Annotated in this window: 40 protein-coding genes and 2 tRNA genes; 18 read left to right on the forward strand and 24 right to left on the reverse strand. The window is 70.0% G+C overall.

The window, feature by feature from the left end:
* Nucleotides 1-396 precede the first annotated feature (396 nt).
* Together AB0I51_RS43955 and AB0I51_RS43960 are read left to right on the forward strand one after the other, a co-directional pair.
* Nucleotides 397-2,481 (forward strand): putative Ig domain-containing protein, encoded by a 2,085-nt coding sequence (locus tag AB0I51_RS43955; RefSeq protein ID WP_362984412.1) that lies wholly within the window; start codon nucleotides 397-399, stop codon nucleotides 2,479-2,481.
* 156 nt (nucleotides 2,482-2,637) lie between these two features.
* On the forward strand, nucleotides 2,638-3,099 hold the full coding sequence (locus AB0I51_RS43960) for a hypothetical protein (protein ID WP_362984414.1): 462 nt from the start codon (nucleotides 2,638-2,640) through the stop codon (nucleotides 3,097-3,099).
* Here AB0I51_RS43960 and AB0I51_RS43965 read toward each other — a convergent pair.
* Complete coding sequence (locus AB0I51_RS43965; protein WP_362984416.1) at nucleotides 3,074-3,247, reverse strand: hypothetical protein; 174 nt, start codon at nucleotides 3,245-3,247, stop codon at nucleotides 3,074-3,076. The genes AB0I51_RS43960 and AB0I51_RS43965 overlap by 26 nt on opposite strands.
* Nucleotides 3,248-3,325: 78 nt before the next feature.
* Between AB0I51_RS43965 and AB0I51_RS43970 the strand changes: the two genes are divergently transcribed.
* Entirely contained in the window at nucleotides 3,326-4,288 is a 963-nt protein-coding gene (locus AB0I51_RS43970) for a helix-turn-helix domain-containing protein (RefSeq protein WP_362984418.1), read from the forward strand.
* Nucleotides 4,289-4,304: 16 nt separating this feature from the next.
* On the opposite strand, the gene AB0I51_RS43975 is transcribed toward AB0I51_RS43970, so the two are convergent.
* The 10 genes from AB0I51_RS43975 to AB0I51_RS44020 form a co-directional block, all read right to left on the reverse strand.
* Nucleotides 4,305-5,675: a cytochrome P450 gene (locus tag AB0I51_RS43975; protein ID WP_362984420.1), complete on the reverse strand. Its 1,371-nt coding sequence runs from the start codon at nucleotides 5,673-5,675 to the stop codon at nucleotides 4,305-4,307.
* Nucleotides 5,672-6,757 (reverse strand): epi-isozizaene synthase, encoded by a 1,086-nt coding sequence (cyc1, locus tag AB0I51_RS43980; protein WP_362984473.1) that lies wholly within the window; start codon nucleotides 6,755-6,757, stop codon nucleotides 5,672-5,674. The genes AB0I51_RS43975 and cyc1 overlap by 4 nt, the downstream gene beginning before the upstream one ends.
* A gap of 289 nt (nucleotides 6,758-7,046) precedes the next feature.
* Entirely contained in the window at nucleotides 7,047-7,697 is a 651-nt protein-coding gene (def, locus tag AB0I51_RS43985) for a peptide deformylase (RefSeq protein WP_362984422.1), read from the reverse strand.
* Nucleotides 7,698-7,844: 147 nt separating this feature from the next.
* Nucleotides 7,845-8,825 (reverse strand): hypothetical protein, encoded by a 981-nt coding sequence (locus tag AB0I51_RS43990; RefSeq protein WP_019072153.1) that lies wholly within the window; start codon nucleotides 8,823-8,825, stop codon nucleotides 7,845-7,847.
* A 104-nt stretch (nucleotides 8,826-8,929) separates the two neighbouring features.
* Nucleotides 8,930-10,186: an HD domain-containing protein gene (locus tag AB0I51_RS43995; protein ID WP_362984425.1), complete on the reverse strand. Its 1,257-nt coding sequence runs from the start codon at nucleotides 10,184-10,186 to the stop codon at nucleotides 8,930-8,932.
* Complete coding sequence (locus tag AB0I51_RS44000; RefSeq protein ID WP_362984427.1) at nucleotides 10,183-11,490, reverse strand: HD-GYP domain-containing protein; 1,308 nt, start codon at nucleotides 11,488-11,490, stop codon at nucleotides 10,183-10,185. The genes AB0I51_RS43995 and AB0I51_RS44000 overlap by 4 nt, the downstream gene beginning before the upstream one ends.
* A 115-nt stretch (nucleotides 11,491-11,605) precedes the next feature.
* Nucleotides 11,606-11,908: a mycothiol system anti-sigma-R factor gene (gene rsrA, locus AB0I51_RS44005; protein ID WP_362984429.1), complete on the reverse strand. Its 303-nt coding sequence runs from the start codon at nucleotides 11,906-11,908 to the stop codon at nucleotides 11,606-11,608.
* The gene (gene sigR, locus AB0I51_RS44010) at nucleotides 11,905-12,588 is read right to left on the reverse strand and encodes an RNA polymerase sigma factor SigR (protein ID WP_019072149.1); all 684 of its coding nucleotides are present in this window, start codon (nucleotides 12,586-12,588) and stop codon (nucleotides 11,905-11,907) included. Before sigR ends, rsrA begins: the two co-directional genes overlap by 4 nt.
* A 289-nt stretch (nucleotides 12,589-12,877) precedes the next feature.
* A complete protein-coding gene (locus tag AB0I51_RS44015) occupies nucleotides 12,878-13,504 on the reverse strand; it encodes an alpha/beta family hydrolase (RefSeq protein WP_362984431.1) in 627 nt (208 codons plus the stop codon).
* A 1-nt stretch (nucleotide 13,505) separates the two neighbouring features.
* Nucleotides 13,506-14,321, reverse strand: a complete 816-nt coding sequence (locus AB0I51_RS44020; protein ID WP_362984433.1) for an SOS response-associated peptidase — start codon at nucleotides 14,319-14,321, stop codon at nucleotides 13,506-13,508.
* Between the two features lie 105 nt (nucleotides 14,322-14,426).
* Here AB0I51_RS44020 and AB0I51_RS44025 point away from each other — a divergent pair, with 105 nt between their 5' ends.
* From AB0I51_RS44025 to AB0I51_RS44040, 4 genes are all read left to right on the forward strand, one after another.
* Nucleotides 14,427-15,149 carry a M50 family metallopeptidase gene (locus tag AB0I51_RS44025; RefSeq protein WP_362984435.1) on the forward strand — a complete coding sequence of 241 codons (723 nt, stop codon included), beginning with the start codon at nucleotides 14,427-14,429 and terminating at the stop codon, nucleotides 15,147-15,149.
* A gap of 123 nt (nucleotides 15,150-15,272) precedes the next feature.
* Nucleotides 15,273-16,601: a 3-phosphoshikimate 1-carboxyvinyltransferase gene (gene aroA, locus AB0I51_RS44030; protein WP_362984437.1), complete on the forward strand. Its 1,329-nt coding sequence runs from the start codon at nucleotides 15,273-15,275 to the stop codon at nucleotides 16,599-16,601.
* Nucleotides 16,602-16,613: 12 nt separating this feature from the next.
* On the forward strand, nucleotides 16,614-17,624 hold the full coding sequence (gene rsgA, locus AB0I51_RS44035; RefSeq protein WP_362984439.1) for a ribosome small subunit-dependent GTPase A: 1,011 nt from the start codon (nucleotides 16,614-16,616) through the stop codon (nucleotides 17,622-17,624).
* An 86-nt stretch (nucleotides 17,625-17,710) separates the two neighbouring features.
* Nucleotides 17,711-18,034, forward strand: coding sequence for a multidrug efflux SMR transporter (locus AB0I51_RS44040; RefSeq protein ID WP_093629046.1), 324 nt, complete (start codon nucleotides 17,711-17,713; stop codon nucleotides 18,032-18,034).
* A gap of 4 nt (nucleotides 18,035-18,038) precedes the next feature.
* On the opposite strand, the gene AB0I51_RS44045 is transcribed toward AB0I51_RS44040, so the two are convergent.
* Nucleotides 18,039-18,659: a TetR/AcrR family transcriptional regulator gene (locus AB0I51_RS44045; RefSeq protein WP_362984441.1), complete on the reverse strand. Its 621-nt coding sequence runs from the start codon at nucleotides 18,657-18,659 to the stop codon at nucleotides 18,039-18,041.
* Nucleotides 18,660-18,884: 225 nt separating this feature from the next.
* Between AB0I51_RS44045 and hisN the strand changes: the two genes are divergently transcribed.
* From hisN to AB0I51_RS44075, 6 genes are all read left to right on the forward strand, one after another.
* Nucleotides 18,885-19,685, forward strand: a complete 801-nt coding sequence (hisN, locus tag AB0I51_RS44050; protein WP_317884661.1) for a histidinol-phosphatase — start codon at nucleotides 18,885-18,887, stop codon at nucleotides 19,683-19,685.
* 193 nt (nucleotides 19,686-19,878) lie between these two features.
* Nucleotides 19,879-20,271, forward strand: coding sequence for a CBS domain-containing protein (locus AB0I51_RS44055; RefSeq protein WP_362984443.1), 393 nt, complete (start codon nucleotides 19,879-19,881; stop codon nucleotides 20,269-20,271).
* 98 nt (nucleotides 20,272-20,369) lie between these two features.
* Nucleotides 20,370-20,786 carry a Fur family transcriptional regulator gene (locus tag AB0I51_RS44060; protein ID WP_200689012.1) on the forward strand — a complete coding sequence of 139 codons (417 nt, stop codon included), beginning with the start codon at nucleotides 20,370-20,372 and terminating at the stop codon, nucleotides 20,784-20,786.
* A 154-nt stretch (nucleotides 20,787-20,940) separates the two neighbouring features.
* Nucleotides 20,941-21,708 carry an ABC transporter ATP-binding protein gene (locus AB0I51_RS44065; RefSeq protein ID WP_362984445.1) on the forward strand — a complete coding sequence of 256 codons (768 nt, stop codon included), beginning with the start codon at nucleotides 20,941-20,943 and terminating at the stop codon, nucleotides 21,706-21,708.
* The gene (locus tag AB0I51_RS44070) at nucleotides 21,705-22,568 is read left to right on the forward strand and encodes an ABC transporter permease (protein ID WP_362984447.1); all 864 of its coding nucleotides are present in this window, start codon (nucleotides 21,705-21,707) and stop codon (nucleotides 22,566-22,568) included. Before AB0I51_RS44065 ends, AB0I51_RS44070 begins: the two co-directional genes overlap by 4 nt.
* Entirely contained in the window at nucleotides 22,565-23,710 is a 1,146-nt protein-coding gene (locus AB0I51_RS44075; protein ID WP_362984449.1) for an ABC transporter substrate-binding protein, read from the forward strand. The genes AB0I51_RS44070 and AB0I51_RS44075 overlap by 4 nt, the downstream gene beginning before the upstream one ends.
* Nucleotides 23,711-23,758: 48 nt before the next feature.
* Here the strand turns inward: AB0I51_RS44075 and AB0I51_RS44080 are convergent.
* The 4 genes from AB0I51_RS44080 to AB0I51_RS44095 all read right to left on the reverse strand — a co-directional run bounded on the left by AB0I51_RS44080 (nucleotide 23,759) and on the right by AB0I51_RS44095 (nucleotide 29,320).
* A tRNA-Met gene (locus tag AB0I51_RS44080) sits at nucleotides 23,759-23,832 on the reverse strand.
* 228 nt (nucleotides 23,833-24,060) lie between these two features.
* Nucleotides 24,061-26,004 (reverse strand): sel1 repeat family protein, encoded by a 1,944-nt coding sequence (locus tag AB0I51_RS44085; protein WP_362984451.1) that lies wholly within the window; start codon nucleotides 26,002-26,004, stop codon nucleotides 24,061-24,063.
* Between the two features lie 206 nt (nucleotides 26,005-26,210).
* Nucleotides 26,211-26,284 (reverse strand) — tRNA-Met (locus AB0I51_RS44090).
* Nucleotides 26,285-26,356: 72 nt separating this feature from the next.
* On the reverse strand, nucleotides 26,357-29,320 hold the full coding sequence (locus AB0I51_RS44095; protein ID WP_362984474.1) for a UPF0182 family protein: 2,964 nt from the start codon (nucleotides 29,318-29,320) through the stop codon (nucleotides 26,357-26,359).
* Nucleotides 29,321-29,494: 174 nt separating this feature from the next.
* On the opposite strand from AB0I51_RS44095, the gene AB0I51_RS44100 reads away from it, so the two are divergent.
* Nucleotides 29,495-30,037, forward strand: a complete 543-nt coding sequence (locus AB0I51_RS44100; protein WP_362984453.1) for a PPA1309 family protein — start codon at nucleotides 29,495-29,497, stop codon at nucleotides 30,035-30,037.
* A 97-nt stretch (nucleotides 30,038-30,134) separates the two neighbouring features.
* Here the strand turns inward: AB0I51_RS44100 and AB0I51_RS44105 are convergent, their stop codons facing one another.
* The 4 genes from AB0I51_RS44105 to AB0I51_RS44120 all read right to left on the reverse strand — a co-directional run bounded on the left by AB0I51_RS44105 (nucleotide 30,135) and on the right by AB0I51_RS44120 (nucleotide 33,271).
* Nucleotides 30,135-31,232 carry a PDZ domain-containing protein gene (locus tag AB0I51_RS44105; RefSeq protein WP_362984455.1) on the reverse strand — a complete coding sequence of 366 codons (1,098 nt, stop codon included), beginning with the start codon at nucleotides 31,230-31,232 and terminating at the stop codon, nucleotides 30,135-30,137.
* Nucleotides 31,233-31,297: 65 nt separating this feature from the next.
* On the reverse strand, nucleotides 31,298-31,462 hold the full coding sequence (locus tag AB0I51_RS44110) for a hypothetical protein (protein WP_019072131.1): 165 nt from the start codon (nucleotides 31,460-31,462) through the stop codon (nucleotides 31,298-31,300).
* A 129-nt stretch (nucleotides 31,463-31,591) separates the two neighbouring features.
* Nucleotides 31,592-32,053 carry a molybdenum cofactor biosynthesis protein MoaE gene (locus AB0I51_RS44115; RefSeq protein ID WP_093629039.1) on the reverse strand — a complete coding sequence of 154 codons (462 nt, stop codon included), beginning with the start codon at nucleotides 32,051-32,053 and terminating at the stop codon, nucleotides 31,592-31,594.
* 105 nt (nucleotides 32,054-32,158) lie between these two features.
* Nucleotides 32,159-33,271 carry an SDR family oxidoreductase gene (locus tag AB0I51_RS44120; RefSeq protein WP_362984458.1) on the reverse strand — a complete coding sequence of 371 codons (1,113 nt, stop codon included), beginning with the start codon at nucleotides 33,269-33,271 and terminating at the stop codon, nucleotides 32,159-32,161.
* Nucleotides 33,272-33,463: 192 nt separating this feature from the next.
* Between AB0I51_RS44120 and AB0I51_RS44125 the strand changes: the two genes are divergently transcribed.
* On the forward strand, nucleotides 33,464-34,891 hold the full coding sequence (locus AB0I51_RS44125) for a zinc-dependent metalloprotease (protein WP_362984460.1): 1,428 nt from the start codon (nucleotides 33,464-33,466) through the stop codon (nucleotides 34,889-34,891).
* A complete protein-coding gene (locus tag AB0I51_RS44130) occupies nucleotides 34,888-35,409 on the forward strand; it encodes an NUDIX hydrolase (RefSeq protein WP_362984462.1) in 522 nt (173 codons plus the stop codon). Before AB0I51_RS44125 ends, AB0I51_RS44130 begins: the two co-directional genes overlap by 4 nt.
* Before the next feature lie 64 nt (nucleotides 35,410-35,473).
* Here AB0I51_RS44130 and AB0I51_RS44135 read toward each other — a convergent pair whose 3' ends face one another.
* From AB0I51_RS44135 to AB0I51_RS44150, 4 genes are all read right to left on the reverse strand, one after another.
* On the reverse strand, nucleotides 35,474-36,229 hold the full coding sequence (locus AB0I51_RS44135) for an AIM24 family protein (RefSeq protein ID WP_362984464.1): 756 nt from the start codon (nucleotides 36,227-36,229) through the stop codon (nucleotides 35,474-35,476).
* A 17-nt stretch (nucleotides 36,230-36,246) separates the two neighbouring features.
* The gene (locus AB0I51_RS44140) at nucleotides 36,247-36,927 is read right to left on the reverse strand and encodes an AIM24 family protein (RefSeq protein WP_093629034.1); all 681 of its coding nucleotides are present in this window, start codon (nucleotides 36,925-36,927) and stop codon (nucleotides 36,247-36,249) included.
* An 11-nt stretch (nucleotides 36,928-36,938) separates the two neighbouring features.
* On the reverse strand, nucleotides 36,939-38,600 hold the full coding sequence (locus AB0I51_RS44145; RefSeq protein WP_362984467.1) for a TerD family protein: 1,662 nt from the start codon (nucleotides 38,598-38,600) through the stop codon (nucleotides 36,939-36,941).
* Between the two features lie 114 nt (nucleotides 38,601-38,714).
* Nucleotides 38,715-39,311: a M48 family metallopeptidase gene (locus AB0I51_RS44150; RefSeq protein WP_201052424.1), complete on the reverse strand. Its 597-nt coding sequence runs from the start codon at nucleotides 39,309-39,311 to the stop codon at nucleotides 38,715-38,717.
* A 219-nt stretch (nucleotides 39,312-39,530) separates the two neighbouring features.
* On the opposite strand from AB0I51_RS44150, the gene AB0I51_RS44155 reads away from it, so the two are divergent.
* Together AB0I51_RS44155 and AB0I51_RS44160 are read left to right on the forward strand one after the other, a co-directional pair.
* Nucleotides 39,531-40,757: a TOMM precursor leader peptide-binding protein gene (locus AB0I51_RS44155; RefSeq protein WP_362984469.1), complete on the forward strand. Its 1,227-nt coding sequence runs from the start codon at nucleotides 39,531-39,533 to the stop codon at nucleotides 40,755-40,757.
* Nucleotides 40,750-42,138, forward strand: coding sequence for an AarF/ABC1/UbiB kinase family protein (locus AB0I51_RS44160; protein WP_362984471.1), 1,389 nt, complete (start codon nucleotides 40,750-40,752; stop codon nucleotides 42,136-42,138). The genes AB0I51_RS44155 and AB0I51_RS44160 overlap by 8 nt, the downstream gene beginning before the upstream one ends.
* Nucleotides 42,139-42,245: the final 107 nt, after the last annotated feature.

Here is a 42,245-nt window from a genome sequence, read left to right on the forward strand (position 1 = left end):
AGGATGTCTTGGAGGACAGACCTCTTCTACAGCAGCTCCGCTGCCTCGTTCACCAGCATTGACGAACAACATCCACGCCTAACTGAACGGCGTTGCTTCTAGCCCCCGACCCCGACGCCCTTTATCTGCCTCTTACTTCGCGGACGGCCCATGGAGCTTCCATGGGCCGTCCATGGAGTTTCTATGGAGCGGCAAAGTTCATGGGGTGCGTCTGTTCGCGGTCTCGTCGGTCCGGCTACGTTCTGCCCGTCCTGTCCATGTCATGCACAACGGCATCACAGGACGCCCCAAGTGTCATGCCCATGACGACGTTCAACGCCGCCGCTACGCGCGTCACAGGCCTGCCACCACGCCGAGGAACCCCACTCCAATCGACTCGACGGAGGCAGTACCCCCATGCGTGAGAAGCCCAGACGAAGCCTGCGAAGACTACTGACCGCCGCCATACCCGCCCTCACCCTCAGCGTCTTCGGGCTCGCGGCGGCCTCCCCCGCCGACGCGCGGCCCGCAGCCCAGGCAGTCGTCCAGTCCGCCCAGGTCTCCAAGGTCACCCAGAACGCCAAGGCCCTGACCGCCCCCGCGGCCCAGGCCGTCCACTCGACCGGCAAGGCCGGCCAGAAGGTACCGACCGAGCACCTGTGCGCGACCGCGGCCCCCGGTTCGGCGGCCTGTTTCGCCCAGCGCCGCACCGACATCAAGCAGAAACTGGCCTCCGCCGTGCACGCGGACGCCGCAGCCGCGGTCTCCGGGCTGAGCCCGGCCAACCTGCACAGCGCGTACGCCCTGCCTTCCACCGGCGGTTCCGGCATGACGGTCGCCGTGGTCGACGCGTACAACGACCCCAACGCGGCCTCGGACCTGGCCACTTACCGCTCCAACTTCGGCCTGTCGGCCTGCACCGTGGCCAGCGGCTGCTTCAAGCAGGTCAGCCAGACCGGCTCGACCACCTCGCTGCCGACCAACGACACCGGCTGGGCGGGCGAGGAAGCGCTCGACATCGACATGGTCAGCGCGGTCTGCCCGAACTGCAACATCATCCTGGTCGAGGCCAGTTCCGCGACCGACTCGGACCTCGGCACCGCCGAGAACGAGGCCGTCGCCCTGGGCGCGAAGTTCGTCTCCAACAGCTGGGGCGGCTCCGAGTCCTCCTCGCAGACCAGCGAGGACACCTCGTACTTCAAGCACCCGGGTGTCGCGATCACCGTCTCCTCCGGTGACTCCGCCTACGGTGCCGAGTACCCGGCAACGTCCCAGTACGTGACCGCAGTCGGCGGCACGGCTCTCTCCACCTCCTCCAACACCCGCGGCTGGACCGAGTCCGTCTGGAAGACCAGCAGCACCGAGGGCACCGGCTCCGGCTGCTCGGCGTACGACGCGAAGCCGAGCTGGCAGACCGACACGGGCTGCACCAAGCGCATGGAGGCCGACGTCTCCGCCGTCGCCGACCCCGCCACCGGCGTGGCCGTCTACGACACCTACGGCGGCTCGGGCTGGGCGGTCTACGGCGGCACCAGCGCCTCGTCCCCGATCATCGCGGGCGTCTACGCGCTGGCCGGCACCCCGGGCTCCAGCGACTACCCGGCGAAGTACCCCTACTCCAACACCAGCAACCTGTACGACGTGACGAGCGGCAACAACGGCTCCTGCTCGACCTCGTACTTCTGCACCGCGGGCACCGGCTACGACGGCCCGACCGGCTGGGGCACCCCCGACGGCACCGCCGCCTTCACCGCCGGCACCACGACCGGCAACACGGTGACCGTCACCAACCCGGGCAGCCAGTCCACCGCGACCGGTTCCACGGCCAGCCTGCAGATCTCGGCCTCGGACAGCGCGGGCGCGACCCTCACCTACAGCGCGAGCGGGCTGCCGACCGGCCTGTCGATCAGCAGCTCGACCGGTCTGATCTCCGGCACCGCGTCCACCGCCGGCACCTACGCCGTGACGGTGACCGCGACCGACTCCACCGGCGCCTCCGGTTCGGCCTCCTTCACCTGGACGGTCAGCACCTCCGGCGGCGGCTCCTGCACCTCGTCCCAGCTCCTGGGCAACGCGGGCTTCGAGTCGGGCAGCACGACCTGGACCGCGAGCAGCGGGGTCATCACCAACTCCAGCAGTGAGGCCGCGCACGCGGGCTCGTACTACGCGTGGCTCGACGGCTACGGCTCGACCCACACCGACACCCTGTCCCAGTCGGTGACGATCCCGTCCGGCTGCACCGCCACGACCTTCACCTTCTACCTGCACGTCGACACGGCGGAGACCAGCACCAGCACGGCTTACGACAAGCTGACGGTCACCGCCGGATCGACCACCCTGGCCACCTACTCCAACCTCAACGCGGCGAGCGGATACGTCGCGAAGTCCTTCAGCCTGTCGGCCTTCGCCGGCACCACCGTGACCCTGAAGTTCAGCGGAGTCGAGGACTCCTCCCTCCAGACCAGCTTCGTAGTCGACGACACCGCCGTCACCACCGGCTGACCTCCTCATGAGCTGAGCCCCGGCCGTCTCGCAGCGGCCGGGGCTCTGTCATGTGCTCGCATGCGATGTCCGCGAGTGTCATGTCCACGAATACTTCACTTCTCGCGGCGGATCCGGATGCGTCCGTGACACGTCAAAGGGGCAAGGAGGCCCTCCATGCGTCGATCCATCCTCGCTCCGTCCCTCGCCGTCGCCACCCTGGCACTCGCCCTCACGGGCTGCGGCGGCACGAAGTCCGACACGGGCAGCGACAGCGTGTCGCCGTCCTCGTCCCCCACACCGAGCAAGAGCAGGTCGGCCTGCACTGCGAAGGAGACCCTCGCCGCCGCCGACGACAACGGCACGTTCTGTCTGACGACCGGCAGCACGGTCCGGATCCTGCTGGACGGGACGGCATCGCGGCCGTGGGCCCAGGTCAAGACCGCCGGCACCGGCCTGGAGGCCACCAACAGCGGGATCCTGATCCGGCCCGGCGACGCGAGCAACGCGTTCAAGGCGGTCTCGGCCGGGACCGTGAAGCTCACGTCGTCCCGGCCGCTGTGTGCGACCGCCCCGCACAAGATCTCCTGCAAGGGCATTCAGGAGTGGTCGGTCACCGTCGTGGTGACGAAGTCATGATCCGGTGAGCGGTCCGGATCTGACGGTCGATGCGCCGGTCGTGCGCGATGCCGAGCAGCGACGGGAAGGCCACGGCGACGAGGATGCCGAGGACGGTCAGTAGGGCGATGAGGTTGTCCATGGCTGCGTTCATAGACACCAGTGTCACGGCTTACACTCCTTACCGTGAGTGGCAGAACTGCCGTACACCCTCGATTTACTGCCACTTCCGGCGCACACTGGCAGCATGCTGAAAAACGTGGCCGTGGTCCTGCTCGACGGAGTCCACCCCTTCGAACTCGGCGTCGTCTGCGAGGTGTTCGGCCTCGACCGCAGCGACGAGGGCCTGCCGGTCTACGACTTCGCGGTCGCCTCGGCCGAGGGGCTGACGCTCGCCACCCACGCGGGCTTCTCGCTGGCAGTCCAGCACGGTCTTGAGCGACTGGAGTGCGCGGACCTGATCGCCGTACCGGCCGGTGCGGCCTATGCGGCGCGGGAGTACCCGGAGGAGCTGCTCGACGCGCTGCGGCGGGCGGTGGACCGGGGCGCCCGGGTGCTCAGCGTCTGCTCGGGTGTGTTCGTGCTGGCCGCCGCCGGGCTGCTGGACGGGCGGCGGTGCGCGGTGCACTGGCATCACGCCGAGCTGCTGGCCCGGCGGTATCCGAAGATCGTCGTGGAGCCGGACGTGCTGTACGTCGACGCGGACCCGGTGATCACCTCGGCGGGCACCGCGGCCGGTATCGACGCCTGTCTGCACATCGTGCGCAAGGAGCAGGGTCCCGAGGTCGCCAACACCATCGCCCGGCGGATGGTCGTACCGCCGCACCGCGACGGGGGTCAGGCCCAGTACATCGAGCGGCCGCTGCCGCGCTCGCAGTGCGACACGGTGGGCGAGGTGCTGGTGTGGATGGCGGAGAACCTCGACCAGGAGGTCACCGTCGAACAGCTCGCCGCCCGCGCCCACATGTCGCCGCGCACTTTCGCCCGCCGCTTCCAGCAGGAGACCGGGACCACGCCCTACCGCTGGATCCTGCGGCAACGGGTGCTGCTGGCCCAGCAGTTGCTGGAGGGGACGGACGAGACGATGGACGAGATCGCCTGGCGCACCGGCTTCGGCACCGCGCCCGCCCTGCGCCACCAGTTCGTCCGCGCCCTGGGCACCACCCCGAACGCCTACCGACGCACGTTCAGGGGCCCGGAAGCCGCCTGAACGCACGCCTGTCGCCTCACCTGGGGATCGGCCTGAGCATCAGCCGGTGCGGATGGAGGGTGATGCCGACGCGAGTGGTGTCGTAGGAGCCGGACACCAGCTCGAAGCGGTACTTCGCCGCCACCGCCGCCGTGAACAGGCTCAGCAGGGCCATCGAGAAGTGGTCGCTGGGACACTTCCGGTTGCCCACGCTGAACGGGCTCATGGCGAACTTCGGTACGTCCTTGGACCGTTCCGGAAGCCAGCGGTCGGGGTCGAACTCCTCGTTGCGCGCATACGAACGCGGGTCGCGCTGGATCGCGTAGGGACTGTAGATGATGTCGGCCCCGGCCGGAATCCGATAGCCGCCCAGTTCGGTGTCCGCGACCGCCCGCCGCGTCAATACCCATACGGCGGGCCACAGGCGCAACGTCTCGACGAGGACATTGTTCGTGTGGGTGAGCGCGCGAACGTCGTCGAATGCCACCGGGCGTCCGCCCGTCACGGATTCAACTTCTGCGCATACCTTGTCGGTGTGTTCCGGGTGTTCGGTCAGGACTTGGAGCAGCGACATGATCGTGGATGCCACGGTTTCACTTCCGGGGGTGAGGATCGCGACGACCTGGTCGTGGATCTCCTGTTCCCCGATCGGCTCGCCATTCTCGTCGGTCGCCTCCAGCAGCGCCGTCAGCAAATCGTCCGGCTTTTGACCGGATGCCCGGCGTTCGGCGACGATCTCGTCGACGAGGAGATGCAAATCGGCCAGCGCCCGGTCGAATTCGCGGTTGGCCGGAAGGGGCAGCCGGTAGAGCGGTCCGGCCGGGACCACCATCCGCCGGTACATGCCCCGGAAGACCGTGGCGAGGGCGGCGCACAGCCGCTCGGCGCGCTCGTCCATGAAGTCGCCGCGCAGCAGACAGCGGGCCGCGATCCGCACGGCGACCCGGAAGGCCTCGGAGGTGCAGTCGATCGTCCCGCCGTGCTGCCAGCGCTCGGTGAGCGCGTGCACCTCCTCCTCTATGACCGGCCCGTAGCCGGGTATCGCGTCGAGCCGGAACGCGGGCTGGATGATGCGCCGTTGGCGCCGGTGGGTGGGCCCGTTGGCGGTGGCCACCCCCTCCTTGCCGAGCAGTCCCTCCAGGGACTCCCACAGCGGGCCCGCGATGATGTAGTCGGGGCTCAGCGCGACGGCCCCGGTGAGGGCCGGCGCGGTGACGGCGTACACCGTCTTGGGGCCGAGGCGGAGTCGTACGACGTCGCCGTGGTCGCGGAGTTGGGCCATGAAGGCCAGCGGGTCGCGGACCAGCTTCCAGCCGTGGCCGAGAAGCGGGACTCCGCCGCCCGCCACGGGCGGCTCAAGCAGTTCCGGTACCTCGGATGGAGCGGGCTTCACAGACTCGACGGTCATTTCTCACCTGCCGCTTCGTTGTTGACGTACGGGGGTGTGGACCGGTCGTCCCAGCTGTCGACCATGTAGCGGCCGGACTCGTGGTGGAACCAGTAGACGGAACTGAACCAGTTCCGCATATTGCCGAGACAGGACCGTACGGCGGCGCCCAGTTCCATTCCCCGTACGGTTCCGTCGTCGAGCCGGTCGGCAAGACGTAAGGTCTCCTGTTCCGCGACGAGGAAATCAGAAATGCATTCCTCGACCCGACGCCTCACTTCGGCGACCGCGTCCTCAAGGGTCAGTCCCTCGTGTTTGATGAGACTGATTCCGAGATTGTGGACCTCGTCGCCCGCTATTTCCTTCGGCAGGGAGCAGAGGTCGTTGTACCAGGCGGCGAATTCCTGACTGAGCAGTGCCGCCCGCCGATATGCCGGGTGTTTCCTTATGCTGTCCGGGAGTTCGCACCCCGCACTGGTCTCCAGCAGATCCGTCCAGATCCAGTGCGCGAAGGTGAGCCGGCGCAGTGCGAGGTATTCCTCTACCGTGGGAATGGTCCCTTCGGAGCGGTTGCGGAATTCCCGGTCGTAGGCCTCGATCACGGCGTGGAAGTGCCGGGCGAACCGCGCGTTCCAGGTGACGGGGAGGAACGAGTAGATCCGCATCATGCAGTCTGCGAACCCGGCGACCAGGGGATCCGGGTGAAGCAGGTGGTGGCGTGGCGAGTCCAGTGCGGCGTGCAAGCGGAACCGCAGCCGCCGCCAGGCGTCGGGCCGGCCGTACACGAGGTCCCGGTCATGGCGGTCGTCCCAGACGAAGAACCATGCGCTGTAGTCCGCTATCGCCTGGAGCACCTCGTCCGGTGCGCCCAAGTAGTACCCGGCCATCAAGTCCGTGTAGCAAAGACCGTCGGCATATTCACGTACCTTGTCCGCCGGCATCAGACGTTTTTCCAGCAGCCAGACGCGTGTCTTCTCCTGGAGCCTCGGCCAATACGGGTGCAGTCGCCGGGGAAACGCCGCCTCGATCACCGGAAGAGAGAGCGATGGTGGAACGGCGATCACCGTCGATGCCGTTGTGGTGCTGTGCGAGAAAGCAGGCACGAACAAACCCCTCTCAGCCGCCAGTTGCACACGCCCCTCCCGCTGTGCCGGGCGTGCGCCGTTGCGTATCCCCGCACTTCCCATTCAGCACCACAACTGACCGTTCTGGGAACGGATTTGCTCCCTTCACTACCCCCAAGTGCCGAGAATCCATCCTTGTGTGACTGGTTCTGGATCACTACGAGAGCGAAGACGATCGAATGTGCGACGGACATGCGATCGGCGCCTGGTCAGGGAGTTGCACCTGAACAGACGCCGTACGTAAGGGGGTTGTGATCGTCCCTGGGACTCAGTCGTTGGCGACCACGGGGTAGCGGGGCTCGTTCTCGGCCATCTGCCGCAGTGCGTCCTTGCGGTCGCGCTTGGAGAGCCGGTCGATGTAGAGGTACCCGTAGAGGTGGTCGGTCTCGTGCTGCAAACACCGAGCGAAGTAGCCGGTGCCGCGGACCTTGATCGGGTTGCCCCGCTCGTCCTGCCCGGTCACCTCGGCGTAGTCGGGCCGCGCGAGCGGCGCGTACGCGGTCGGCACGGACAGACAGCCCTCGTTGCTCTCGTCCAGATGCCGCTTGTCGGCGGGCAGATCGACCGGCTTCGGATTGCAGACGACACCGACGTGCCGCTTGCCCTCGTCGTCCTGGCAGTCGTAGACGAAGACCTTCAGCCCGACGCCGATCTGGTTGGCGGCGAGGCCGACGCCCTCGGCGGTGCGCTGCGAGGCGAACATGTCCGCCACCAGCGTCTCCAGCTCCGCACCGAACTCGGTGACGTCCGCGCACTCCTTGTGCAGCACCGGATTCCCGACGACCGTGATCGCCCGCGAGGTCCCCCGCTCCCGCCAGGCCGCCTCACGCTCCTCGGTCCCCTCGGTGTCGACGACAAACCCCTCGCCGTCCACGGGAAGCACGCCCACGTGCTGCTGATCGGTGTCCTGCTGCGCCATGACGGACGTAAGCCTTCCTAGGTAAAACGGGGGGGAGATGTTGCAGCTACAGGGTACGTGGATGCTTTTGGGCGCGCGGGGCTGTACATATATGCGGCTCCGCGTGGGCGCGACCAGCCACAGCGGACCCGCAGCGACCCACCGGCCTCAGCAGACCTCTTCCAAATCCCGCCAGTCCCGAGAGTCAGGGCTGTCGGCGACCCACCCGTCCAACAACCCCCGAACCAGCGAAGCCGGCGCAGCCAACCCGCACTCCCGCTCCGGCACCCACAACTGCCCATCGGTCCGATGCCCCAGCGGCCCAGGATGCCCGGGCTCACTGTGATCGTGCGGATCAAGATGTTCCCCGTCACCCTCGTCCGACGGCATCCGGGACTCCGAACACATCCGGCACAGCAACCGCACCGAAGACGACCAGTCCTCCGCCGCGAACCCCGCATCGGCAGCCAACTGCTCCAACGCGTCCCGGTCCGCCTCCGCGGCAGCCTCCAGCAGCACCACCCACGTCGGCACGGGCGACGGCGCCCACAGCTCGATCTCGTCGAACACGGGGTAGGAGTGCCCGGCGGCAGTGGTCCGCTCACCGTGCGGCACTCCGTCGTGCAGGACGACCTCGCCCCAGCGCCGCCCGGACGAGGGAAGCGGAATGGACAGCACCTCGATCCGCGCCGGATCCAGCCGCCGCCCCCACACCACCTCGGCCTCCCCCTCGGGAGACAGCCGTACGGCCGCGCTGCCGAGGTCCATGCCCGCCGGTTCGCCCGCCGCGGTGACCCCGCCCGGCACCCGCAGCCCGTACGCCTGCCAGGCCCGCCGGGCCAGCGGCCAGTCCTGGAGGGCGGTGGCCGCGATGCCCACGTTCCACCAGTCGGGTGCGCCGGCCTCCCGCTCCAGCAGCGCTACGGCGCGGAGCCCGGCCGCCCTGGCCTGCTCCCAGTCGTGCCGGAACTTGTGCAGCAGGGCGAGGTTGAACCAGGACTCGGACAGCCAGGGTTCCAGATCGGCGGCACGTGTCAGCAGCGCGCCCGCGTCCTCGTAGCGACCGTCGCCGATCAGCGTGAACGCGCGGTCCGTGGCCTGCCGCCAAGAGGCGGAGGGCCGGTGCCGTCCCTTGCCGAAGATCCTCACGATTCCCGCCTGCCAGTTCCGTTCGTTGGGCTGGCTCTGCCCCCGGACACCCACTTCTTCGCATCCAACCACGTACGGCTGGGAGGGCGCTCATTACCCATGGGTTACCCAGCCAAGGGCAAGGTCAGACAGCCCCGGGAGAGCACCCGGGCCAGCGCTTCCACGACCTCGGGAGCGTAGTCCCCGGCGGTCCCGAGGCGCAGCTCCTCCAACGCCTGGAGGGGCCCGCCGGGGCCTCCTGCCCGGGTTTTCTCCTCGTACGCGTTGACGGCCCGGACGATCCGCGCGGAGACCGGCTGCTCCCGGCACGGGTCGGCCTGCCGCTCCACGACGGCCGCCACCTGCGGGCTCACCCCGGTCTGCCGTACGACGGCGCCGCCGAGCAGTGCTATCCGCCGCTGCTCGGCCACGGGGAGTACGGCGGTGGCGCCGGCCGGTACCGGGTCGACGAGGCTGAGCTGGCCGATGTCGTGCATCAGGGCTGCGTACTCCAGGACGGTGAGGTCGGGCTCGGACAGTCCCATGTCCCGCCCGACCGCCTGACAGAGCGCGGCGACCCGGCGGGCGTGCCCGGCCGGGGTGTACCCGGCGATCTCGGTGGAGCGGGCGAGGGAGGTGATGGTCTGCCGGTAGGTGTCCCGCACGGCCGCGTACCGCCGGAAGGACAGCTGGGTCAGCAGGAGCGGCACGGAGAAGACGGGCAGCGCCCACAGCCCCACGACGGCGACCGCGAGCGCCATCACCGCGCCGGTCGCGCAGACGGCGGACCCGATGCCGAGCATGCCGCGCAGCTCGTCGCGGAGCAGCGGGCCGAAGGGCCAGCGGGTGCGGGAGTGGGCGAGCGCGGCGGCGAGCACGGCGTCGCAGAGGGCGGTGAGAGAGAGGAGCGCGAGCAGCAGCAGGGCGTAGGCGGGGCCGCCCCAGTGCCCGAACACCCCCTGGTTGTACAGGGGTTGGAAGCAGACGGCGGCGAAGCCGACGGTCAGTACGCGGCGCGCCAGGTGGTCGGGGGTGCGGCTCCGGCCGCGCGCGATGTGCGGCACGCAGCCGACGAGGGAGGCGGCCACGACCACGGTGACGACCTGGAAGGCGCCGTGGTGGGTGGGCTGTCCGGCATCGGCGCCGAGCAGTGCGTAGGAGAGGGCGCCGGCGGCGCCGAGCGGGGCGGTCTCCCGGAGCCCGAGCCCGGTCGTCCCGCTCCACCGGCTCAACTCCCCCACGGCGACGAGCACTCCGAAGGCGAGGGCGACTCCGCGCTCTTCGAGGCCGGTCCAGAGGGTGACGGCGAGGGAGGTGGTGGCGAGGAGGGCGGCGGAGGTGTGGATGAGGGTGAGGGGCAGGGGGTTTCGGCGCGGCGTCATCGGCGTACTCCCGGCCGGCTCGGGACCGGCGCGGGCGGCGGCACGAGGTCTGCGGGCTCGTCCGCGGTCACGGCGGGCCGCCAGCCGTACTTGCCGAGGGCCAGCATCAGCGCGGCCACCATGCGCGGATCGAACTGCGCCCCCGCACACCGCTCCAGCTCCGCCAGAGCGGCCGGCACCGGCCGGGCCCGCCGGTAGGACCGGGTGGACGTCATCGCGTCGAAGGCGTCGGCCACGGCGACCACCCTCGCGGACTCCGGGATCTGGCTGCCCAGCAGCCCGTACGGGTACCCGCTGCCGTCCAGCCGTTCATGGTGGTGCAGGACGGCCGCACGGGCCTCCCCGAGAAAGCCGATACCCCGCACGATCTCGTGCCCGTACTCGGGATGCAGTTCGATCACCCGCCGCTCCTCGGGGGTGAGCGGCCCGTCCTTGCGCAGCAGGCGCGTGGGAACGCCCAACTTCCCCACGTCGTGCAGGATCCCGGCGAAGCGCAGCACTTCCACGCGGGAGTCGTCCATGCCCAGTTCCCGCGCGATCATCATCGAGGCCTGTCCGACCCGCTCGCTGTGCCCGCGGGTGTATCCGTCCTTGATGTCGACGGCCTGGACGAGCGCGCGGATGGTGGCCTGGTGGGCGGCGTGTTCCCGGTGGTACTGGGCGAACACCCACCAGGACACCCCCATCGGCAGCAGCACGAGCAGTGCGGCGACCGGGCCGTAGGGGCTGCGCCACAGGACGGCCATCATCAGCCCGGCGAGCCCGTGCACGCCGATGGGCGCCAGGGACCGCAGGAACAGGCCGCGCCAGGCCCGTCGTACGGGCATTCGCTCGGCCAGCGCGAGGATTCCGCCGTCGAGGGCGGTCAGGACCAGGCAGAAGGCGAGGACGGCGGCGAGGGCGGGCAGCAGGGCGTACGGGAAGTCGGAGGCGACGACCGCGTTCCGGCCGCCCAGCGCCCAGTGCACGCTTCCCGCCGCCCACACGGCGAGCGCGAGCTGCGCGGCCCGCCAGCTCCGCCGCAGCCAGGGCGAGCCCTGCTCGACGAGGGAGAACAGCGCGCCCGGCAGCGGTACGAGCGCCGCGGCGGGCGGCGGCAGGAGGAAGGCCGCGGCGAGCAGCACCGGGTAGAAGGTGCCCGCGAACCGGCGGCGGGCGATCTGCTCGCAGCCCGCGTAGAGGGCCGCCAACAGCACGACCGCCCACCAGGGTGCGTGGACGGTCGGCAGCGGGAGCAGGCAGAACAGCGCCCCGAGGACGGCACAGACCACGTACGCACGTGCCCGTGCCGGTGTCGCCTCCATGGCTGACGCCCTTCCCCCCGACCATGCCTGTCCAGGCCGAGGAGCCTAGGGCGACCAGAGGGAAGGTGCGGGCGTATCACCCGCGGATTAGCACATTCGAGTGACGACAGTCCGTTCAGGACTCCTGTGGAGAAGCCGCCACATCATGCTCGGGCACGACCTGCCCCGACCGGATCATCTCCAGGCGTCCCATCACCTTGGAGCGGAGGTCCGTCGGCACGTCGTCCTGCCCGCAGCACCGCTTCACGAGCTTCTTCACGGCCTTCTCCAGGCCGTACTTCTCCAGGCACGGCGAGCACTCCTCGAAGTGCACCTCGAACTTGGTGCAGTCCGCGTCCGGCATCTCCCGGTCCAGGAACTCGTAGAGATGCGCCAGGACTTCACTGCAGTCCGTCTCGTGATGGTCACCGCAGCTCATGAGCCCGAGCCTTTCGCTTCGTTCGACTCCCCGGCACCGGCCGGGACCAGTCCGCGGTCACGCGCGTAGTCCTCGAGCATGCCACGCAGTTGACGGCGGCCCCGGTGCAGCCGGGACATCACCGTACCGATGGGTGTCCCCATGATGTCCGCGATCTCCTTGTACGCAAAGCCCTCTACGTCCGCGAGATACACGGCGATGCGGAATTCCTCCGGGATGGCCTGGAGGGCTTCCTTCACATCCGAGTCGGGCAGATGGTCGAGCGCCTGCGACTCGGCGGAGCGCAGACCGGTCGACATGTGCGACTCGGCACGCGCGAGCTGCCAGTCCTCGATCTCCTCGGCCGCGGAGCGCTGGGGCTCGCGCTGCTTCTTGCGGTACGAGTTGATGAACGTGTTGGTGAGGATCCGATACAGCCACGCCTTGAGGTTGGTGCCCTCACGGAACTGGTGGAAGGACGCGTACGCCTTGGCATACGTCTCCTGCACCAGGTCCTCGGCGTCGGCCGGGTTGCGGGTCATACGCAGCGCGGCCGAGTACATCTGGTCGAGGAATTCGAGCGCGTCCCGTTCGAAGCGCGCACTGCGCTCCGCCGTGGACTCCGTGCTCGTGCCCTGGCCCTCGGGCTGCTCCGCCTGGCCGTGTTCGGTCCCTGCGTCGGTACCGGGAACCGGACCCACCTCCTCAAGATTCCGGGCAGCACCGAAGCCGATGCCACCAGAATCGGAGGATAGACGACGATCCGGTCCGTCCGCCGCCCCAATAGGGGTGGCCTTGGTCGCGTGCAGCACCGACCAGTCCAGGTCGGAGCGGCTGCTACGGGCCCCATCAGACTCTGCCGGGCGAAGCCCGTCCACGGGGTGGTGGCGGGAGACGGGTGGGCAGAAGGTCGAACCCATGCGGCGGACTTCCTTTCTACGACTGTCTACGTCCGCCACAACAGTGGTAAGGGTCCCGGCATTCCCGCCCCTACCCGAGTGTTCGAGTCCACTCCACCACGCGCCCCGTGATGATCTCCAGGGCCTGTTCCTGGCCGATCTCCGCCCGCTTCGGCACCGCGAACCCATGATCGCCGTACGGCACTTCGACCAGTTCGAAGGCGCCCTCGGGGAACTCGGCGGGCTTCCCGAAGGGGTCGTTGCCGCCCTGCACGACGAGCGTGGGCACCCCGGCCCCGAGCAGCTCGTCGGCCCGCGACTTCTCCGGCCTGCCGGGCGGATGCAGCGGAAAGCTCAGGGCGAGGACGGCGGCGGCGCCCAGCTCCGTCGCCGTACGACAGGCCACGCGCGCTCCGGCGCTACGGCCCCCGGAGACCACTGGCAGACCGGGCTCGGCGACGGCCGGCCAGATTCCCCGCCACCCCACGTCCAGCGTCTTCGGCGCGGGCGCCACCTTCTTTCCGGCCACCCGCCACGGCTGCTCGACCAGCGCGACGGTCACACCGTGCTCGGGGAGGACGGTCGCGAGGGCCTGAAGATCCCGCGCCTCGATGCCACCGCCGGCCCCATGACTGACGGCCAGCACGAGCCGCGCCTTCTTCGCCCTGTGCCAGGTGATGCGGGCGGTACCCGCCTCGGTCTCGATGATCTCGCTCACATCAGAAGAGTGTGCCTTCTTCCGGGCCTTCCAGTTCCTTCAGCAGCTCCGGTCCGTTGTTGCGGACATTGCTGACGGCCGTGGACACCGGGTAGGCGCGCATCAGTCCGGCGGGCGGCGGAGCGAGCAGCTCGCGCAGGTCGTCGGGGTCGGTGCGGGAGGGGTCGAGCCAGGCGTCCCAGCGGTCCGGGGTGAGCATCAGGGGCATCCGGGGGTGGATGTCGGCGAGCGCGTGCGGTCCGTCGGCGGGGGCGACCGCGAGCGGGGTCGTCTCCGCCTCGGTCGTGATCACCGAGCAGGTGACCCACCAGGCCAGCGGATGGTCGTCGGGCAGCGTCCGGTCCCGCCAGAACTCGTACAGCCCGGCCATCGCGAACACCGACCCGTCGGCGGGAAGCACGAAGTACGGCTGCTTCCGCTGCCGCTTCTTCTTCCCCTCGACCTCCAGCTCGCGCTCGTCCTTGGCGGTGACCCACTCGTAGTAGCCGTCGGCGGGGACGATGCAGCGCCGGGCGGCGAAGGCGCGACGGTAGGACGGCTTCTCGTGCACGGTCTCCGCGCGGGCGTTGATCATCCGGGCGGCGCCCTCGGGGGTCTTCGACCAGCTGGGCACCAGTCCCCACTTCAGCTTGCGCAGCTGGCGAACCGGCTTCGGGCTGTCCGCGTCCTTAAGTGGACGGTCGAGGACTGCATAGACCTCTTTGGTCGGGGCCACGTTGTAGTCGGGGGCCAGAACCTCCTCGGGCTCCCACTTCTCGATCTCAAAGACTCCTGCGAGATCCTCGGGCCCACGACTCGCTGCATACCGTCCGCACATACGTGCCAGACTGCCAGGCCCGCCCGTCACCCGACCACCACCCCTCAACGATGGCGCTACGCGCCAGCCCCTGTATATCGACACCCACGGGAGCCTCCGCCGCCAATGGACAGCACCGCAATCACCTCGCTCAGCGCCCTCTGGGACGAGGTCTTCGGCAGCCAGCCCGACCCGGACCTGTGGGTGGTGATCGCCACCATGGTCGCCGCGCTGGCCGTGGTGATCCCGCACGGGCTGTGGCGCCTCTCCCGCAACGCCATCACCATCGCCCACGAGGGCGGCCACGGTCTGGTGGCCCTGCTCACCGGCCGCACTCTCACCGGCATCCGCCTGCACTCCGACACCAGCGGCCTCACCGTCAGCCGGGGCAAGCCGCACGGCCTCGGCATGATCCTCACGGCAGCCGCCGGCTACACCGCTCCCCCACTCCTGGGCCTGGGCGGCGCAGCCCTCCTGGGCGCCGGCCACATCACCCTCCTCCTGTGGCTGTCGACCCTCCTCCTGATAGCCATGCTGGTGATGATCCGCAACGCGTACGGCGCCTTGACGGTGATCCTCAGCGGCGCGGCCTTCCTTCTGGTGTCATGGCTGACGGGTCCCCAGGTGCAGGCGGCTTTCGCTTACGCGGTGGTGTGGTTCCTGTTGCTGGGTGGGGTGCGTCCGGCTTTCGAACTCCAGGCGAAGAGGTCGAGGGGTGGGGCGGGCGACTCGGACGCCGACCAACTGGCCCGCTTGACGCATGTACCGGCGGGTCTGTGGCTGTTCCTCTTCCACCTGGTGTCACTGTGCTCGCTGATAGGCGGTGGACGGTGGTTGTTGGAATTGTGACAAGCCCCGAAGGGGCGAGTCAGTGGGGGCGCGGGACTGTATCCATTTGCGGCTCCGCCGCGCGGGCGCGACCAGCCACAACGGCGCCGCACCCGAACGACGGCCTCCTTATACAGTGACCCCATGGCCCCGAACAACGACCAAACCGCTCTCTGGCCCGCCCCCACCGCCGCCGGAGCCGTCGACGCGACGGTCCACGTCCCGGGGTCCAAGTCCGTCACCAACCGCGCCCTCGTCCTCGCCGCCCTCGCCAGCGAACCGGGCTGGCTCCGCCGCCCCCTCCGCTCCCGCGACACCCTCCTGATGGCAGCCGCCCTGCGTGCGATGGGCGTGGGCATCGAGGAGGGCGTAGGCGCAGAAAAGGGCTCCGGCGAGTTCTGGCGGGTCATCCCGTCGGGCCTGCACGGCCCGGCCACGGTGGATGTCGGCAACGCGGGCACTGTGATGCGCTTCCTCCCCCCCGTCGCCGCGCTGGCCGACGGCCCCATCCGCTTCGACGGCGACCCGAGGTCGTACGAGCGCCCCCTGAACGGTGTGATCGACGCCCTGCGGGTGCTCGGTGCCCGGATCGACGACGACGGCCGGGGTGCGCTGCCGCTGACCGTGCACGGCGGGGGCGCGCTGGACGGCGGACCGGTGGAGATCGACGCCTCGTCCTCGTCGCAGTTCGTGAGCGCGCTCCTGCTCTCCGGACCCCGCTTCAACCAGGGCGTCGAGGTCCGCCACATCGGCTCCTCGCTGCCGTCCATGCCGCACATCCGGATGACGGTGGACATGCTGCGCGCGGTGGGCGCCCAGGTGGACACCCCGGAGTCGGGCGGCGAGCCCAACGTCTGGCGGGTGACCCCGGGCGCGCTGCTGGGCCGGGACCTGACCATCGAGCCGGATCTGTCGAACGCGCAGCCGTTCCTCGCGGCGGCGCTGGTGGCCGGCGGCAAGGTGGTCGTGCCCGACTGGCCTGCGCGGACCACACAGCCCGGTGACCGGCTGCGGGAGATCTTCACCGAGATGGGTGGTTCCTGCGAACTCACCGAGTACGGGCTGGAGTTCACCGGTTCGGGTGCGATCCACGGTATCGATGTGGACCTGGGCGAGGTCGGCGAACTGACCCCCGGCATCGCGGCCGTGGCCGCCCTCGCGGACTCGCCGTCCACGCTCCGGGGCGTCTCCCACCTCCGGCTGCACGAGACGGACCGGCTGGCCGCGCTCACCAAGGAGATCAACGAGCTGGGCGGCGATGTGACCGAGACCGCCGACGGTCTGCACATCCGCCCGCGCCGCCTGCACGGCGGGATCTTCCACACCTACGAGGACCACCGCATGGCCACCGCGGGCGCCGTCATCGGCCTCGCGGTCGAGGGCGTGCAGATCGAGAACGTGGCGACCACCGCGAAAACCCTCCCGGACTTCCCCGACCTGTGGACCGGGATGCTCGGGAGCGATGGGGCGTAGGGGACACACGCCATGCGCCGCTACGGCAAGAACACCGACGAGGACGACATCCGCCAGCGCCCGAACCGCAAGGGCAACCGGCCGCGCACGAACATCCGCCCCAAGCACGAGGAGGCGGTCGAGGGCATGGTCGTCACCGTCGACCGGGGCCGCCTGACCTGTCTGGTCGAGGACCGGGTCGTGATGGCGGTCAAGGCCCGCGAACTGGGCCGGAAGGCGGCGGTGGTCGGCGACCGCGTCGGCATCATCGGCGACCTGTCCGGCGACAAGGACACCCTCGCCCGCATCATCCGCATCGAGCCGCGTACCTCGGTGCTGCGCCGCACGGCCGACGACGACGACCCGTACGAGCGCGTGGTCGTCGCCAACGCCGACCGACTCGCCATCGTCACCGCCCTCGCCGACCCCGAGCCGCGCCCCCGCCTCATCGACCGCTGTCTGGTCGCGGCCTACGACGGCGGCCTCGACCCGCTGCTCGTCCTGACCAAGTCGGACCTCGCGTCACCCGACGAACTCCTGGAGCTGTACGGCGCGTTGGGCGTCCCGTACGTCGTCACGAGCCGCGAGGAACTGGAGAACGGCAGTGCGGTGGAGCGGGTCCGCAAGCAACTGGACGGCAAGATCACCGCGTTCGTCGGGCACTCCGGCGTCGGCAAGACGACCCTCGTCAACGCGCTGGTCTCGCTGGAGCGACGGCGCAGCACCGGCATCGTCAACGCCGTCACCGGGCGCGGCCGGCACACCACGACCTCGGCGCGCATGATCCCGTTGCCCGACGACTCCGGCTGGGTCGTCGACACCCCCGGTGTCCGTTCCTTCGGCCTGCACCACGTGGACCCGTCCCGGGTCATCAAGGCCTTCCCCGACCTGGAGCCCGGCACGGTCGACTGCCCTCGCGCGTGCAGCCACGACGAGCCGGACTGCGCCCTGGACCAGTGGGTGGCCGACGGCCACGCCGACCCCCAGCGGCTCTATTCGCTACGGCGACTGCTGGCCACCCGGGAGCGGACCGAGGGCGACTGATCACCGGCTGACCACCGCGTGTTTGTGGGGACTCAGGTTCGGTAAGTGCATAATCGCACCGAGCCGGGCAAACGGGAGGACAGCACATGGCGTGGCTGCTGGTTGTCGTGGCCGGAATTCTGGAGACCGGGTTCGCCGTGTGCCTGAAGCTGTCCCACGGCTTCACGCGCCTGTGGCCGACGGTCGCCTTCTGCACCTTCGCCCTGGGCAGCTTCGGCCTGCTCACCCTCTCCCTGAAGAAGCTCGACGTCGGCCCCGCGTACGCCGTGTGGACCGGCATCGGCGCGGCCGGCACCGCGATCTACGGCATGGTCTTCCTCGGCGACCTGGTGTCCACCCTGAAGATCGTGTCGATCAGCTTCGTCATCATCGGGGTCATCGGACTCCAGCTGTCCGGTTCCGCCCACTGACTTCCTAGGTGATCAGGGCCCGGTGGGCCGGGGCCAGCGCGCTGCGCACCAGTTCGCCCACGCCGCCCTCACCCGGTGGCGCCGCCACGCAGGACAGGGCGAGGCGTACGACGAGTTCGCAGGAGCGGGCCAGGTCGGCGGTGTCCGGCCGAGCCGCTCCGGGGCCGGCCAGCGCGGCCACGGCACGGTCTCGGACGACGGCCACGAAGTCGCCGGGCGAGGGCAGCGGTCCGTCCGCCCGGCGCTGTGCCGGTACGGCGGAGGAGGACGGCACCGCGGACAGCGTCGGCGAGGGCAGCCGTTCGCTCCAGCAGCCGGTGAGCATGGCCCGCACCAGAGCGTTCTCGCGGGCCGCCGACGTGGTCCACTCGGCGGTCGCGGTCAGTCGCTCGCGGGCGTCGGCATGCGCGCCGAGGGCCCGGTCGACGCCGACGAGATAGCCGTCGGCCTCCCTTCTGACCAGCGCCCGCGCGAGCCCCTCCTTGCTGCCGAACTCGTTGTACAGCGTCTGCCGGGACACTCCGGCCGCGGCGGCCACGTCCACCATCCGTACGGTGGACCACGGCCTGCGTGCCAGCGCCGTATAGGCGGCGTCCAACAGGGATTCCCGCGCTGCAGGCATCATTCGCCTCCCGGGGACGAGCGGCTCTGCGCCCAGATTTGACGCGCACGGGAGCACTGTCAAGGGTTCACGACGGCGCCGGGGGGCGCACTTCGGCCAATGCGCGCGGGAGTTGAGGGGAGAGTGCCGCCCGGGGGAAGGACGCCACGCCCCCGCGACGGTCCCACCTCCCGTTCCGCCCACCGGACCCTGTAGCCCCGCGCCGACCCCTGAAGATACGGTTCACGCATGGCCGACTATCACGATGACCTGCGCCTCGCCCACGTCCTCGCGGACGCCGCCGACGCCGCGACGACCGCCCGGTTCAAGGCGCTCGATCTCAAGGTCGAGACCAAGCCGGACATGACTCCGGTCAGCGAGGCGGACAAGGCCGCCGAGGAACTCATCCGCGGCCATCTGCAGCGCGCCCGCCCGCGCGACGCGGTCATCGGCGAGGAGTACGGCGTCGAGGGCACCGGTCCCCGCCGCTGGGTGATCGACCCGATCGACGGCACCAAGAACTACGTACGCGGAGTCCCGGTGTGGGCCACGCTGATCTCCCTGACGGAGGCGGCGGAGGGCGGTTACCAGCCGGTCGTGGGCCTGGTCTCCGCGCCCGCGCTGGGCCGCCGCTGGTGGGCGGCGAAGGGCCACGGCGCCTACACCGGACGCAGCCTGTCCTCCGCGTCCCGGCTGCGCGTCTCCCAGGTCTCGAAGCTGGCGGACGCGTCCTTCGCGTACTCCTCGCTCACCGGCTGGGAGGACCAGGGCCGCCTCGGCGGCTTCCTGGACCTGACCCGCGAGGTGTGGCGCACGCGCGCGTACGGCGACTTCTGGCCGTACATGATGGTCGCCGAGGGCTCGGTCGACATCTGCGCCGAACCCGAACTCTCCCTCTGGGACATGGCCGCCAACGCGATCATCGTCACCGAGGCCGGCGGCACCTTCACGGGCCTCGACGGCCGCCCGGGCCCGCACAGCGGCAACGCGGCGGCGTCGAACGGCATCCTGCACGACGAGTTCCTGGGGTATCTCAACATGCGCTACTGAGCACAACGGGACGCCCGCACAAGCCCCCAACCGGCCGCGCGCGCCCTCTTGTTGACCCGTGCTTTACCTGCGACTCTGAGAGTCCCCCCACTTGTGAACTTGTGAATCCGGTAACTAGCGGACCAGGGCCGGGCGACCACCGGTCCCCAGGTCCGTGAACCGATCCGGATTCCCTAGGAGGTGGCCTCATCCCATGCTGGTCCGCGACGCCATGAGCACGGTGGTTCTCACCATCGGCCCCGCCCACACCCTCCGCCAGGCAGCCGCCCTGATGTCCTCGCGCCATGTCGGCGCCGCCGTGGTCCTCGATCCGGACGCCGGCGGCATCGGCATCCTCACCGAACGGGACATCCTCAACTCGCTCGGCAAGGGCCAGAACCCGGACACCGAGCGCGCCCACGCCCACACCACCACCGACGTCGTGTTCGCCACCCCGGCCTGGACACTGGAGGACGCGGCGAGCGCCATGGCCCACGGCGGCTTCCGTCACCTCGTCGTCCTCGACCGCGCCGAGCCCGCCGGCATCGTCTCGGTGCGCGACATCATCCGCTGCTGGGCACCCGCACGCCAGCAGGTGCCGGCCTGACAGCCACCCGGCAACTAGTTGGATCCAGTCCAAGTCCGGCAGCCCTCCAAAGTCACACCTATTCGGAAACTGGTCACGTTGCTGTTAGGCTGGCCTGCATGAGTGACCTTCTGGAGCGGCTGCGCGGACGCGGATGGCGGATGACCGCACAGCGGCGCGTCGTGGCCGAAGTGCTCGACGGCGACCACGTCCACCTGACCGCCGACGAGGTCCACTCCCGCGCCGTGGCCAAGCTCCCGGAGATCTCCCGGGCGACGGTCTACAACACGCTGGGCGAGCTGGTCTCCCTCGGCGAGGTCCTCGAAGTGGCCACGGACAAGCGCGCCAAGCGCTACGACCCGAACGCGCACAGCCCGCACCACCACCTGGTCTGCGCCAACTGCGGCCAGATCCGCGACGTCCACCCGGGCGGCAACCCCCTCGCCGACCTCCCCGACTCGGAGCGCTTCGGCTTCACGGTCTCGGACGTCGAGGTGACGTACCGCGGACTGTGCCCCAACTGCGCGAGCGCGTAGCAAGTCCCCACACCGGCCCCGGCATCCGTTCGACACGGACGCCGGGGCTTTGTGCTGCCTACAGCCTTCCCGAATCTGACGGTCCGTCATATCGTCGTGCGGCACTCCCCACCCCCCGTCCTCACACCCGTACCGAACTCCGCGAGGAGCAACCGTGGGAGACCTGCACCCAAAACTCCACGCCACCCGACTGACCCGCACCTTCGGCCGCGCCCCGCACCAGATCCACGCCCTCGGCCCGCTCGAACTCACCGTCGCCCCCGGCGAGTTCGTCTGCCTGGTCGGCCCGTCCGGCTGCGGAAAGTCCACCCTGCTGCGCATCGCCGCGGGTCTGCTGCGCCCCAGCGCGGGCACCCTGGAGATCCGCACGTCCAGCCCGCGCCCGGCGGCCATGATCTTCCAGGACTACGGCATCTACGACTGGAAGTCGGTCCGCGCCAACGTCCGTTTCGGCCTGGACGTCCAGCGCGTCCCGCGCCGTGAGGCCAACGCCCGCGCCGACGAGTGGCTGGCCCGCCTGGGCCTCGCCGACTTCACGCAGGCCTATCCCGCGACCCTCTCCGGCGGCATGCGCCAGCGGGTCGCCATCGCCCGCGCACTCGCCGTAGAGCCCGAACTCCTGCTGATGGACGAGCCGTTCGCCGCCCTGGACGCCCAGCTCCGCACGATCCTCCAGGACGAACTCCTCGGCCTCACCCAGGCGTTGCACACCACCACCCTCTTCATCACGCACAGCCTGGAGGAAGCGCTCGTGCTCGGGGACCGCGTGCTGGTGATGTCCGCACGCCCGGGCCGGATCATCGCCGAACACCGTCCCCCGTTCCCGCGTCCGCGCACCGGCGACATCCGCGACACCCCCGAATTCACCGCCCTGAAGAGCGAGTTGTGGGAACTGCTGCGGAAGGAGGCGGTACCCGCATGACGACCGTCGCCCCCGACCGCGAGGACTGGGTCCTGGTCCGCCGCCCCGGCCAGCAGGAACTCCGTCCCGTACGCACCCACCGCCACCGGCGCGCACTGGAACTGTCCCTCGCCGTGGCCGTACCGCTCGCCCTGGTCCTGTGGTGGCAACTGGCCGCCGCCCAGGGCTGGATCGACCCCCGCGTCTACCCGGCCCCCTCCACGATCCTCTCCGACGGCTGGGACCGGGCCACCGCCGGCGAGCTGTGGCCGGACGTGTGGGCCACCACCCGGCGAGTCCTGGGCGGCTACGCGATCGGCACGGCGACCGGCTACGCCCTGGGCCTGCTGATGGGTTCCCTCCCGCTCGTCCGGGCCGCGCTGGAACCGCTGTTGGACGCCCTGTACGTCGTACCGAAACTGGCCCTGCTGCCCATCTTCCTGAACATGTTCGGCCTGGGCGAGGGCCCCCAACTGGCCCTGGTGGCCGCCACGGTCTTCTTCTTCGTGTGGATCTCGACCATGTCGGCGGTCGTCGCCATACCCTCCGGGCATCGTGACGCGGGCCGGGTCTTCGGCGCGACCCCGTGGCAGATGTTCCGCCACGTCCTCCTCCCCGCCTCCCTCCCGGCGGTCCTGGTCGGCGCGCGCATCGCGGCGGGTGTGGCCGTGCTGGTCATCGTCGCCTCGGAACAGATCGCCGCGACGAACGGCCTGGGCCATCTGATCTTCGACTCCCGCGCGCTGTTCCAGAACGACGTGATGTTCGTGGGCATCGTGTGCGTCGCGGTCCTCGGGGTCGTCTTCTCCGAACTGGTGCGGCTGGCGGGCCGGTTGCTCACACCCTGGGCACCGCGGGACCGAGGACGGGGGCAGTCGTGAGACGGCGTGCGTACGGTGTGTCGGTCGTCGTGGCGGCGGTGCTGGCGTCGGCGGGCTGTTCGTCCAAGTACGCGGACGACTCCGGGAGTTCGGGCACGGCGGCCGTCGGCAACCGCTCGGTCGAGCCGGTGGACGGCTGCGGCAAGTCCTCCTGGACGGACCCGGCGGACCTCTCCCCCACCCGCACCCCGGCCCGCTGCCGACCGGGCACCCCCGCCCCACAGCTCCTCCCCAAGACGCGGAAGGTGACGATCGCGACGGGGACGCTCAGCGCGGAGTACGTGGCCCCACTCGAAGTCGCCCTGGACAAGGGCGAGTTCAAGAAGGAGGGCCTGGACGTCACACTCAAGGTGCTCCCGACCCCGGACGCGCTTCCCCTTCTCGCAAAGGGGGACATCGACGCGATGTGGGCGGCCCCGGAGGCGGCCGTCATGAACGGCGTCGAGGGCGGCTTCGACATCAAGTGGGTCGCCGGGAACTTCTCGCCCGACCCCAAGTCGAAGAGCGGTCTGTGGGTGAAGCTGAAGAAGGGCGAGGCGGCGGCGGACGTCCGGATGGCGGGCCGCAGGATGGGCACGATGATCGGCAAGGGATCGGTGATCGCGTACCCCATGGAGAAGGCACTCGCGATCCACGGCGGCGGCCTCGACAAGATCCAGTACCAGCAGCTCGGTTCGGCCGACGTCCTCACCGCCCTCCAGAACGGCGGCGTCGACTCCGCGTGGCTCCTGGACCCCGTCTGGCGCAAGGTCGACGGCAACCCCGCCTACGCCTTCCTGGGCGGCCAGCCCCTCGGCGAGCCCCTGGGCGGCATGCTGTACGGCCGCAGCCTCCTGCACGACGACGTGGACGCCGGGGTGGCCCTCCTCCGCGCCTACATCCGCACGGTGAACACGTACTTCGCGGGCGACTACAAAAGCGACCCCAGTTTCGTCACGTATCTCGCGAAGCTCCTGAAGACCGACGAGGCGGTCCTGAAGTCGACCCCGTCGCTCCTGATGGACTGGGAGATCCGCGCGGGCACGACAACGCGCTTGCAGGCCGCGTACAAGGCGGCGGGGGTGTCCAAGGGGGCAGCACTTCCGGAGTCACGGACCGTGGACCGTTCGCTGTACGAGGAGGCGGTGGGCCACCAGCCGTAGAAACACCGAGGGCCGGAACCCTCTCGGATTCCGGCCCTCGGCCTTCAGTAGCGGGGACAGGATTTGAACCTGCGACCTCTGGGTTATGAGCCCAGCGAGCTACCGAGCTGCTCCACCCCGCGTCGGTAAACACGACACTACGTCAGCCGTACCGAGAGAAGCAAATCACTTATCGCCCCAGGTCAGCCGCACTCACTTCGTCCGGCGTTCACTTTCCACCCCAGGCCGGCATCCTCCAGCCCGTCCGGCGTTTGAGGATGAGGCGCCGTCCAGGTCGTAGCGGGGGGCTGGGGGCGCAGCGCCCGGGGACGGGACGGGTAGGGGCGGCGGGGGCGAAAGAACACCCCGCCCTACGCCGTCAGCTCCTGCCGCAACGCATCCCGCAACCGAGCCGCCCGCTCCGACACCTCCACCGGCCCCAGGGACACGGCCCGATCCGCCCACCGCTGCCCCTCCGCCAGCTCCCCACGACGCGCGTAAACCAACGCCAGCCGCAACGCCGCCCGCCCATGCCCGGCATCCGCAGCCCGAGCCCACCACACCGCCGCCTCCGGCTCACTCCCCTCCCGGGCCAGCAACAGCCCAAGATTGAAAGCCCCGTTGCGCGACCCGGCCTCGGCCGCCTCGCGGTACCACCGGGCCGCCTCGACCACATCCCCGCGCGCGGCGGACAGCATCCCGACGCGCACCTGGGCACGCCGGTGCCCCTGCGAAGCGGCCCGCTCGTACCACTCCTCGCACTCGGTCTTCTCGTGCACCTGCTCACCCAGCTCGTGCGCGGGCGCCGGTGGCCGCCGCGCGTCGAGCACCGAGGCCAGCCGGTACGCCGCCTCCGCGCTCCCCCCGCCGGCGGCGCACCGCAGATGCCGTTCGGCCTCCCGCTCGTCGCCGTCCCGCAGCCGCGCGATGCCGACCTGCAGCGCCGCCTCGGTGTGCCCGGCGGCAGCCGCCCGCTCGTACCAGGGCAGCGCGACGGCCTCCTCGCCGCGCCCGGCGAAGAGGATCCCGAGGTTGAAGGCCGCATCCACGCTCCCGGCCTCCGCGGCCTTGGAGAACCACGGCTCGGCACCGGTCGCGTCGCCGCCCTGGAGCAGCAGCACGGCGAGCGCGTTGGCCGCCTCGCGATGTCCGGCGTAGGCCGCGCGGCGGTACCACTGCTCGGCCTGCGCGGTGCGCGCCTGCTCGGCGCAGAGCAGCCCGAGGTTGTACGCGCCGTTCACGTCACCGGCGTCCATCGCGGCCCGGTACCAGCGTTCGGCGGTCTGTGTCTCGCCGCGCTCGGCGTGCAGCGCGCCCAGCGCGTTGGCCGCGTTGCCGTCGCCGTCCTGGGCTGCGCGCAGCCACCACACGGCGGCGCTCTCGGTGTCGCCGGCGTCGCGCAGCAGGAACCCGAGCGCGCAGGCGGCCCGGGCCTCGCCGTCCTTGGCGGACGTCAGGTACCAGCGCCCGGCCTCCTTTAGCTCGCCCCGCTTCTCCAGGATCGCCCCGAGCTGCAGCGCGGCCCGCTGATGCCCACGCGCGGCGGCCTGGCGGTACCACTGCTCGGCTTCGTTGCCGGGAACAGAGACCGCAGAGCCCGTGGGGAGGCCGGAAGCCGATCCGGCACCACCGTCGGTCGCGTCCGCGCCTGCGCCGGCCCGCTCCCCGTACCGGACCCCGTCCGAGATCTCGTCGCGGCCTGCGGCCCTGTTCCCGCCCCCGATCCCGTTCCCAGCCCCGTACTCGTCCTCGTGCGGCGCCCGCCGATCGAGCGCGCGCGCCAGCCGGTACGCGGCCTCGCGGTGCCCGCGCTCCGCGGCGGACCGCATCCACTGCTCGGCCGCGGCGTCCCCGCGGTGCTCCAGCAGGTCGGCGAGGGCGTACGCGCCGAGCGCGTGGCCCTGCTCGGCGGACTGACGCAGCCAGTACTCGGCGGCTGGTTCGTCGCCGCGCTCGCGGTGGTACCGGCCGAGTGCGTGCGCGGCGGCGGCGGAACCGGCCACGGCGGCGATCCGCCACCACCCGGCGGCCTCGTCGGCGTATCCGCGCTGGTGCAGAAGGACACCCAGGTTGTTGGCCGCGGCCCGGTCGCCCTCGGCGGTGGCGGCACGCAGCAGGGGCTCGGCTCCGTCGAGATCACCGCGGCGCAGCAGCATCGCTCCGAGGACACTCGTCGCCTCGACGTCGCCGGCCTGTGCGGCGAGCCGTGTGCGTGCCTCGTCGACAGCCTCCCCCTCACCGGTCTCGTCCCGGTCGGAAGGCTGCACAAAACGCCCTGTATCCAACAGAGTTGCCTTGTCCCCCATAACGTCCATCGTCGCACCACCTGCAACCTGGGTACACCTGGTATACCGCAGCCAGTGAGGTCTCTACAGCGTTTTGTCGACATGCCCACAGAGAGACAAGCGAAACACGGATTCACCAAGTACCCCGGGCGGCACGGCCGACACCCTCGTCGGCACATGCGTTCGCACAGCGAGAAGGCCCGGATCCTTGAAAGGATCCGGGCCTTCTCGATCAGTAGCGGGGACAGGATTTGAACCTGCGACCTCTGGGTTATGAGCCCAGCGAGCTACCGAGCTGCTCCACCCCGCGCCGTTGTGTTGCAACCGTACCACGGTGCGGGGTGGGCCTCTGACCTAGTGATCAACTGCCGTCTGAGCTGCGCTAACCGCTCGCACTGCTCGGACTGCTGCTGGGACTGCTACTGGCACTCGGACTGCTACTCGCGGTCGGACTGCTACTGGGACTCGGGCTGCTCTTGTCACTGCCGCTGCTCTTCTCGGCGGCGGCCTGCGCGTCCTCGGCCCGCTTCAGCGCGGCCTGCAGATCCTTCTGCGCCTGCCCGTACGCCTCCCAGTCGCCCTTCTTCAGGGCCTGTTGCCCCGCGTCGAAGGCCTTCTGGGCGTCGGTCAGGGCCTGTTGGACCGTTGGATTGCTGGAGGTCGGTGGCGTGGTGGTACCCGTATCCGGTGGCGTGGTCGAAGTCTCCGCCCCGAAGACCTTGTTGAGCCCCTCGTCCAGCGTGTCCTCGAAGGCGGTCTTGTTCCCGTAGGCCACCAACACCTTGCGCAGGAGCGGGTACTTGAGTCCACCACCGCGTACGTAGACGGGCTCCACGTACAGCAGTCCCCCGTCGAGCGGCACCGTCAGCAGGTTGCCGTACTCGATGTCGGAGTCGCCGCCCTTGAGCAGCTTGATGGATTCCGCGATGTCCTGTTGGGAGTTGAAGGCGCTCTGCACCTGTTTGGGCCCGCCGACGGTCGTGCTGGTCGGCAGCTTCAGGATTCTGATCTTGCCGTAGTCCGGACTGCCGGCTTCGGAGTCGACCGCCATGAAGGCGCTGAGGTTGTCTCTCCCGTTCGGCGTGAACGTCGTCGTCAGGGAGAACGCCTGCGCGGACTGGTCCGGCATCTTCATGCTCAGGTAGTACGGCGGCACCGCGCTGCCCGACTTGTTGGTCGGGTCGTCCGGCACCTGCCACACCTCGCTGCCGCTGAGGAACGTCTGCGCGTCCGTCACGTGGTAGCGGGTGAGCAGCTCGCGCTGGACCTTGAACAGGTCCTGCGGGTACCGGAGATGGGCCATCAGCGAGGCCGAGATGTCCGACCTGGGCTCGACCGTGCCGGGGAACGCCTTCATCCAGGTCTTCAGGACCGGGTCCTCGGTGTCCCACTGGTAGAGCTTGACCTGACCGGTGTACGCGTCGACGGTCGCCTTCACCGAGTTGCGGATGTAGTTGACCTGGTTCTGCTGGGCCACCACCGCGCGGTTGTTGTTGGTCGCGGTGAGCGAGTCGGCCGTGGTGTCCCCGAGGGTCGTCCGGGAGGCGTACGGGTATCCGTTGCTGGTGGTGTACGCGTCGACGATCCACTGGATGTGGCCGTCCACGACCGCCGGGTAGGCGTCGCCGTCGATGGTCAGCCAGGGCGCCACCGCCTCGACGCGCTCCTTGGGCGTGCGGTTGTACAGGATCCGCGAACCCTCGCCGATCGCACCGGAGTAGAGGATCTGCGGCTCGTTGAAGGCCACCGCGTACGCGGCCCGGTTGAGCGGGTTGGAGAGGCTGACCCCGCTCTTGCCCTTGTAGCTGGTGGTCTTCTCACCGCTGTCGTCGGAGTAGTCGATCTCCTTCTGGGGACCGCCGACGATCGAGTACGTGGTGGTCTTCTCGCCGTAGTAGATCTGCTGCTCGTATTTGCCGAGGTCACCCGAGGACGGGAGATCGGACTCGGTGAAGACCGGGCGGCCCTCGGAGTCGACCTCGGTGCCCTTGGCGGCCACCACTCCGTAGCCGTGGGTGTAGCGGAAGTGGTCGTTGATCCAGTTGTTCTTCGGGATGCCGTTGAGGTTCAGCTCGCGCAGCCCGATGACCGTGTCCTGGTCCTTGCCGTCCTCGGTGTAGCGGTCGACATCCAGGTTGGTCGGGAACGCGTAGTAGTTCCTGATCTGCTGGAGCTGCTGGAACGTGGGCGACACGACGTTCGGGTCCACGATCCGGATGCTCGCCGTGGAGTCGACGTCCGCGCGGAGCTTGGTCTTGTCCTTGGTGGTGCTCGTCCCCGAGTACTCCGTGACCTTGGTGTCGTCGATGCCGTAGGCCTCGCGCGTCGCCTTGAGGTTCTTCTGGACGTACGGGGCTTCCTTGGCCTGCTCGTTGGGCTGGACCGTGAACTTCTGGACGATCGCCGGGTACAGGCCGCCGATGAGGATCGCGGAGAGCACCATCAGGCCGAAGCCGATGACGGGCAGCTGCCAGGTGCGCCGCCACAGGGTGGCGAAGAACAGCAGCGCGCAGATGACGGCGATGCAGAACAGGATCGTCTTGGCCGGCAGATACGCGTTCGCGTCGACGTATCTGAGGCCCGTCCAGTCACCCGTCGCCTTGAAGTCGCTTGATTTGACCGCGAGTCCGTAGCGGTCGAGCCAGTAGGCGACCGCCTTGAGGGCGACGAAGATGCCGAGCAGCACCGACAGGTGCCCGGTGGCGGCGGCCGTGGCGCGCGCGCCCGGGCTGGTGATGCGCAGCCCGCCGTACAGGTAGTGCGTCAGCGCGGCGGCGAGCAGCGAGAGGATCGCGGCGGCGAAGCCGAAGCCGAGCAGGAAGCGGTACCAGGGCAGGTCGAAGGCGTAGAAGGAGACGTCGAGATGGAACTGCGGGTCCTTCTGGTGGAAGGGCACGCCGTTGACCCACATCAGCCAGACCCGCCACTGACTGGACGCCGAGGCGCCCGCGATCAGCCCGACGAGGGCAGTGATCGCCAGCAGCAGCCACTTCTTGTACGGCGCGATGCCCATGCGGTAGCGGTCGAGGCTCTGCTGCTCCATCGACATGGCGCTGAGCGGCGGACGCAGGCGGTGCGCCAGCCAGATGTTCACGCCGACCGCGGCCGCCATCAGCAGGCCGAAGACGAAGAACAGGCCGATCTTGGTCGACAGGGTGGTGGTGAACACGGACGAGTAATGCACCGACCGGTACCAGAGCCAGTCCGTCCAGAAGCCCGCGAACATCGTGAACGCCATGCCGAGTACGGCAAGGACGCCCAGTGTCATGAGCAAAGTCCGGACCCGCCGGGACGGGCGGCCCACTCTGATCCGCGGCCCTTGCGGGCCTCCGCCGCGGTCCGGCATCTGGAAAGCCAAGGTGCGCACCTCGAAGTTCGCTGTTGGTCGCTGTCGTTGCGTCAGGCCCCCGGGTTCGCGGACCGTCCGTAGCCCCACGTGATCGCGGGCCCACACCTATGCAACTTACTCACCGTTTACTCGGTTCCCGATTCCGGCCATGAACGAGGCAGGATTGTGACCATGTCCAACACTCCCATGGCAGCGAACCCCCTCACCCGGGCCGTACTGGAGATCGACGAGTACGCCTCCGGCCTCGGCTGGGACCAGCCCGCTCGCCTCTTCGCCCTCGTAGACACCGCGCGACTGCGGGCCCAGGAGCCCGGTCTCGCGGCCCAACTCGGCCTGCGGGACGAGCCCGGGACCACCGGTCTCACCCCGATCGAGCAGGAGGAGATCCCGGCCGGAAAGCCGCTGGACGAGTTCCTCGGCACGATCGCCTGGCCCGACGCGGTGGCCGGCTGCGCGCTCACCGTCGAGCGGTTGATGCTGCCGCCGTCCGCCGAGGCCTCCGTCCCGGAAGGCCTGAGCGAGAAGAAGCTCACCCAGTGGGTCGCCCAGCACCCGGACCGCCAGGAGGTCCGCATGACGGTCGCGGTCCTGCGCGACGGCACCCGCGACTCGGCCCTGCGGCTGCGCGAGAAGGACTCCCCCACGGAGGTCCTCACCGGCGGCGCCCTGGTCCCGGGTCTCGCGGAGGCCCTGTCGGCGACCTTCGAGGACTGACGTCGTCCCCTACGGCTCCGGTACGACTCCGGGGGCGCTCCCGGCTTGAGGGCGCCCCCGGAGTCGTACGCGAGATCTTCTTGAAGAAGGGGCCTGATCAGCCCTTGGTGCTGCACTTCGGGAGGTCGGCGGTCTTGCCGCTGTTGATCAGCTTGAGGTCGCTGATCGCGTCCTTGATGGTGTTCACCTTGACGAGCCTGAGGCCACTGGGGGTGTCCTTGGCGGCCTCGGCGCAGTTCTCGGCAGGCGTCAGGAAGTACTGGGCGCCCTTGCTGCGCGCGCCGACGGTCTTCATCGAGATGCCGCCGATCGGGCCGACCTTGCCGTTGTCGTCGATGGTGCCGGTGCCGGCCACGAACTTGCCGCCGGTGAGGTCGCCCGGGGTGAGCTTGTCGTAGATGCCGAGCGCGAACATCAGACCGGCACTCGGGCCGCCGACGTCGGCGAGCTTGATGTCGATGGAGAACGGGAACGTGTGATCGGTTCCGGCCGAGATGCCGACGATGGCGCGCTTGACCCCGGTGTCGTCGGAGGTCGCGGTGGTGATCGTGATGTCCTTCGTGGCGGTCGCCGTCCTGTTCGCCTTCACCGCGGCGGCCTGGTCCTTGGCCGACACGATCGTGAACACGACCTTCTGGCCCGGCTTGCGCTTGGTGACCAGCTTCGCCACGTCGTCGGGCTGCTTGACCGTCGTACCGTCGACGGCCTTGATCACGTCACCGGCGTGCAGCTTGCCCTCGGCCGGTGTGCCCTTGACGACCGTCGAGACGATCACCCAGGACTTCACCGGGATGCCCAGCTGGTCCAGGGCGGCGACCTTGGCGCTCTCCTGGGACTGGCTGAACTCCTCGGCGTTCTCCTGTGTCGACTGCTGCTCCGTCTTGCCGTCCGGGTACAGCGTGTCGTGCGGGACGACCTTGTCGTCGTGGGCGAGCCAGCCGTACACGGCCTCGATGAGGTTCATGTTGTAGTCGGCGCTGGTGACCCGGACCGTCGTCATGTTCAGGTGACCGGTCGTCGGGTAGGTCTTGCGCCCGGTGATCTGCAGCACCGGCTCGCCGTCGTGGTCCCCGAGCGTGTTCACCGTCGGGCCCGGTGACATCTCCGAATACGGGACGTTGATGAGGACTCCCGCGCACAGGAGCGCGATCAGCATCAGGGTGGAGGCGAGCATCGTCGCGGTGCGGCGTGGCATGGCACGACAGTACGGGACGCTTCTGTCAGCGCACCGTCAGGGCCGCCCTCCGGTCACGCTTCCGTTCACGTGCCGGAGTGGGACTTGTCCATCGCCTCGCGGAAGCGGGCATAGCCGTCCAGTTCCGGACCGTCGCTGCGCACCTTGCGGGTCCTGTTGGCCCAACTGCCCCACAGACCGGCACCTATCGCAGCCACCAGCGGAATCAACAACCAGGCGAGTGCCGCCATGCCGACCTCCCAACCCCACAGAGTCGCCTCAACTGACTGATCAGCAGATTAGCCAGCCCCACTGACAACGCTCATGCCCGGGGGGCGGTTACGCAACCGGAGGGCGGGTGAGAAGCACGTGAGTGCGCATCAGCAGGCGCCGACCCACTCCTCGGTGCCGTCGGAGAACTGCTGGTGCTTCCAGATCGGCACCTCGTGCTTGAGATCGTCGATCAGTTTCCGGCACGCCTCGAAGGCCTCGCCCCGGTGGGGACACGACACGGCGACGACGACCGCCAGGTCCCCGATCCCAAGTTCCCCCACACGGTGGACGGCGGCCAGCGCGCGCACCGGGTAGTCCGCGACGACCTTCTCGGCGACGCGCCGCATCTCGGCCTCGGCACTGGGGTGGCACGAATAGCCGAGCCGGTCCACGTCGGCACCGCCGTCGTGATTGCGCACGGTCCCGACGAACAGCGCCGTCCCCCCGGCCGCGTCGTCCCCGACCGCCCGGAAGACCTCGTCCACGGAGAGCGGCGTCTCCCTGATCCCGATCAGCTTGACGGGATCCTGCGCGGCCTGCTCACCGGGGTGGTCGATCGTGGGTGCCATGCCTCCATCGTGCCGCACCCCGCCGACAGCGCGGAATAGCACTTTCGACAGGCACGCGCGTGTGGCTGTTTGGAGCGTCCTACAGGAGGTCGTTCCCGGTCCGGGTCAGATCCGCCGGCGGGCCTTCCGCGCCCGCCGTACGACCGCCGCCGCGCCCAGCAGTGCGACCGTCGCGCCCGCGGCGCCCGCCGCCGTCGCATCCTTGCGGCCGAGCCGTCGCCCGACGACCGTGTGCCGTCCGGCAACCTCCTCCAGGAGTTCCGCGAGCACTTCCTCGTTGGTCCACCGGGGCCGCCAGCCCGCGTCGTGCAGCCGGCTCCCGCTGACCACCCAGGGGTACATCGTGTACGCCAGGTCGCCGGCCGGGGACGGCGTGAGTCCGATCCGGTGCAGCCGGGCCGCCGCGCCGAGCGCGACCGCGGACGGCAGCTCCATGCGCCGGATGCCGCTGAGCTCCTCGACCTCCTCCTGCTCCAGCCAGCCGTCGCAGCCGACGGCGAGTTCCCCGTCGACCTTCTCCAGGACGGCGTACTCCAGGGCACTGCACAGGTCCTCGACATGGCAGAACTGCCAGGCGGGCCGCGAACCGGCCACCACCAGGAGTCGGGGTGACTCGAAGTACCTGGTCAGCGCGGTGTCGGTGCCGCCGACGAGGACTCCGGGGCGGACGACGGTGACATTGAGCCCGGGATGCGCCCTGGGCGCGCGCCGCGCGAGCCGCTCGACCTCCAGCAGGTCGCCGACACCGGTGGCCTCCGCGGTGGCGCGCAGTTCGGCGTCCTCCGAGAGCGGCAGTTCGTTGTCGGGCAGCGCTCCGTAGACCATCGCCGAGGTGCAGAGCACGACCCGGTGGACCCCGGCCGCCGCGGCGGCGGTCAGCACGGTCTGGGTCCCCCGCACGTTGTACGCCGAACGGGCGGCGGGATCGGTCTCCAGATCGAGGTCCAGCGCCAGATGGACGACGACGTCGGCGCCGCGCAGCTTCTCCGCGATGGCCGGATCCCGTACGTCGAGGATGTGCCACTGGGCCGCCGCGCACTCGCCGCGCCGCTCGTCTATGGCGATGACCTGCTTGATCTCCTCGGACGCGGCGAGCCGCTCGGTGAGGAGCGCCCCGATCCCGGACGCGGCGCCGGTGACCGCGACGACGGGCCCGCGCACGGCGGGACTGGTTGAGTGGTTTCGCGCTGCGCGAACCTGCGGATCTGGGGAACTCACCGGGCGTCTCCAGCGGTTGTCTTCAGTACGGACGCGCGTGACGCGTCCGGACCAGGTGGCATCCATCCTGCCGCAGGCCAGGTCTCGGCGACGCACCGAGGCCCGATCGGCCCGCGGTGTCTAGGCTGGGTGGTGTTGAAGGGCAGTCGTGCCGTCGGAGAGAACCGGCGGCCTTAACAGCCGAGGAATCCCGTGAGTGACACCCCATTCGGATTCGGCCTTCCGCCGGAGGAGCCGGACGACGGCGACGAGGGCAAGAAGAAGGACCAGGAGAGCGGTGGTGGTCAGGGACCGGCCAACCCGTTCGGATTTGGCGGGCTGCCCGGTGCCGGGGGCTTTGGCGGCCCCGGCGCGGACAATCCGCTCGCAGCCATGTTCGGTTCCCTGAACCCCAACGACCTGGGTGCCGCGTTCCAGCAGCTGGGCCAGATGCTCTCGTACGAGGGCGGCCCGGTGAACTGGGACATGGCCAAGCAGATCGCCCGCCAGACGGTCTCCCAGGGCACTGAGGACGGCACGAAGGACGCGAGCATCGGCCCCGCCGAGCGCAGCGCCGTCGAGGAGGCCGTCCGGCTGGCCGATCTGTGGCTGGACGACGCGACCTCACTGCCGTCCGGTGCCGGTTCCGCCGTGGCGTGGTCCCGCGCGGAGTGGGTCGAGGCGACCCTGCCGGCCTGGAAGGAGCTCGTGGACCCGGTCGCCGAGCGTGTCGGCGCGGCGATGGGCGATGTCCTGCCGGAGGAGATGCAGGCCATGGCGGGCCCGCTGATCGGCATGATGCGCTCCATGGGCGGTGCCATGTTCGGTACGCAGATCGGGCAGGCCGTGGGCGTGCTCGCGGGCGAGGTCGTCGGCTCGACCGACATCGGTCTGCCGCTCGGCCCGGTCGGCAAGGCCGCGCTGCTGCCGCTGAACATCGAGGCGTTCGGCAAGGACCTGGGCATCTCCCAGGAGGAGGTGCGGCTCTACCTCGCCCTGCGCGAGGCCGCCCACCAGCGTCTGTTCGCGCATGTGCCGTGGCTGCGCTCGCACCTGTACGGCGCGGTCGACGGCTACGCGCGCGGGATCAAGGTCGACACCGCCAAGCTGGAGGACGTGGTCGGCCAGTTCGACCCGCAGAACCCGGAGCAGTTGCAGGACGCCCTTCAGCAGGGCATGTTCCAGCCGGAGGACACCCCGGAGCAGAAGGCCGCTCTGGCCCGTCTGGAGACGGCTCTGGCGCTCGTCGAGGGCTGGGTGGACGCGGTGGTCCACGCCGCCGCGAAGCCGCGTCTGACGTCCGCCGACGCGCTCCGCGAGACCCTGCGGCGCCGTCGCGCGACCGGTGGCCCCGCCGAGCAGACGTTCGCCACGCTGATCGGCCTGGAGCTGCGCCCGCGCCGACTGCGGGACGCCTCCCGGCTGTGGGCCTCGCTCACGGACGCGCGCGGTGTCGACGGCCGTGACGGCCTGTGGGCCCACCCGGACATGCTGCCGACGGCCTCCGACCTGGACGACCCCGACGGCTTCGTGCACCGCGAGCAGCTGGACTTCTCCGAGCTGGACAAGCTGCTCGGCGAGGCGGCGAGCGGCACGGAGGAGAAGCCCGACCTGAAGAAGAAGGACGACGACTCCGAGTGACCCTGCACGACGACGCGGTCCTCGTACTGAAGAGCTACGAGGACCAGGCGGACCTGCGCCAGGCCTACCTGGACCACCTGGCCGCTCACCCGGACGGCATGTGGAAGTCCTGCGAGGAAGGGCACATCACAGCGAGTGCCCTGGTCATCGACCCGGAGCACGGGCGAGTGCTGCTCACGCTCCACAGGAAGCTGCGGATGTGGCTCCAGATGGGCGGGCACTGCGAGCCCGAGGACACCTCCCTGGAGGCGGCAGCCCTGCGCGAGGCCACGGAGGAGTCCGGCATCACCGGACTCACCCTGCTGCCGGGCGGTCCTGCCCGCCTCGATCTCCATCCCGTCCCGGCACCGTGCCACTTCCACTACGACGTGCAGTACGCGGTGGTGGCGCCGCCCGGTGCCGTGCAGGAGATCAGCGACGAGTCCCTCGACCTGCGCTGGTTCGCCTACGCCGAGGTGGCGGCCGTGGCGGACGAGTCGGTCCTGCGGCTGCTGGAGGCGGCCCGCGCCAGGCTGTGAACTCCGGGTACGGGTAAGGGGCGTCCGCAACGGCGGGCGCCCCTTACGTCGGTTTTCCGGACGCTCAGCTCCAGACGTTGCCCTGGTTCTGCGCGTGGGCTCCGTGCTGGCCCATGCCGTACTGGGCGGCGAGGCCCTGGCCGATCGCGGCGTTCTGCGGCGGCAGGAGTTCGCTGGGCTGGACCAGCGCGTAGCCGCTGCCCATGAAGCTCAGCTCCCAGCCCTCGCCGGTGTTGCCGCGGCGCCGCCACACCCCGGAGGAGTGCGTCTGGGCCTGCATCTGGACGCGCAGGCCGGTGGACCAGGCGACGATCGCGTCGGCGTCGCAGTTGACGTACTTGTCCGGCGTGACCTGCATCATCAGCGGGGCGCCCGAGGTCATCAGGGCGACCTTGCCGCGACCGGTGATGTTGAGCTGGTACTTCCCGGAGCCGGAGATGCCGTACTGGCTGTCCACGGCGATGACCTCGTGGTGCAGCGAGGAGTCCATCGCGAGGACGTAGCTGCTGTCGACGGTCAGGCCGTCCTGCTCCACATCCACTACGTGGATGTGCTGGGCGAGGTTGGCGAGGAAGACCGTGCCCTGCCCGTGGCAGCGCATCAGGCTGAGGCCCTCGCCGGTGGCCGCGCGCGCGTAGGCCTGCCGGGTGTTCTGGTACTCGGCGTCGAACTCGACGAGCCCCTGGTAGGCGACCATCGTGCCCTTGCGGGCGAGGATGTCGTCGTGGCCCTCCAGGACGATGCGCAGCATCTGCTTGTTCTGGAGGCTGTAGCGATCCTGGGACTGCGAGTCGTTGAACGCGAAAAGCGGGCTCTGCATGGTGTCGTGTTCCCCCCTCAGCCCCGGAACCGGAGGCGGTCGGTGCTGTCCTCGCTGGGCTGGACTACGACGATGCCCTGCCCGGAGAAGGCCATCTGGTAGGCCTCGCCACTGCCGCGGCCGATCAGCGACTGCGCCTTGAAGCTGCGCTTGCCCTTCACCTTGAGGTTCGGGGACCAGGCGACGAGCGCGTCCGGGTCGACGTAGGTCTCGTCGTCGCCACCTCCGCAGTCGACGACGATCGGCTTGCCGCGGGAGGTCAGCGCGACCCAGCCCTGGCCGCTGATCTTGGTGTTCCACAGGCCCTGCCCGGCGAATTTGGCGAGCCCCTTGACGCGCTCGACACCCCAGGTGAGGGACGTGTCGAAGGCGAGCAGATTGGTGGCGTTGACGGAGATCCCGTCGCCGTTGAGGTTGATCACGACGACGTCGGCGCCGTAGTCGGCGAGGTAGAGCAGTCCGTCTCCGGAGCACTTCATCAGGGGCGCGCCCTCGCCGGTCATCCAGTCGCGCGCGATCTGGCGCACGGCCGGCGGGTTGGGCTCGTACTGGATGAAGCCTTCGTAGGCGATCATCGAGCCCACGCGCGCGAAGAGGTCGCTTCCGGTCTGCATGGCGACCTTCAGCATGTTGTTGCCGTGGTTCTCCATGCGGGCGGTGACGGGTGCGGGGGCGTAGCCCGCGAGCGGCTGGTTCATGACGGGCTCCCTCAGACCTCGTACGGCTGGACGACGACGAAATTGCCGGGGGCGGCCCGGAACTGCAGGTTGACGCTCTCTCCGGTGTCTCCGGGGTACGCGTTGCGACGCATCCGGACCTGGCTGGAGACGATCACCTGGGCGGCGGCGGACCAGGCGACGACGGCGTTGCAGTCGGCGAACGTGGTCGGCGTGACCGGCAGGACGACGGGCTCACCGTGGGTCTTCACGACGATGGTGCCGGTCCCCTGGAACTGCATCGTGAACAGCGCGCCCCCGGGGATGCCGTGCCCCTCGATGCGTCTGACCTCGTACTGGAGGCTCTCGTCGAAGGCGAGGACGTTCTCGGCGGAGACGCAGATCGCGTCCCCCTGGAGCTCGACGGGGTGCAGGTTGGTGGAGTTCTCGGCGAGGAACACCTGGCCCTGGCCGGTGCAGCGCATCAGCTGCATCTCCTGGCCGGTCGCGTTGCCCACGAGCCGGCCGGCGAACCCGGCGCCCTTGTAGCCGAAGTCGACCTTGCCCTGGTAGAGCACCATGCTGCCCTGGCGGGCCAGTACGGGCTGGCCGCCGATACCGAGGTCGACGCGGATCAGCTTCTTGTTCTGCTGCGTCCAGCGCTGCCCGGTGGGCGTCTCCTTGAACTTCTGCAGCGCGGCCGACACACCGGCGCCCTGGGGAGCGCCGGAGGGCACTCCGTAGGCGGCGGGCTGGGCCGGAACCTGCCCGTACCCCGGAGGGGCGGGCGGCTGCTGGCCGTAGCCCGGAGCCGGGGTGGGCTGGCCGTAGCCGGGAGGGGCCGGGGGCTGGCCGTAGCCCGGCGGCAGTGGCGCGGTCTGGCCCGGGGTCTGCTGCCCGTACGGCTGCGGCGGCTGGCCGTAGGGCGCGGGGGCCGGGCCCGGGGGCGGCACGGTTCCGGGGCCGGGCGGGGTCATCGGGGCGATGATCGTCGGCGCGGCGTGCACGGAGGGCGCGGGTGCCGGGGCCGGGGGCGGTGTGGCTCCCGACGGGGGCGCGAAGCCCTGCGCGACCGGCTGGGGAGCCGGTGCGGGTGCCGGAGCGGACGGGGCGCCGAACGCGGGCGGGGCGAAGCCCGGGGCGGCGCCGGACTGCGGCTGCGGCTGCGGCGCGGCGGGCGCCTCCTCCTCCATGACCTCGCCGCCGAAGTTCTTCAGCAGCGCTTCGAGGCCGCCGTCAAAGCCCTGGCCGACGGCGGCGAACCGCCAGACGTCCTTCAGGTAGAAGTCGCCCAGCATCACCGCCCGCTCGGTGGTGAACTCCGAACCGTTGAACGAGTAGCGGGCCACTTCCTCGCCGCCCGCGACGATCCGGACGTACCCGGGGGCGATCTGGGACATCTGTCCGGCGCCGTCGATCGTGGCCGTGAACGCCAGCTTGTGGATCTGCGGCGGGATCTTGTCGAGCGTGACCCGGAAGGACTCGGCGTCGCCGGCCTGGGCGCCCAGGAGCTGGATGGACTCCTCGGGGGACTTCGGCTGGTTGAAGAACACGAAGTACCGGTCGTCCGAGAGCCGCTCCTCGGCGTCGAGACCGAAGCAGCTGATGTCGAACGTCAGCCCGGGGCCGGTGATCTGTACGCCTACGTACAGATCGGTGCCCGCGGTGAGGTCACTGATCTTGGCCTTGTGGCCGCGTTGGAATTCCCTGGCCATGCGTAACGACCGTCCCCCATCCCGATGCGATGTGCGTCGCGTCAGGCTAACGGCAATCTCCGACACCGGAGTAAGTCGGTACAGACCCGGTACACAATCCCCCACAGGGGACGGTCACTCCTCGCGGGCGCCCGGCGGATGGGGCAGCCGCTCGGCCGCGACCACACCTTCGAGGTATCCCTTGGCCCGCTCGGTGCGCGGATACGCCTCCAGGAGCCGCCAGAAACGCGGCCCGTGCCCGGGCACCAGGAGATGCGCGAGCTCGTGCAGCAGCACGTAGTCGACGACGTACTCGGGCATGCCCTGCAGCCGGTGGGAAAGCCGGATGCTGCCCTCGGAGGGCGTGCAGGATCCCCAGCGCGTGTTCTGGTTGGTGACCCAGCGCACCGAGGTGGGCCGGGCGCGGCCGTCGAAGTACTGGGCCGACAGACGCTCGGCGCGCTCGGCCAACTCCGTGTCACCGAGCACGCGTTTGCTTTCCTGGGCGGCCAGCTTGTCGAGCATGACGGTGACCCAGCGCTTCTCCTCCGCCTCGGACATGCGGGCGGGGATCAGCACGACGGTGCGATCGCCCTCGCGGTACGCGGAGACCGTTCTGCGCCGACGCGCACTCCTGCGAACCTCGATCGCGCTCGCCCCCGAGCCGCTTGGCGGCTGGCTCGTCGTACTGCGCTGTGGTTTTCCGGCGCTGTGCAGTGGGTCGGCGGGCACGCCATGACGTTACCCTCTGCACACGCGGGAAGTCCCGACTCCGGGACGGTTTCGGTGTCGATCCCCCACCAAGCGTTTGATTCGTACGACGAATCCCCACCGCCTGTGGACAACTTTCGACGGCCGACGGCCGGACCGGGCAGGCTGGCACCACCGGCGGAGCACCGACCAGTTCCACCGGAACACGGGACGTACTTCCTACGGCTACGGGGGCCTGTCATGCATCCGATGGTGAAGCCCGCGCTGCGGCGCGGCTGGCGCGATCTCAATACCGTGCAGTTCGGGATGACACCGGCGCACGCGATGACGCTCGGCCCGATGGACACGGCGACGGGCAGTTTCCTGGACCTGCTCAACGGCACGCGCGGAGTGCAGCTCCTGCGCGAGGAGGGCCATCGGATGGATCTGCCCGAGGGCCATGTCGACCAGCTGCTGAAGGGGCTCACGCATGCGGGCCTGCTCGACGACGCGCAAGGCGGCGGTCCCGCGGCCGACGCGCTCCGCGCCAAGAAGGACGTCCTGGACCGGCTGCGCCCGGACCTCGCGTCGCTCTCCCTGATCACCGGCGAGCCGGGCGAGTCGATGGGCCGGCTCGCGGCGCGGCGCGAGCTGCGTGTGCAGGTGAGGGGCGCGGGCCGGGTGGGCGCTGTGCTGGCCTCACTGCTGTCGGGTGCGGGGGTCGGCGAGATCGACGTGCGCGACGGCGGTGAAACCGAGCCCTGGGACGTCGCTCCGGGCGGGCTGCCCGCCGAGGCCGTCGGCGAGCGCCGGGACGAGTCGGCGCGGCGGGCGGTACGCCGGGCGGCCCCGGACCGGTCGCCGCGCCGGACTTCTCGGATCGCGCGGGAGGAGAACGACCCCGGTTTCTCGCTGGTGGTCCTCGCCCCTCGCGACGATGTCGCCGTGCACGCTCCGGACCCGTCCGCCGCCGCCGACCTGATCGCCTCGGGGACCCCTCATCTGTACGCAGGTGTCGTGGAGGGCACGGGAACGGTGGGCCCGCTGGTGCTGCCCGGCGAGTCGGCGTGCGCGGGCTGTCTGCACCACGCGCGCACCGACCGGGATCCGACCTGGCCCCGGCTGGTCGCGCAGTGGCGCTCCGGCAAGCAGCCCCGGGTGCGGCCCTGCGATCTGGCGCTCGCCGCGACTGTCGCCGGGCTGGCTGCCGCGCATGCGCTCGCCTTCCTGGACGGGCAGTCGCCGTCGAGCACGGGCGCGCGGTGGGAGGTCTCGCTACCCGCTCTGCACTGGCACGCGCGGCCGGTCTGGGCGCATTCCGCATGCCCCTGCGGAGCCGCGGAAAAGGGGGAGGAGAAAGGTAAGGAGGGACACACCTCTACGGACGAGGATCGACACGCGACAATGGCAGAGGACCGGCCGAAGAGGGACGTGCGCCGTAAGGCAGACTCGGCCCGGCCGGCCGGGACTTGGAGGGCGCATGTCTGATCTTCCCCGCAAGGCGGTCACCCGTACCGCCAAGCTCGCCGCGCTCCCGCTCGGCTTCGCCGGGAGAGCCACGTGGGGGCTCGGGAAACGGATCGTGGGCGAGTCCGCGGAGATCGTCGGCCGCGAGCTGCAACAGCGCACTGCGGAGCAGCTGTTCAAGGTGCTCGGCGAGCTCAAGGGCGGGGCGATGAAGTTCGGGCAGGCGCTGTCCGTCTTCGAGTCGGCGCTGCCCGAGGAGGTCGCCGGTCCCTACCGTGCCGCGCTGACCAAGCTCCAGGAGGCGGCGCCGCCGATGCCGACGCGCACCGTGCACGGTGTGCTGACGGAGCGGCTCGGCGAGGACTGGCGCGAGTTGTTCGTGGAGTTCGAGGACAAGCCGTCGGCCGCGGCGTCGATCGGCCAGGTGCACCGGGCGGTGTGGCACGACGGCCGCGAGGTCGCGGTCAAGGTGCAGTACCCGGGCGCCGGCGAGGCTCTCCTCTCCGACCTGACCCAACTGAGCCGTTTCGCCCGCCTGTTGGGCCCGCTCATCCCCGGGATGGACATCAAGCCCCTCATCGCCGAGCTCCGCGACCGGGTCTCCGAGGAGTTGGACTACGGCCTGGAGGCGCAGGCCCAGCAGGTGCACGCGGAGGAGTTCGAGGGCGACCCGGATGTCGTGGTGCCCGCCGTGGTCCACCAGTGCGACCAGGTCCTGGTCACGGAGTGGATCGACGGGATTCCGCTGTCGGAGGTGATCGCCGACGGCACCCACGAGCAGCGCGACCGGGCAGGCCAGCTCCTGGCCCGCTTCCTCTTCTCCGGGCCGGCCCGCACCGGTCTGCTCCACGCGGACCCGCATCCGGGCAACTTCCGTCTGCTGCCCGCCGACCCGGACGGCAAGGGCGACTGGCGCCTGGGTGTCCTGGACTTCGGCACGGTCGACCGGCTCCCCGGCGGTCTGCCGACACCCATCGGCGACTCCCTGCGCATGACGCTCGACGGCGATGCCGAGGCGGTCTACGAACTGCTGTGCACGGAGGGCTTCGTCAAGGAGTCGATAGAGCTGGACCCGGACGCCGTCCTCGACTACCTGGTGCCGATCATCGAGCCGGCCCAGGTCGACGAGTTCACCTTCACCCGCGGCTGGATGCGCAGTCAGGCCGCGCGCATCGCCGATCCTCGTTCCCCCGCCCACCAGTTGGGCAAGCAGCTCAACCTGCCGCCGGCGTACCTCCTGATACACCGAGTGACATTGAGCACAATCGGCGTCCTGTGTCAGCTGGGTGCGGCGGTGCGGCTGCGCGAGGAGCTGGAGGAGTGGCTGCCGGGATTCGTGCCGGAGGAGCCGGACGAGTACGAGGAGTTCGCGGACGAGGAGGAACCGGCGGCCGGGGCCTGAGCCCCACCGTGAGGGGGGTGCCCCTATCTGTTTCGTCAACCCTGGTGGGGTCGGCTTGTAGGGGTTGATCCTGGTTTTTGGGAACGTCCCGCGAAGCGGGATGTTCC

It is taken from the genome of Streptomyces sp. NPDC050549, assembly GCF_040655035.1.
GTDB lineage: Bacteria > Actinomycetota > Actinomycetes > Streptomycetales > Streptomycetaceae > Streptomyces.

Bases quoted from the DNA above. Each gene is read 5' to 3' on its own strand.
- AB0I51_RS43955 (WP_362984412.1), top strand. From the start codon at position 397: ATGCGTGAGAAGCCCAGACGAAGCCTGCGAAGACTACTGACCGCCGCC.
- AB0I51_RS43960 (WP_362984414.1), top strand. From the start codon at position 2,638: ATGCGTCGATCCATCCTCGCTCCGTCCCTCGCCGTCGCCACCCTGGCA.
- AB0I51_RS43970 (WP_362984418.1), top strand. From the start codon at position 3,326: ATGCTGAAAAACGTGGCCGTGGTCCTGCTCGACGGAGTCCACCCCTTC.
- AB0I51_RS43975 (WP_362984420.1), bottom strand. From the start codon at position 5,675: ATGACCGTCGAGTCTGTGAAGCCCGCTCCATCCGAGGTACCGGAACTG.
- def (WP_362984422.1), bottom strand. From the start codon at position 7,697: ATGGCGCAGCAGGACACCGATCAGCAGCACGTGGGCGTGCTTCCCGTG.
- AB0I51_RS43995 (WP_362984425.1), bottom strand. From the start codon at position 10,186: ATGACGCCGCGCCGAAACCCCCTGCCCCTCACCCTCATCCACACCTCC.
- AB0I51_RS44000 (WP_362984427.1), bottom strand. From the start codon at position 11,490: ATGGAGGCGACACCGGCACGGGCACGTGCGTACGTGGTCTGTGCCGTC.
- rsrA (WP_362984429.1), bottom strand. From the start codon at position 11,908: ATGAGCTGCGGTGACCATCACGAGACGGACTGCAGTGAAGTCCTGGCG.
- AB0I51_RS44020 (WP_362984433.1), bottom strand. From the start codon at position 14,321: ATGTGCGGACGGTATGCAGCGAGTCGTGGGCCCGAGGATCTCGCAGGA.
- AB0I51_RS44025 (WP_362984435.1), top strand. From the start codon at position 14,427: ATGGACAGCACCGCAATCACCTCGCTCAGCGCCCTCTGGGACGAGGTC.
- aroA (WP_362984437.1), top strand. From the start codon at position 15,273: ATGGCCCCGAACAACGACCAAACCGCTCTCTGGCCCGCCCCCACCGCC.
- rsgA (WP_362984439.1), top strand. From the start codon at position 16,614: ATGCGCCGCTACGGCAAGAACACCGACGAGGACGACATCCGCCAGCGC.
- AB0I51_RS44040 (WP_093629046.1), top strand. From the start codon at position 17,711: ATGGCGTGGCTGCTGGTTGTCGTGGCCGGAATTCTGGAGACCGGGTTC.
- AB0I51_RS44045 (WP_362984441.1), bottom strand. From the start codon at position 18,659: ATGATGCCTGCAGCGCGGGAATCCCTGTTGGACGCCGCCTATACGGCG.
- hisN (WP_317884661.1), top strand. From the start codon at position 18,885: ATGGCCGACTATCACGATGACCTGCGCCTCGCCCACGTCCTCGCGGAC.
- AB0I51_RS44055 (WP_362984443.1), top strand. From the start codon at position 19,879: ATGCTGGTCCGCGACGCCATGAGCACGGTGGTTCTCACCATCGGCCCC.
- AB0I51_RS44060 (WP_200689012.1), top strand. From the start codon at position 20,370: ATGAGTGACCTTCTGGAGCGGCTGCGCGGACGCGGATGGCGGATGACC.
- AB0I51_RS44070 (WP_362984447.1), top strand. From the start codon at position 21,705: ATGACGACCGTCGCCCCCGACCGCGAGGACTGGGTCCTGGTCCGCCGC.
- AB0I51_RS44085 (WP_362984451.1), bottom strand. From the start codon at position 26,004: ATGGACGTTATGGGGGACAAGGCAACTCTGTTGGATACAGGGCGTTTT.
- AB0I51_RS44095 (WP_362984474.1), bottom strand. From the start codon at position 29,320: ATGCCGGACCGCGGCGGAGGCCCGCAAGGGCCGCGGATCAGAGTGGGC.
- AB0I51_RS44100 (WP_362984453.1), top strand. From the start codon at position 29,495: ATGTCCAACACTCCCATGGCAGCGAACCCCCTCACCCGGGCCGTACTG.
- AB0I51_RS44105 (WP_362984455.1), bottom strand. From the start codon at position 31,232: ATGCCACGCCGCACCGCGACGATGCTCGCCTCCACCCTGATGCTGATC.
- AB0I51_RS44110 (WP_019072131.1), bottom strand. From the start codon at position 31,462: ATGGCGGCACTCGCCTGGTTGTTGATTCCGCTGGTGGCTGCGATAGGT.
- AB0I51_RS44115 (WP_093629039.1), bottom strand. From the start codon at position 32,053: ATGGCACCCACGATCGACCACCCCGGTGAGCAGGCCGCGCAGGATCCC.
- AB0I51_RS44135 (WP_362984464.1), bottom strand. From the start codon at position 36,229: ATGCAGAGCCCGCTTTTCGCGTTCAACGACTCGCAGTCCCAGGATCGC.
- AB0I51_RS44140 (WP_093629034.1), bottom strand. From the start codon at position 36,927: ATGAACCAGCCGCTCGCGGGCTACGCCCCCGCACCCGTCACCGCCCGC.
- AB0I51_RS44145 (WP_362984467.1), bottom strand. From the start codon at position 38,600: ATGGCCAGGGAATTCCAACGCGGCCACAAGGCCAAGATCAGTGACCTC.
- AB0I51_RS44155 (WP_362984469.1), top strand. From the start codon at position 39,531: ATGCATCCGATGGTGAAGCCCGCGCTGCGGCGCGGCTGGCGCGATCTC.
- AB0I51_RS44160 (WP_362984471.1), top strand. From the start codon at position 40,750: ATGTCTGATCTTCCCCGCAAGGCGGTCACCCGTACCGCCAAGCTCGCC.